46 protein-coding genes and 2 pseudogenes (1 of these 48 running past the window's edge) are annotated in these 57671 nt (G+C 73.9%); 30 read left to right on the forward strand and 18 right to left on the reverse strand.

Annotated elements, in window-relative coordinates; all coding sequences use genetic code 11:
- Positions 1–106: 106 nt before the first annotated feature.
- The 5 genes and pseudogenes from ABZ321_RS42975 to ABZ321_RS42995 all read left to right on the forward strand — a co-directional run.
- Positions 107–1060: pseudogene (locus ABZ321_RS42975) on the forward strand (xylan 1,4-beta-xylosidase); the annotation flags it as partial.
- Complete coding sequence (locus ABZ321_RS42980; RefSeq protein WP_354901511.1) at positions 1057–1695, forward strand: hypothetical protein; 639 nt, start codon at positions 1057–1059, stop codon at positions 1693–1695. The pseudogene ABZ321_RS42975 and the gene ABZ321_RS42980, both read left to right, overlap by 4 nt.
- Before the next feature lie 8 nt (positions 1696–1703).
- A complete protein-coding gene (locus ABZ321_RS42985; RefSeq protein ID WP_354901513.1) occupies positions 1704–3683 on the forward strand; it encodes a beta-galactosidase in 1980 nt (659 codons plus the stop codon).
- Positions 3680–5602, forward strand: coding sequence for an alpha-glucuronidase (locus ABZ321_RS42990; protein ID WP_354901515.1), 1923 nt, complete (start codon positions 3680–3682; stop codon positions 5600–5602). Before ABZ321_RS42985 ends, ABZ321_RS42990 begins: the two co-directional genes overlap by 4 nt.
- 16 nt (positions 5603–5618) lie before the next feature.
- Positions 5619–7262: a cellulose binding domain-containing protein gene (locus ABZ321_RS42995; protein WP_354901517.1), complete on the forward strand. Its 1644-nt coding sequence runs from the start codon at positions 5619–5621 to the stop codon at positions 7260–7262.
- A 20-nt stretch (positions 7263–7282) separates the two neighbouring features.
- Here ABZ321_RS42995 and ABZ321_RS43000 read toward each other — a convergent pair whose 3' ends face one another.
- Complete coding sequence (locus ABZ321_RS43000; protein WP_354901519.1) at positions 7283–8035, reverse strand: helix-turn-helix domain-containing protein; 753 nt, start codon at positions 8033–8035, stop codon at positions 7283–7285.
- Positions 8036–8137: 102 nt separating this feature from the next.
- Here ABZ321_RS43000 and ABZ321_RS43005 point away from each other — a divergent pair, with 102 nt between their 5' ends.
- Complete coding sequence (locus tag ABZ321_RS43005) at positions 8138–8875, forward strand: Crp/Fnr family transcriptional regulator (protein ID WP_344498781.1); 738 nt, start codon at positions 8138–8140, stop codon at positions 8873–8875.
- 24 nt (positions 8876–8899) lie between these two features.
- Positions 8900–9187: a DUF1905 domain-containing protein gene (locus tag ABZ321_RS43010; RefSeq protein WP_354901522.1), complete on the forward strand. Its 288-nt coding sequence runs from the start codon at positions 8900–8902 to the stop codon at positions 9185–9187.
- Here ABZ321_RS43010 and ABZ321_RS43015 read toward each other — a convergent pair.
- From ABZ321_RS43015 to ABZ321_RS43025, 3 genes are all read right to left on the reverse strand, one after another.
- Positions 9184–10464, reverse strand: coding sequence for a cellulase family glycosylhydrolase (locus ABZ321_RS43015; RefSeq protein WP_354901524.1), 1281 nt, complete (start codon positions 10462–10464; stop codon positions 9184–9186). The two genes, ABZ321_RS43010 and ABZ321_RS43015, sit on opposite strands and share 4 nt — an antisense overlap.
- A gap of 289 nt (positions 10465–10753) precedes the next feature.
- Complete coding sequence (locus ABZ321_RS43020; protein WP_354901526.1) at positions 10754–11647, reverse strand: M56 family metallopeptidase; 894 nt, start codon at positions 11645–11647, stop codon at positions 10754–10756.
- Positions 11644–12003, reverse strand: coding sequence for a BlaI/MecI/CopY family transcriptional regulator (locus tag ABZ321_RS43025; protein ID WP_344498789.1), 360 nt, complete (start codon positions 12001–12003; stop codon positions 11644–11646). Before ABZ321_RS43025 ends, ABZ321_RS43020 begins: the two co-directional genes overlap by 4 nt.
- A gap of 81 nt (positions 12004–12084) precedes the next feature.
- Here ABZ321_RS43025 and ABZ321_RS43030 point away from each other — a divergent pair, with 81 nt between their 5' ends.
- From ABZ321_RS43030 to cydD, 3 genes are read left to right on the forward strand one after another with little or no spacing between them, the layout of a single operon-like run.
- Positions 12085–13443: a cytochrome ubiquinol oxidase subunit I gene (locus ABZ321_RS43030; protein ID WP_344498791.1), complete on the forward strand. Its 1359-nt coding sequence runs from the start codon at positions 12085–12087 to the stop codon at positions 13441–13443.
- 10 nt (positions 13444–13453) lie between these two features.
- Positions 13454–14470 (forward strand): cytochrome d ubiquinol oxidase subunit II, encoded by a 1017-nt coding sequence (cydB, locus tag ABZ321_RS43035; protein ID WP_354901528.1) that lies wholly within the window; start codon positions 13454–13456, stop codon positions 14468–14470.
- 29 nt (positions 14471–14499) lie between these two features.
- Positions 14500–18246 (forward strand): thiol reductant ABC exporter subunit CydD, encoded by a 3747-nt coding sequence (cydD, locus tag ABZ321_RS43040; RefSeq protein WP_354901530.1) that lies wholly within the window; start codon positions 14500–14502, stop codon positions 18244–18246.
- Here cydD and ABZ321_RS43045 read toward each other — a convergent pair.
- Positions 18161–18739, reverse strand: coding sequence for a TetR family transcriptional regulator (locus ABZ321_RS43045; RefSeq protein WP_354901532.1), 579 nt, complete (start codon positions 18737–18739; stop codon positions 18161–18163). The two genes, cydD and ABZ321_RS43045, sit on opposite strands and share 86 nt — an antisense overlap.
- A 67-nt stretch (positions 18740–18806) precedes the next feature.
- On the opposite strand from ABZ321_RS43045, the gene ABZ321_RS43050 reads away from it, so the two are divergent.
- A complete protein-coding gene (locus tag ABZ321_RS43050; protein ID WP_354901534.1) occupies positions 18807–19946 on the forward strand; it encodes an alkane 1-monooxygenase in 1140 nt (379 codons plus the stop codon).
- Between the two features lie 95 nt (positions 19947–20041).
- Positions 20042–21178, forward strand: a complete 1137-nt coding sequence (locus ABZ321_RS43055) for a cellulose binding domain-containing protein (protein ID WP_354901538.1) — start codon at positions 20042–20044, stop codon at positions 21176–21178.
- A gap of 34 nt (positions 21179–21212) precedes the next feature.
- Here ABZ321_RS43055 and ABZ321_RS43060 read toward each other — a convergent pair whose 3' ends face one another.
- The gene (locus ABZ321_RS43060) at positions 21213–21878 is read right to left on the reverse strand and encodes a DUF4386 domain-containing protein (RefSeq protein ID WP_344498803.1); all 666 of its coding nucleotides are present in this window, start codon (positions 21876–21878) and stop codon (positions 21213–21215) included.
- Between the two features lie 72 nt (positions 21879–21950).
- Here ABZ321_RS43060 and ABZ321_RS43065 point away from each other — a divergent pair, with 72 nt between their 5' ends.
- A complete protein-coding gene (locus ABZ321_RS43065) occupies positions 21951–22616 on the forward strand; it encodes a TetR/AcrR family transcriptional regulator C-terminal domain-containing protein (protein WP_354901540.1) in 666 nt (221 codons plus the stop codon).
- On the opposite strand, the gene ABZ321_RS43070 is transcribed toward ABZ321_RS43065, so the two are convergent.
- Complete coding sequence (locus tag ABZ321_RS43070; RefSeq protein WP_354901542.1) at positions 22605–25127, reverse strand: DUF4132 domain-containing protein; 2523 nt, start codon at positions 25125–25127, stop codon at positions 22605–22607. The genes ABZ321_RS43065 and ABZ321_RS43070 overlap by 12 nt on opposite strands.
- A gap of 36 nt (positions 25128–25163) precedes the next feature.
- Here ABZ321_RS43070 and ABZ321_RS43075 point away from each other — a divergent pair, with 36 nt between their 5' ends.
- Genes ABZ321_RS43075 through ABZ321_RS43085 form a run of 3 tightly spaced genes read left to right on the forward strand, consistent with a single transcriptional unit; the run spans position 25164 to position 27778 of the window.
- On the forward strand, positions 25164–26213 hold the full coding sequence (locus ABZ321_RS43075) for an aldo/keto reductase (protein WP_344498809.1): 1050 nt from the start codon (positions 25164–25166) through the stop codon (positions 26211–26213).
- A gap of 36 nt (positions 26214–26249) precedes the next feature.
- Entirely contained in the window at positions 26250–26801 is a 552-nt protein-coding gene (locus tag ABZ321_RS43080) for a DUF6582 domain-containing protein (protein WP_354901544.1), read from the forward strand.
- A gap of 17 nt (positions 26802–26818) precedes the next feature.
- The gene (locus ABZ321_RS43085) at positions 26819–27778 is read left to right on the forward strand and encodes a LacI family DNA-binding transcriptional regulator (RefSeq protein ID WP_354901546.1); all 960 of its coding nucleotides are present in this window, start codon (positions 26819–26821) and stop codon (positions 27776–27778) included.
- A gap of 14 nt (positions 27779–27792) precedes the next feature.
- On the opposite strand, the gene ABZ321_RS43090 is transcribed toward ABZ321_RS43085, so the two are convergent.
- The gene (locus tag ABZ321_RS43090) at positions 27793–28662 is read right to left on the reverse strand and encodes an alpha/beta hydrolase (protein WP_344498815.1); all 870 of its coding nucleotides are present in this window, start codon (positions 28660–28662) and stop codon (positions 27793–27795) included.
- Positions 28663–28953: 291 nt separating this feature from the next.
- Here ABZ321_RS43090 and ABZ321_RS43095 point away from each other — a divergent pair, with 291 nt between their 5' ends.
- The 3 genes and pseudogenes from ABZ321_RS43095 to ABZ321_RS43105 all read left to right on the forward strand — a co-directional run bounded on the left by ABZ321_RS43095 (position 28954) and on the right by ABZ321_RS43105 (position 32886).
- Complete coding sequence (locus tag ABZ321_RS43095; RefSeq protein WP_354901548.1) at positions 28954–31500, forward strand: glycine-rich protein; 2547 nt, start codon at positions 28954–28956, stop codon at positions 31498–31500.
- Positions 31501–31630: 130 nt separating this feature from the next.
- Positions 31631–32062: pseudogene (locus ABZ321_RS43100) on the forward strand (glycoside hydrolase domain-containing protein); the annotation flags it as partial.
- Positions 32063–32187: 125 nt separating this feature from the next.
- Positions 32188–32886, forward strand: coding sequence for a LamG domain-containing protein (locus ABZ321_RS43105; protein WP_354901549.1), 699 nt, complete (start codon positions 32188–32190; stop codon positions 32884–32886).
- Here the strand turns inward: ABZ321_RS43105 and ABZ321_RS43110 are convergent.
- A complete protein-coding gene (locus ABZ321_RS43110; RefSeq protein ID WP_354901551.1) occupies positions 32771–33196 on the reverse strand; it encodes a hypothetical protein in 426 nt (141 codons plus the stop codon). The two genes, ABZ321_RS43105 and ABZ321_RS43110, sit on opposite strands and share 116 nt — an antisense overlap.
- A 108-nt stretch (positions 33197–33304) precedes the next feature.
- Between ABZ321_RS43110 and ABZ321_RS43115 the strand changes: the two genes are divergently transcribed.
- Positions 33305–34303: an aldo/keto reductase gene (locus ABZ321_RS43115; RefSeq protein WP_354901553.1), complete on the forward strand. Its 999-nt coding sequence runs from the start codon at positions 33305–33307 to the stop codon at positions 34301–34303.
- Here the strand turns inward: ABZ321_RS43115 and ABZ321_RS43120 are convergent.
- Complete coding sequence (locus ABZ321_RS43120; RefSeq protein WP_344498832.1) at positions 34284–34844, reverse strand: helix-turn-helix domain-containing protein; 561 nt, start codon at positions 34842–34844, stop codon at positions 34284–34286. The genes ABZ321_RS43115 and ABZ321_RS43120 overlap by 20 nt on opposite strands.
- 153 nt (positions 34845–34997) lie before the next feature.
- Between ABZ321_RS43120 and ABZ321_RS43125 the strand changes: the two genes are divergently transcribed.
- Positions 34998–36608, forward strand: a complete 1611-nt coding sequence (locus ABZ321_RS43125) for a CocE/NonD family hydrolase (protein ID WP_354901555.1) — start codon at positions 34998–35000, stop codon at positions 36606–36608.
- A gap of 105 nt (positions 36609–36713) precedes the next feature.
- On the forward strand, positions 36714–37673 hold the full coding sequence (locus ABZ321_RS43130) for a type II CAAX endopeptidase family protein (RefSeq protein WP_354901557.1): 960 nt from the start codon (positions 36714–36716) through the stop codon (positions 37671–37673).
- A gap of 267 nt (positions 37674–37940) precedes the next feature.
- Here the strand turns inward: ABZ321_RS43130 and ABZ321_RS43135 are convergent, their stop codons facing one another.
- The gene (locus ABZ321_RS43135; protein WP_354901559.1) at positions 37941–39635 is read right to left on the reverse strand and encodes a condensation domain-containing protein; all 1695 of its coding nucleotides are present in this window, start codon (positions 39633–39635) and stop codon (positions 37941–37943) included.
- Between the two features lie 231 nt (positions 39636–39866).
- Between ABZ321_RS43135 and ABZ321_RS43140 the strand changes: the two genes are divergently transcribed.
- The gene (locus ABZ321_RS43140; protein ID WP_344498840.1) at positions 39867–41216 is read left to right on the forward strand and encodes an endo-1,4-beta-xylanase; all 1350 of its coding nucleotides are present in this window, start codon (positions 39867–39869) and stop codon (positions 41214–41216) included.
- A gap of 12 nt (positions 41217–41228) precedes the next feature.
- Entirely contained in the window at positions 41229–42551 is a 1323-nt protein-coding gene (locus ABZ321_RS43145) for a PHB depolymerase family esterase (RefSeq protein ID WP_354901561.1), read from the forward strand.
- Between the two features lie 56 nt (positions 42552–42607).
- On the opposite strand, the gene ABZ321_RS43150 is transcribed toward ABZ321_RS43145, so the two are convergent.
- The gene (locus ABZ321_RS43150; protein WP_354901563.1) at positions 42608–44938 is read right to left on the reverse strand and encodes a glycoside hydrolase family 3 N-terminal domain-containing protein; all 2331 of its coding nucleotides are present in this window, start codon (positions 44936–44938) and stop codon (positions 42608–42610) included.
- A gap of 63 nt (positions 44939–45001) precedes the next feature.
- A complete protein-coding gene (locus tag ABZ321_RS43155; protein ID WP_344498846.1) occupies positions 45002–46006 on the reverse strand; it encodes a LacI family DNA-binding transcriptional regulator in 1005 nt (334 codons plus the stop codon).
- Positions 46007–46266: 260 nt separating this feature from the next.
- On the opposite strand from ABZ321_RS43155, the gene ABZ321_RS43160 reads away from it, so the two are divergent.
- From ABZ321_RS43160 to ABZ321_RS43170, 3 genes are read left to right on the forward strand one after another with little or no spacing between them, the layout of a single operon-like run.
- A complete protein-coding gene (locus tag ABZ321_RS43160; protein WP_354901565.1) occupies positions 46267–47442 on the forward strand; it encodes an extracellular solute-binding protein in 1176 nt (391 codons plus the stop codon).
- The gene (locus tag ABZ321_RS43165; protein WP_344498850.1) at positions 47439–48404 is read left to right on the forward strand and encodes a sugar ABC transporter permease; all 966 of its coding nucleotides are present in this window, start codon (positions 47439–47441) and stop codon (positions 48402–48404) included. Before ABZ321_RS43160 ends, ABZ321_RS43165 begins: the two co-directional genes overlap by 4 nt.
- Entirely contained in the window at positions 48404–49231 is an 828-nt protein-coding gene (locus tag ABZ321_RS43170; RefSeq protein ID WP_344498852.1) for a carbohydrate ABC transporter permease, read from the forward strand. Before ABZ321_RS43165 ends, ABZ321_RS43170 begins: the two co-directional genes overlap by 1 nt.
- A 69-nt stretch (positions 49232–49300) precedes the next feature.
- On the opposite strand, the gene ABZ321_RS43175 is transcribed toward ABZ321_RS43170, so the two are convergent.
- The gene (locus ABZ321_RS43175) at positions 49301–50434 is read right to left on the reverse strand and encodes a Clp protease N-terminal domain-containing protein (protein WP_354901568.1); all 1134 of its coding nucleotides are present in this window, start codon (positions 50432–50434) and stop codon (positions 49301–49303) included.
- Positions 50435–50457: 23 nt separating this feature from the next.
- Positions 50458–51150: a TetR/AcrR family transcriptional regulator C-terminal domain-containing protein gene (locus ABZ321_RS43180; protein ID WP_354901570.1), complete on the reverse strand. Its 693-nt coding sequence runs from the start codon at positions 51148–51150 to the stop codon at positions 50458–50460.
- Between the two features lie 128 nt (positions 51151–51278).
- Between ABZ321_RS43180 and ABZ321_RS43185 the strand changes: the two genes are divergently transcribed.
- On the forward strand, positions 51279–52256 hold the full coding sequence (locus ABZ321_RS43185) for an NAD(P)-dependent alcohol dehydrogenase (RefSeq protein ID WP_354901572.1): 978 nt from the start codon (positions 51279–51281) through the stop codon (positions 52254–52256).
- Here ABZ321_RS43185 and ABZ321_RS43190 read toward each other — a convergent pair.
- Together ABZ321_RS43190 and ABZ321_RS43195 are read right to left on the reverse strand one after the other, a co-directional pair.
- Positions 52246–52458, reverse strand: a complete 213-nt coding sequence (locus ABZ321_RS43190; protein WP_344498860.1) for a hypothetical protein — start codon at positions 52456–52458, stop codon at positions 52246–52248. The two genes, ABZ321_RS43185 and ABZ321_RS43190, sit on opposite strands and share 11 nt — an antisense overlap.
- Before the next feature lie 258 nt (positions 52459–52716).
- The gene (locus ABZ321_RS43195) at positions 52717–55617 is read right to left on the reverse strand and encodes an ATP-binding protein (protein WP_354901574.1); all 2901 of its coding nucleotides are present in this window, start codon (positions 55615–55617) and stop codon (positions 52717–52719) included.
- Positions 55618–55681: 64 nt separating this feature from the next.
- Here ABZ321_RS43195 and ABZ321_RS43200 point away from each other — a divergent pair, with 64 nt between their 5' ends.
- Both ABZ321_RS43200 and ABZ321_RS43205 read left to right on the forward strand, forming a co-directional pair.
- Positions 55682–56533 (forward strand): PIG-L family deacetylase, encoded by an 852-nt coding sequence (locus ABZ321_RS43200; protein WP_354901576.1) that lies wholly within the window; start codon positions 55682–55684, stop codon positions 56531–56533.
- Positions 56534–56603: 70 nt separating this feature from the next.
- The gene (locus ABZ321_RS43205) at positions 56604–57494 is read left to right on the forward strand and encodes an expansin EXLX1 family cellulose-binding protein (protein ID WP_354901578.1); all 891 of its coding nucleotides are present in this window, start codon (positions 56604–56606) and stop codon (positions 57492–57494) included.
- A gap of 4 nt (positions 57495–57498) precedes the next feature.
- On the opposite strand, the gene ABZ321_RS43210 is transcribed toward ABZ321_RS43205, so the two are convergent.
- A protein-coding gene (locus tag ABZ321_RS43210) for a methionyl-tRNA formyltransferase (RefSeq protein ID WP_354901580.1) crosses the window boundary here: on the reverse strand, positions 57499–57671 show its 3' end. It continues 775 nt past the right edge of the window; 173 of the gene's 948 nt are visible here — the last part of the coding sequence; its start codon lies off the right edge, out of view; the stop codon is at positions 57499–57501.

Here is a 57671-nt window from a genome sequence, read left to right on the forward strand (position 1 = left end):
TTGCGGTTGACGGACTCGGGACGGCGGCTGCTGCGGTGGGTACTGACGAAGGTCCTCTCGCCCCAGGAATGGCAGGAGGTCAGCGACGGGTTGCCAGGTCACCGCGCACGCCGTGAAGGACGTCGACGCCGGGCTCCAGGTGGGCGGGCCGGCCCTGTCGCCGGGCGCGGACGACGGCTGGCTGCCGCGGTTCGCCGAGTTCGTGGCCGCGCGCGGCGTCCCGATCGACTTCGTGAGCCGCCACGCGTACACCTCCGGCCCCGCCCAGCACGTGCCCTTCGGCGTGCACCAGACGCTCGCGCCGGCGGCGACGCTCCTGGAGCAGTTCGCCGCGCCGGGCCGGCAGCTCGCCGGCACGGCCCTGGAAGGGCTGCCGGTGCACATCACCGAGTTCAACTCCTCCTACCGCCCAGACAACCCCGTCCACGACACCGCGTTCCACGCCGCATACCTGGCACCGGTCGTCGCGGCGGCGGGGGACCTCGTGGACTCGTTCTCCTACTGGACGTTCTGCGACGTGTTCGAGGAGGCCGGGGTCCCGGCGGCGCTGTTCCACGGCGGGTTCGGGCTGCTCACCCACCGGCAGATCCGCAAGCCCACCTTCCACCTGTACGCGTTCCTCGCCCGGATGGGCGGCGAGGTCCTCGCGCGCGCCGACGACCACCTCGTCACCCGCGACGGCACCGGCCGGGTCACCGTCCTGGCATGGGCCGCCGGGCAGGGATCCGACGGGCACCGCGTCCGGCTGTCGGTGCCCGTCGGATCCCCGGCCGTCACCGCGTACGTGGCCCGCTCGTCGGTGTCGGAGGAGGCGGGCAACGCCTGGGCGGCGTGGCGGGAGATGGGCAGCCCGCGATCGCCCGGCGCCCGGCAGCTCGACGCGCTGCGGGAGGCGTCCGAGCCGGCCCGCCGCCACTGGAGCGCGCCGGTCGTGGACGGCCGGGCGGAGCTCGACCTGACCCTCGCCGTGCACGAGGTGACCCTGGTCGAGGTGACCGCGGTGCGCGACGAGACGCCGCCCTGGTGGGACGACACGCGGCTGCTGGGCGGCCCGGCATGAAGCTCGGGCGGCTCGCGGCGCGGGTCTACACGCTGCTGGTGGTGGAGCTGCTGCTGGTCGCCACCGTCGCGCCCGGCCTGGCGCTGCTGGTCCTGCTCGACCGGAGCGTGCTCGTGGCCGTGGGTGTCCTGCCGGTCGGGCCGGCGCTGTCCGCCGCGCTCTACGCGCTGCACCGGCAGCCGGCCGACCTCGCCGACCTGCACCCCGCCGCCGCGTTCTGGCGCGGCTACCGGCTCAACGCCGCCGCCGCGCTGCGGATCTGGGCGCCGCTGGTGGCGGTGCTGACCGTGGTGGCCGTCAGTCTCCTGCACCGGGATGCGGCGGGTGTACCGGTGTGGTGGTCGGGCCTGCTCGTGCTGCTCGCCGCGGCGGCCACGCTCGTCGCCGTCACCGCGCTCGTCATCGCGTCGCTGTTCGTCTTCCGGCCCGCCGACGTCCTGCGGCTCGCCGCCCACTTCCTCGCCGCCCTGCCGGCCGTGACCCTCGGCACCGCGGGTCTGCTGCTGGCGGCGCTCGGCGTCACGGTGCTGCTGTCGGAGGCGGTGCTGCTGCTCCTCGCCGCCGGGTTCGCCGCCGCGCTGCTGGTCGTCTGCCGGCCGGTGATCGCCGGCATCACCGAACGGTTCGTGACATGAACACGGGCATGAGCTCGAGACTGGACGCGCTGCGGGAGCGGCTCGGCGGGATCGCGTTCGGCGGCGACTACAACCCCGAGCAGTGGGACCGCGCCGTGTGGGACGAGGACGTCGCCCTCATGCGCGAGGCCGGCGTCAACCTCGTCACCGTCGGCGTGTTCGCGTGGGCGTCGCTGGAGCCGTCGCCCGGCCGCTTCACCTTCGAGTGGCTCGACGAGGTCATGGACCTGCTGCACGCCAACGGGATCAGCGTCGACCTCGCCACCCCGACCGCGGCGCCGCCGGTGTGGCTGTCCCACGGGCACCCCGAGGTGCTGCCCGTCATGGAGGACGGCGAGGTGTTCGGGTTCGGCAACCGGATGCACTACGACCCGACCTCGCCGCGGTACCGCGAGCACGCCGCCCGGATCACGACCGCGCTCGCCGAGCGGTACTCCCACCACCCGGCCCTCGCGATGTGGCACATCGGCAACGAGTACGGCCCGGTCGCGTACACGCCGTCCGCGGCGGCCGCGTTCCGGGCATGGCTGCGCCGCCGGTACGGCGACCTCGACGCGCTCAACGCCGCCTGGTACACGACGTTCTGGAGCCAGCGCTACACCGCCTGGGAGCAGGTGGACCCGCCGGAGGTGCCGCGGTCGTGGTCCAACCCGGCCCGCCGCCTCGACTTCCACCGGTTCGCCTCCGACGCGCTGCTGGAGTGCTTCGTCATGGAGCGCGACATCGTCCGCGCGCACCGCGACGACCTGCCGGTCGTCACCAACTTCATGCGCTTCCACCGCGGCGCCGACCTGTGGCGGTGGGCGCCGCACGTCGACGCCGCGGCCCTCGACATCTACCCGGACCCGGGGCAGCCCGACGCGCACGTCGCCGCCGCGCTCAACTTCGACCTCATGCGGTCGCTGCGCGGCGAGCCGTGGCTGCTCATGGAGCAGGCCGCCGGCGCCGTCTCGCAGCGGCGGGTCAACCACGCGAAGCGCCCCGGCCTGATGCGGCTCGGCTCCTACCAGGCGGTCGCGCACGGCGCCGACAGCGTCCTGTTCTTCCAGTGGCGGGCGGGCCGCGGCGGCCACGAACGCTTCCACTCCGCGATGCTGCCGCACTCCGGCACCCGGGCCCGCACCTGGCGGGAGGTCGCGGCGCTCGGCGCCGAGCTGCCGCGGATCGCGGCCGTCGCCGGCACCGGCCCGCGCGCCGAGGTTGCCGTCCTGTTCGACTGGAACGCCTGGTGGGGGCTGGAGGTCACGCACGGGCTGCCGCGCAACGACTTCGACTACCCGGCGACCGTGACCGCGCACTACCGGCCGCTGCTGGAGGCGCACCATGCGGTCGACCTGGTGTCGTTCGGCTCCGAACTGGGCCGGTACCGGGTGGTGGTCGTGCCGAACGCGTACCTCGTCGACGACCGCTGCGCCGCGGCCCTCGAAGACTTCGCCGCCGCCGGCGGGACCGTGCTGTGCTCGTTCTTCTCCGGCGTCGTCGACGAGGCCAACCAGGTGCGGCAGCCCGCCTATCCGGGCGCGTTCGGGCGGCTCATCGGCGCCTGGATCGACGAGTACCTCCCGGCCGGGTCGTCGTTCGGCGTGCGGTTCGCCGGCGGGCGCACCGTCCGGGCCGACTGGTGGCAGGAGCGCATCCACCCCACGACCGCGTCCGTCGTCGCCTCCTACGTGGACGGTGACCTCGCCGGGTGGCCCGCCGTCATCGCCGACGGCCGGGTCACCTACATCGGCACGCGGCTCGAACCCGAGGCGCTGCGGGACGTGATCCTCGGCGCGGTCGCCGCCGCGGGCGTCCAGCCGGTCGTCGCGGGCGCACCGTCGCATGTGGAGGCGACCCGGCGGGGCCGGTTCCTGTTCCTGCTCAACCACTCGCCGGCCGAGGCGGTCACGGTGCCGGCGGACGGCACCGACCTGCTCACCGGCCGGATCCTGGAGGGCGCGGTGACCCTGGAGCCGCTCGGCGTGGCCGTCATCGAGGTCCCATGACGGACGTCCACCCGGCCTGGCTGCCCCCGGCGGCGCTGCGGGCGATCGGCTCCCGCCGCGTGTCCGTGCGCGGCGACGGCCTGCTCGTGCGCACCGTGATCGCCGAGGTCGCGCAGGCATGCGGGCGTTACGGCGGCGCGGTCGTGTCCGGCGGCGCCGACCTGGTGCTCGCGGTATCCACAGTGGAATGCGGGCCGGAGGGGTTCGCGGTGTCCCGCGACGGAGGGATCACCACCGTCGCCGCCGCCGACCCCGCCGGGCTGCTGTACGGGCTGTTCCACCTCGCGCGGCTCGGCGAGGCCGCGTTCGGCGCGCCGCACCCGCCGCGGGTGCACCGGCCCGGGTACGCCCGCCGCATGCTGGACCACTGGGACAACGTCGCCGTGCACCCCGTCATGGGCCAGGTCGAGCGCGGCTACTCGGGCGGCTCGCTCTTCTGGCACGACGGTGCCCTGCGCGAGGACCTCGGCCGCGTCACCGGCTACGCACGGCTGCTCGCGGCGTGCGGCATCAACGCCGTGACCGTCAACAACGTCAACGTCCACGCGACGGAGGCGCGGCTGCTCACCGACCGGCTCGGCGACGTCGCCACCCTCGCCGACGTCTTCCGCCCGTACGGCATCCGCGTCCACCTGTCGGTGAACTTCGCCGCGCCGCGCGACGACCTCGGCACCGCCGACCCCCTCGACCCGCGGGTGCGGGCCTGGTGGGCCCTCGCCACCGACGCCGTCTACGCGGCGATCCCCGACTTCGGCGGGTACGTCGTGAAGGCCGACTCCGAGGGGCAGCCGGGACCGTTCGCCTACGGACGGACCCACGCCGACGGCGCGAACGTCCTCGCCGCGGCGCTCGCCCCGCACGGCGGCGTCGTGCACTGGCGGGCGTTCGTCTACGACCACCGGCAGGACTGGCGCGACCGGCGCACCGACCGGGCCCGCGCCGCGCACGACCACTTCGTGGCGCTCGACGGCCGGTTCCTGGACAACGTGGTCCTCCAGGTGAAGCACGGCCCGGTCGACTTCCAGCCGCGCGAGCCGGTGTCGCCGCTGATCGCCGCCGTGCCCGCCACCGACGTCGCCGTCGAGCTGCAGGTGACCCAGGAGTACACCGGCCAGCAGCGCCACGTGTGCTACCTCGCTCCGATGTGGAGCGACGTGCTCCGGTGCGCCCGCGGGATGGCGGTCCTGGACGGCCTCGTCGGCGTCTCCAACGCCGGCGACGACCCGTTCTGGACCGGGCACCCGCTCGCGCAGGCCAACCTGTACGCGTTCGGCCGGCTCGCGTGGGCGCCGGACCTCGACCCCGTCGCGATCCTCGACGAGTGGATCGGCCTGACGTTCCCGGCCGCCCCCGACGAGCTGCGGGAGACCCTGCACGCGGTCATGGACGACTCGTGGTGCACCTACGAGGCCTACACCGCGCCGCTCGGCGTCGGGTTCATGGTCCGCCCCGGGCACCATTACGGCCCGGACGTCGACGGCTACGAGTACACCCCGTGGGGGACCTACCACTTCGCCGACCGCGACGGCGTCGGCGTGGACCGCACGTGCGCGACCGGGACGGGCTTCGCCGGGCAGTACCCGCCGGCGCTGGCCCGCGTGTACGAGTCGGTCTACGACTGCCCCGACGAGCTGCTGCTGTTCTTCCACCACGTGCCGTACGGGCACATCCTGCACGACGGCGGCACCGTCATCCAGCACATCTACGACACCCACTTCGCCGGCGCCGACGCGGTCGTGGCGATGCGGGACCGCTGGGCGAGGCTGCCCGTGTCATCGGTCGGCCCGGCGTTCGCCGCGCGGGTGTCGGCGCTGCTCGACGAGCAGGTGCGCAGCGCCGCCGAGTGGCGCGACCAGATCAACGCGTACTTCTTCCGCAAGTCCGGCGTCCGTGACGCCCACGGACGCCGGATCCCCTGACCCGAAGGGAGCACCGATGACCAGACCCCGCCTGATCGCCGTCGCGCTGGCCGTGGCGATGGCGGTCGCTGCCGGCGTCACCATCGCGTCCGCCGACGCGGCCGTCATCGTGTCCGCAGCAGCATCCACAGTGGAGGACGAGGGCGCCGACTGCCCGGTGCCGGCGCTGCCCGACGCCGGCGCGCTGCCCACCAACGCGAAGCTGCCCGACCCGTTCAAGCGCCTCGACGGCACCAGGATCACCGCGAAGTCCGACTGGCGGTGCCGGCGCGAGGAGGTGAAGAAGCTGGCGGAGAAGTTCGTCTACGGCGAGAAGCCCGCGCGGCCGCAGAGCGTCACCGGCACCGTGTCCAGCACCGGCGTCACCGTCAACGTCACCCACAACGGCAGGAGCGCGTCGTTCTCCGCCCGGGTGGAGCTGCCGGGCGGCGCCGGCCCGTTCCCGGCCGTGGTGGTGCTCGGCGGGTTCGGCGCCGACACCGCCGCCATCAAGGCCGCCGGCGCCGCCGTGATCAGCTACGACCCGTACGCCGTCGGCAAGGAGGGCACGCCCCGCACCAACAAGCAGGGCGCGTTCTACAGCGTCTACGGCGCGCAGAGCAGCACCGGGCTGCTGATGGCGTGGGCGTGGGGCGTCAGCCGGATCATCGACGTCGTCGCCCAGTCCGACGGCCGGATCCTCCGGGCCGACGCGATGGGCGTCACCGGATGCTCCCGCTTCGGCAAGGGCGCGTTCGTGGTCGGCGCGTTCGACCAGCGGATCGCGCTGACGATGCCGATCGAGTCCGGCAGCGCCGGCGTGCCCATCTTCCGCGGCATCCCCGGCGAGGGCGCGCAGAGCCTGAGCAGCGCCTACGGCGAGCAGCCGTGGCTCGGCGACGCCTTCGGCACCTTCACGGGCAACCCCGCGCGGCTGCCCGTGGACACGCACGAGATGGTCGCGATGGTCGCGCCGCGCGGGCTGTTCATCATGGACAACCCGCACATCGCGAACCTCGGGCCGCGCTCGGCTAGCGTCGCGGCGCTGGGCGGCGCCGAGGTGTACAAGGCGCTCGGCGCGGGCGACGCGATCACGTACTGGTCGGACGTGCAGGACGGCACGCACTGCGCGAACCGGCCCGAGTGGCGGACCCCGCTGCAGCAGCACATCCAGCGGTTCCTGCTGCGCACCGGCAGCAGCGCGGGCACGTTCCGCATCTCCAGCCGGGCGGCGGGGCGGCTGTCCGACTGGTCCGACTGGCAGACCCCGGTGCTGAGCGACGGGCCCCCGCAGTCGCCGTCGCCGTCCGCGTCGGTCTCCGTGTCGCCGTCTGTGTCGCCGTCTGTGTCGCCGTCTGTGTCGCGGTCCCCGTCGCCGTCCTCGCAGTCCGCGGGGCAGGGGTGCACGGCGGTGGTGACGGTGCAGAACGTCTGGGACGGCGGGTTCGTCGCCTCCGGGCGCGTGACCGCCGGTGGCGCGCCGCTCTCGGGGTGGACGGTCCGGCTCGCCCTGCCCGCCGGCAGCGCGATCACCAACGTGTGGAACGGCAGGCTCACCGGTACATCGGTGGCCAACGCGACCTGGAACGGATCGCTCGGCGCGGGGGCGTCGACCGAGTTCGGCTTCCAGGGCACCGGGCCGGTGTCGGGTCTCGCCGTCACCGGCTGCGCCGCCGCCTGAGGTCCTCCGCCGCCGGGCGCTCAGACCTGCTGGAGCGCCCGGCGGATGGCGGCGGCGACGTGCTCGGGGTCGCGCTGGTCATGCACCACGATGACGGCGGTCCCGTTGCCCCTGCTGTCGCCCTTGCTCGTGGCGCCGGCGCCCGTTTCGGCGCCCGCTCCAGGCGCCGCTCCAGACCCCGCTCCAGACCCCGCTCCATGGCCCGCTTCAGAGGTCGCGAACAGCGACACGACCTGCGCCATGGCGGCGTCGAGCTCCGCGGCGGGCTCGGCGGTGTCGCGCCGCAGCCACCGCCGGAGCACGTGGTTGTGGGCGGAGACGACGGCGGCCGCCATCAGCTCGGCCCGCAGCGCCGCGCCGGGGGCGGGACCCCACGACTCGGCGATGAACTCGCGGAAGAGCCGCTGGTACCGCGCGACGCTGGCGATCTCCCGGTCCCGCAGGGTCGAGATCCGGCTGGTGAGCGCATACCGCAGACGGGCCCGGTCCCCCTCCTCCACGTATCGCAGCAGGACGAGGCGCACCGCTTCGGTGACCGCCACGATCGCCGTGTCCGCCGTCGACGTCGCGAGGCGCTCCTTCACGGTCGCGAGCAGGCGGTCGTGATCGGGGAAGATCACGTCCTCCTTCGACCTGTAGTGGCGGAACAGGGTGGTGCGGCCGACGCCCGCCCGGTCGGCGATGTCGTCGGCGGTGGTCTGCTCGTAGCCGCGTTCGTCGAACAGCGCGAGTGCGGCGTCGACGAGCCGGTCACGTACGGGAATCGCGGTCACAGTTCCCCATCCTCCCGCATCGCTCTGACCTGTTGCTTTCCGGTCCCGGTATCCAGTACCGTCCCAATGGTACGCAGTACCGCATCGATCTGGGGAGGACACATGGTCCTGACGTTCGGTTCCAGCGCCGCTACGGCCCGCGCGCTGGCCTACGACCCGGTACTGCGTTCCACCGACCTGTTCCGCAGCGTCGACCCTGACTCCGCCGCCGCGCTGGCCCAGGAGTTCGAGCGGGTCGACGCGGACCGGGGCACGGTCCTGTTCACCGAGGGTGACCCCGGCGACCGGCTCTACATCCTGCTGTCGGGCAAGGTGAAGCTGAGCCGCCGCTCCCGCGACGGCCGCGAGGGCCTCATGGCGCTGCTCGGCCCGACCGACCACTTCGGCGACTTCGAGCTGCTCGACGGCGGCCCCCGCGTCGCCGCCGCCACCGTCGTCTCCGACGCCCGCCTCGCCGTGCTGCCCAAGACGGTCCTGGACCGGTGGATCGCCCACCACCCGCACGTGGCGGAGCAGCTGCTGCGGGTCATCGCCCGGGGCATCCGCGGCCACCGCGCCGCCGTCGACGACCGCCTCTTCAGCGACGTGCCCGGACGGGTCGCCGGCCGGCTCATCCAGCTCGCCCAGCGCTTCGGCGTCGCCGAGGACGGCGCCACCCGCGTCGTGCACGACCTCACGCAGACGGAGCTCGCCCAGTTCGTCGGCGCCTCGCGGGAGTCGGTGAACAAGGTCCTCGCCGAGTACGCCGCCCGCGGCTGGGTCCGCCTGGAGCACAAGTGCGTCGTCATCCTCGACAACGCCCCGCTCGTCCGCCGCGCCCAGCGGGGCCGCCGCCGCTGACCGGCGTCTCTTAGGCTGGTCCGCGTGGACCTGGAGTTCAGCGGCGAGGTGTGGCACTGGCGCGGCCCGTCCCCGTTCCACTTCGTGACGGTGCCGGAGGACGAGTGCGCGGCCCTGCGCTCCGCGGCCGCCCTCGTCACCTACGGCTGGGGCATGATCCCGGTCGCCGTGCGTCTCGGCGGGACCACGTGGACGACGTCGCTCTTCCCGAAGGACGGCGGCTACGTGGTCCCGCTGAAGGACCGCGTCCGCAAGGCCGAGGACATCGACCTCGGCGACACCGTCACCCTCCGCCTCACCGTCGCCGCCTAGCGGGCCGGGGGCGTGACCGCGGCGACCATGGCCGAGCGCGGTGAGCGCTTGCCGAGCAGGCTCCGGGCATACACGGCGTAGGTGTACTCCGTCGAGCCCTTCAGGCCCTTGAGTGTCACCTCGGCGCGGTTGGTCGTCACGACCCGCGTCTCGGCCGCGCCGTTGACGGCGACCACCAGGTACGTCGTGCCGCCTATCCTGTCCGGGCGGCGCTGCCAGGTAAGTCGGACGCTGGTCGGGGTCACGTCCGTCACGGTCAACCCCCGCGGGGCGCGGCTCTTGGGGTCGACGCCGGCCGCGGCCACGGTGTTGCGGAACACCGTCGCCTCGCGCGTGTCCGAATCAAGGCCGTTGGGGCCGTTGATGAACCGCCGTCCCCACGCCGTGCGGCTGTTGCGGTCGAAGTTGTTCACCAGGTCCAGGTAGCTGAACTGCTTGTCGTTGCCGCTCCAGGACCAGCCGAGGTAGCCGAGGTGCTGTGCCTGCGCGGTGGCCATGATGGCGTCCTCGTCCGGCTTGCCCCACTGGTGCTGGCTGGAGAACTCGCCGATGAGGATCGGCAGGTGGCGCTCGGTGAACGAGGTGAGGTAGCCGCTGACCTTCGGCGCGGTGTCGAACATGCCGTACATGTGGATGTCGAACGCGGTGTTGCCGGTGGGGTCGGCGGCGAGCACCCGCTCGGCGTTGTCGCGCATGATGAACGACTCGTCCTGGCCCCAGCCGGGGCCGTCGACCAGCAGCGTGTGCTTGAAGCCGGCGGCGCGCAGCCGGCGGATCGCGTCGGAGGTCTGCTGCACCCAGGGCCACGTGGTGCCGTTTGCGAACGGTTCGTCGGCGATGTTGACGAGGACGTTGTCCTCGTGGCCGGCCAGCGTGTCGCGCAGGCTGAGCCAGAACTGCACCGCTTCCGACATCGGTGCCGCCTTCTTGTCCTGGCCGAAGCCGGCGGTGTCGTGGGCGTCGAAGATACAGATCAACCGGTTCCGCTGGCACAGCTCGACGACGGTTGCCACCTCCCGCGCCGGGGCCCGCCGAAACTGGTGGCCGATGCCGAGGGTGACCCGCACCGCGTTGGCGCCCGCCGCCTTGATGGCCGCGAAGGAGCTGTTGTGGTCCGGGTACCACATGAAGTCGTGGTTGACGCCGCGCAGCACGAGGTCGCTGCCGTTCGCCTCGACGAGCCGGCCGTCGCGAACCTGGATGCCGATGTGCGGCTCGGCGGCGTGCGCCCGGCCCGGAGTCAAGAGCGCGGCCAGGAGCGTGGCGACCGTCAGCACCGTCAGCACCGCCCAGGTCGGGCCGGCAGTACGCGGTCGAGCCAGGCGCTTTGTGCGCGCAGGCAGAACGTCGTCGCGCCTGGCCGGCCCGAGCGACACCTGGGCGTCGGTTGTCACGGCCCCTGCGGATACCCCGGGTCGTCCGCTCCTACCCGCACCACCGGGTGACCCGGTCCACCCCTGCCGCTCGGATGGGCGGCGACCGGCGCCGCATCGGCTGTCCGCGTAGCCGCCCAACCGGCCCCCCACACTGCGGTGGCTCGGCAGGGCGCTCGGGCTGGGCTGAGACCTAGAGCGGCCAGTGCCGCATGGCGGTGTCCAGCCAGGGGACGACCAGCAGGACCGTCGGCAGGACGAGGATCGCGGCGGCCAGGGTGTAGACGGCGGCGGCGAGGCGGCGGTCGGTGGGGGCGGCGCCCGGGGCCAGGCGGTCGAGGCGCCACCGGCGCTCGCGGTCGGTGTCGTGCGGCTCCAGCTCGAGGTCGCCGGCGGGGCCGCTGAGTGACCGGAGGGCCGCGTGCACCGGCTCGTCGCCGTGGGCGCGGCGGGCGGCGTCGTCCGCCAGGGCCTCCAGGAGCAGGTGGACGGCGTCCAGGGGGGCGCGGCTGCGCAGCGGGGCCGGGACCGCGCGGTAGAAGGCGGTGAACGACTCCATCACCACGTCGTGGCGGGCGCGCAGGTGGGCCCGCTCGTGGGTGAGGACCGCGGCCACCTGTGGCTCGCTGAGCAGGCGCAGGGTGCCCTCGCTGAGCACGATCCTGGGGGAGCGGCCCGGCACGCAGTACGCGAACGGCAGCCCGCCCTCCAGGACCCGCAGCGGCACGTCGCCGTCGATCGCGGCCCGGGACAGCAGGTCGGCGAGCAGGCGGTGGCGGGCACGGCGCACCCGCGACCGGTACGCCACCAGGAACAGCGACACGAGCAGCCGCACGACGATGATGCCGGCGACGGCCAGGGCCGCGACGAGGGCGGCGACGGCGAGCGTGGTGCCGCGCGCCCGGACCAGCTCCTCGGGGCCGGCGAGCACCACGCCCAGCGCGCACAGGACGGCGGCGAGGGTGATCGCCTGCCACAGCGCGACGGCGGCGCCGGGGGCCCGGGCCGTCCAGCGCGCCCTGGCGAGGGGGCCGGGGACGACGAGCGACAGGGTCAGGCCGAGCGCACCCAGCAGGAGCGCGGTCACCGGGCTCTGGCGGCCTTGATCGCCGCGGCGAGCGCGTCCGGGCCGATCCGCCCGACGAAGTGCGCGAGGGCCGCGTCGCGGGCGGCGCCGTCCGGTGCGCCGCTGAGGGCGTCGAGCATGAGGGCCGCGGTCATCTCCTCGCGCGTCTGGGTGGCGGCATACCGGTAGGCGCGGTCCGCCTTCTGCTGCGTGACCACGCCCTTCTTGGCCAGCCGGTCCAGCACCGTCATCACGGTCGTATACGCGAGGCCGCGCGACGGGTCGAGCCGCTCGTGCACCTGCCGGACGGTCAGCGGCTCCCCGGCGTCCCACAGCTGCGCCATGACCTCGCGCTCGAGGTCCCCAAGTCCGGCCATGCCGCCAGTGTAACCGGGATTACGGTGCGCGTCGTACTACAACCCGTAGTATCTACTACGAGATGTCGTAGAGGGGGACTCATGGACGTGCTCGACCTGACCCGGCTGCAGTTCGCGGTCGTCACGCTCTACCACTACCTGTTCGTGCCGCTGTCGATCAGCCTGTCCGCGGCGACCGCCGGCCTGCAGATCGCCTGGATGCGCACCGGCGACGACAAGTACCGGCAGCTCACGATGCTCGTCGGCAAGCTGCTCATCGTCACCTTCGCCGTCGGCGTCGTCACCGGCCTGGTGCAGGAGTTCCAGTTCGGGCTCGCCTGGAGCGAGTTCGCCCGCTTCTACGGCGACGTCTTCGGGCCCACCCTCGCCATCGAGGGCATGCTCGCGTTCTTCCTCGAGGCCACGTTCCTGGCGCTGTGGTACTTCGGCTGGGACCGGCTGTCGCGCCGGGTCCACCTGGCGACCATCGTCGTCGTCGCGGTCGGCACCCTGCTGTCGGCGTTCATCATCCTGGCCGCGAACTCGTTCATGCAGCACCCGGTCGCCTACGAGCTCGACCCCGCCACCGGCCGGGCCCGCCTCACCAGCTTCAGCGAGCTGCTGCTCAACAAGGTCAACCTCGCCGCGTTCCCGCACACCATGGCCGGCGCGGTCATGGTCGGCGGCGCGCTCCTGCTCGCCGTCGGCGCCTGGCGCCTGAGGGATGCCGCCGACGGCGACGCGTTCGCCACCCTCGCCCGGGTCGGCGCCTGGATGACCGCCGCCGGCGGCGCGCTCACCGCGCTCACCGGCGACCACCTCGGCAAGGTCATCACGCAGGTGCAGCCGATGAAGATGGCCGCCGCGGAGGCGCTCTACGCCACCACGACCGGCGCGCCGTTCTCCATCTTCGCGGTCCCCGGCTTCAGCATCGAGGTGCCCCGGCTGCTGTCGATCCTCGCGTACGGCAGCCCCGACGCGACCGTCGCCGGCATGGACGACCTCCAGGCGCAGTACAGCGCCGCCTACGGCCCCGGCAGCTACGTGCCGATGATCCCGGTGGCGTTCTGGACCTTCCGCCTCATGATCGGCGCCGGCATGCTCGCGATGGGGTTCGCGCTGCTGTACCTGTGGCGCACCCGGCGCGGCCGCCGGCCCGCGGCGTGGACGGTCCGGGCGGCGATCCTGCTGCCGCTGCTGCCCGCCGCCGCCAACAGCCTCGGCTGGATCTTCACCGAGACCGCCCGACAGCCGTGGATCGCGTTCGGCCTGTCGAAGGTCGCTGACGGCATCTCCCCGGGGCTCACCGCCGGCGAGGTCCTCGCGTCGCTGCTCGCGTTCACCGCCGTCTACGGCGTCCTCGCGGTCGTCTGGCTGCGCCTCGTCCGGCACCTCGCCCGCAAGCCGTTGTCAGCGCCTGTACCGGTGGCCGCCGACCCCGAACCCGCCCTGAGCTACTGAGGAGACCCCGATGAGCCTCGTCGTCATCTGGTACGCGCTGATCGTCCTCTGCTGGGTCCTGTTCTTCGTCCTTGAGGGGTTCGACTTCGGCGTCGGGCTGCTCAGCCCGCTGCTCGGCCGCGACGAGCACGAACGCGCCGCCGCCGTGCGCACCATCGGCCCGTTCTGGGACGGCAACGAGGTGTGGCTGGTCGCCGCGATCGGCGTCACGTTCGCCGCGTTCCCGTCCTGGTACGCGGCGCTGCTGTCCGGCCTGTACCTGCCGATGGTCGCGATCCTGCTGCTGCTCGCCGGCCGCGGCGTGGCCCTGGAGTTCCGCGGCAAGCACGACTCGCCGCGCTGGCGCCGCCGGTGCGACCTGGTCCTCGCCGCCTGCTCGGCCGGCGTCGTGCTGCTGTGGGGCGCCGTGCTCACCGTCTTCGTCCGCGGGCTCGCCCTCGACGCCGGCGGCGAGGTCACCGGCGTCGGCCTGGCCCGCACCCTCACGCCGGTCCTCACCCCGGCGGCCGGCCTCGGCGCGCTGCTCGCCCTCACCGCCGCCGTCCTGCTCGGCGCCACCTTCCTGGCCCTGCGCACCACCGGCCCAGTCCGCCGGCGGGCCGGGCTGCTGGCCCGCCGGGTCGCCCTCACCGCCGCCGTCGCGGCGCTCGTCGTCGCCGCCGGTGCCGCGCTGGCAGGGGCCGCCGCCACGGTACTGGTCGCGTCGGCCGCGGCCGTGCCCCTCGCCGGGGTCGCCGTCCTGACCCGCCGGGCCGGGACCCGGTGGGAGGCCGGCTCGTTCGCCCTGGTCGCGGTCGCGGTCGCCGGCGCCGTCGTGGCCACGCTGACCGCCAACGGCGACGTGGTGCTGCCGAGCACCCTGTCGGGCGCGTGGTCGCTGACGATGTCCGAGGCCGCCGCGACCGGCCCCGCGCTGCGCCTGATCAGCGCCGCCGCTATCGTCGTGCTCCCCGGCGTCCTCGTCTACCAGGCGTGGTCGTACCGCGTCTTCCGGCAGCGCGTCGCCAGCGAGCGGGTCGCCTCGTGAGCCGGGAGAGGGGTCGTTTCACGGGCCGGGTGGCGGATCGCTTCACGGGCCGGGCGGGGCGTCATGGGGGCACGGCGGCGCGGACGGCCCGGGGGCCCGTCGACCCGAGGCTGCTGCGGCACGCGCGCAGCAGCCGGGCGGGGATCGCGCTGCTCGCCGTCATCGGGGCCGCGCAGGCCGCCGCGACCGTCACGCTCGCCGTGGTGGTCACCGGCATCGTCGTGCGCCTCGCCGCGGCGGAGCCCGTCGGCGCCGGAGCCCTCGCCGCGCTCGCCGGGGTGTACGCCGCCCGGGCCGCCCTGACGTGGGCGGAGCAGGTCGCCGGCCGCCGCACCGCCGCCCGCGTCACCGACGAGCTGCGCCGGTCCGTGCTGGCCGCGGCGCTGCGGCGCGGGCCCGCCTGGGTGGCCGGGCACGGCAGCGGGCGGCTCGTCGCGGTCCTCGGCGGCGGCATCGACGCGCTGCGGCCGTGGTTCAGCGGATACCTGCCGTCGCTCGTCCTCGGCGTGGCCCTGCCGCCGCTCGTCGTCGCCGCGATGCTCTTCGCCGACCCCGCCTCCGCCGTCGTCGTCCTCGTCACCCTCCCGCTCGTGCCGCTGCTCGGCGCGCTCATCGGCTGGGCCACCCAGCGGCGCGCCCAGGAACGCTGGCAGGCGAGCGCCCGGCTCGCCGGACACTTCCTCGACGCCGTCCGCGGCATCGCGACGCTGCGCCTGTACGGCCGCGCCGAACGCCAGACCGCCGCCGTCGCCCGCATGACCGACGCCCACCGCGCCGCGACCGTGCGGGTGCTGCGGGTCGCGTTCCTCTCCTCGACCGCCCTGGACCTGGTCGGCACGCTGTCCGTCGGGCTCGTCGCGGTCGAGGCCGGGCTCCGCGTCGCCGCCGGCCACCTCGACCTCGGCCCCGCGCTCCTGGTGATCCTGCTCGCCCCCGAGGCGTACCGGCCGCTGCGCGAGGTCGCCGCCCGCTTCCACGCCAGCGCCGACGCGGCCGCCGTCATCGCCGACGTCGATCGGATCCTGACGGACGCCGACGCCGGGCCGCGCTCCACTGCGGTCGGTGAAGGGCCCGGCCTGGTGGCGGCCGGTGTCCGCGTCCGGCACCCCGGCGCCGCCGTCGACGCGCTGCGGCTGCCCACCCTGGCCGTCCACAGCGGAGAGCTCGTGGCGCTGCGCGGGCCGTCCGGCGCCGGGAAGACCACGACGCTGCGGGTGCTGGCCGGGCTGCAACCCGTGTCGGCCGGGTCGGTCGCCGTGGGTGGGGGACAGCCGCTGTACCTGCCGCAGGACCCGACGCTGCCGCACGCCCGCACGGTCGCCGAGGCGGTCGCCCTCGACGGCGAGACCCGCCCGGCCGACGCGGTCGTGCTCGGCGCGCTGCGGACCGTCGGCCTCGACACCGAGATCCTGGCCATGCCCGGCGGCCTCGACACGCCCCTCGGCGAACGCGGCCAGGGCCTCTCCTCCGGGCAGCGGCAGCGGCTCGCCCTGGCCCGGCTGCTGCGCCAGGCCGCCACCGCCCCCGCCGTCGTGCTGCTGGACGAGCCGACCGCCCACCTGGACGCCGCCGCCGAACGCCGGGCGGTCGCCGAGCTGCACGCCCTCGCCGCCCGTGGCTGCGCCGTGCTCGTCGTCGCGCACCGGCCCGCCGTCCTCGCCGCCGCCGACCGGACCGTGGCCGTCACCCCACCCACGCGGCACGCGCCCCCGTCAGCCGCGCCGGCCACCGTGCTGTCACCCGCGCCGCCGGCCGCCGCGCTGTCGGCTGTGCCGCCGGCCGCCGTGCTGTCGGCTGTGCCGCCGGCCGCCGTGCTGTCAGCCGTGCCGCGGGCCGCCGCGCTGTCGGCTGTGCCGCCGGCCATCGCGCCGGTGCCGGACGGTGCCGGGGCGTCGGCCGCCGACCCACACCCCGCGCGGACCGACGACGCGCCGCGCGGACGCGGATGGCTGCGGAGCCCGGCGGTGGCGGTCGGGCTGGGAGCCGGGTCGTGGATCGCCGGGCTCACGCTCATCGCGGCGGCGGTGTGGCTGCTCGTGCGGGCCGCGCAGCTGCCGCCGGTGCTCACCCTGTCCGGGGCCGTCGTCCTGGTGCGGGGCAGCGCCGTCGCGCGGCCGTTGCTGCGGTACCTCGAACGCCTGGTCTCGCACGAGGTCGCGTTCGCGCGGCTCGGCGCGTGGCGGGCCGAGGTGTACGCCGCCCTCGTCCCCAGGGTGCCCGGGCCGGCCCTGCACCGCCGCGGCGACCTGCTCAGCAGAGTCGTCGACGACGTCGACGCGCGGGTGGACGGGGTGCTGAGGGGTCGCCTGCCCGCGTACGCCGTGGGCGTCGCCCTCGCCGCCGCCGTCCTCGCCGCCGCCACGGTGGACCCGGCCGCCGCGACCGCCCTCGCCGCCGGGCTCGCGGTCGCGGCGCTGCTCGCACCGTGGCTCGCCGCCCGGCACGCGGCCCGGGCCGACGCCGCCACCGGCAAGGCCCGCGCGGAGCTGCGCGACGCCGTCGTCGAGACCGTCGAAGGCGTCGAGGACCTCGCGACCCGCGACCCCGCCGCCGCCCTCGCCGTCCCCGGCCGCCGCAGCCGCACCCTGTCGCGCCTGGAGGCCCGCGCCGCCTCGACCGCCGGCACCGCGTCGGCCCTCGCCCAGGTCGGCTGCGGCCTCGCGGTGCTCGGCGTGGCCCTCGCCGCCGCGGCCGGCGGCCACTCCGGCGAGGTCGCCGCGATGCTGCTCCTCGGCGCGGTCGCCCTCGCCGAGCCCGTCCTCACCCTCCCCGACGCCGCCATCGCCCGCCGTGCCGCCGCCGGCGCGACCGGCCGCCTCGCCGCCGTCGCCGCGCTGCCCCGTCCGGCTGCACCGGCCGCCGTGTCGGCCGTCGCACCGTCCACAGGGGACGGCGCAGCGGTGGGGGACGACCCGACCTTGACCGGCGCCGCCATCGCCCGCCGTGCCGCGGCCGGCGCGACCGGCCGCCTCGCCGCCGTCGCCGCGCTGCCCCGTCCCGCTGCACCGTCCACAGGGGACGCCGCGGCGGTGGGGGACGACCTGACCCTGACCGTGGAGCACCTCGCGGCGGGCTGGGATCCGCGGCGGGCGCCCGCGCTGCGCGGGCTGGACCTGCGGCTGCCGCCGGGGCGGCGGGTCGCGGTGCTCGGCGCGTCGGGCAGCGGGAAGTCGACGCTCGCGGCGGTGCTGGTGCGGATGCTCGACCCCCGGGAGGGCCGCGTCACGCTCGGCGGCGTCGACCTGCGGGACCTGCCCGACGCCGTGCTGCGCTCCACCATCGGGCTCGTCGGGGACGCCGCGGACCATGTGTTCGCGACCACGGTGCGGCAGAACCTGCTCCTCGCCCGGCCCGCGGCGACGGACGACGAGCTCCGCGCGGCGCTGGCCGGGGCGCGGCTCGGGCCGTGGCTCGGCAGCCTGCCGGAGGGCCTCGACTCGTGGCTCGGCGAAGGCGGCGCGACCATCTCCGGCGGGCAGCGGCGCCGGCTCGCGATGGCCCGGGCGCTGCTCGCCGGGCCGCGGGTGCTGGTGCTCGACGAGCCGACCGAGGGCCTCGACGAGCAGGAGGCGGCCGCGCTCATGGCCGACCTGCTGGACGCCGCCGCGGGCCGCACGGTGCTGCTGCTGACCCACCGCCACGACGGCCTGGAGCACGTCGACGAGGTGTACGACCTGGTCGGCGGCCGGCTTACGGCACGAGCAGGCGCACCAGCACGTCCGTCAGCTCCTCCGCGGCCTGCTCAGGAGGCTGTGACGGCTGCACGATGTGGCTGACGACGAGCCGTACGATCGACTCCGCCGCCGCGGCGACGACCTTCGGGTCATGGCCCGGCAGGTGGGTGCCCGCCCACTCGACGACGACGGCGGTGGCCGCAGACAGCAGCAGGTCGAGGCGGGTGGTGAGGTAGGGGAGCAGCCCGTCGGCCCCGGTCAGGATGGCCTTGATGAGTGGGTTGGCGTCCGCCTCGACGAGCGTGTGCCGGATCGCGGCGTGTCCGGCGGCGCGGACGTCGGCGCCGTGGCGCAGCAGCACGGCCCGCACGTCGCCGACGAACAGCCCGATCTCCCGCGCCGCCAGGGCCTCGGCGAGGCCGGCCTTGTCGCCGAACTCGTTGTAGACCGTCTGGCGGCTCACCCCGGCGGCGACGGCGACGTCCGCCATCCGCACGCCCTCCCAGCCGCTGCCGATGGTGAGGTCCCGGGCGGCGGTCACGAGCGTCTCGCGCAGCCGCGCCCGGTTCGTCTCCCGGTACGTCACCGGCAGCATGCTAGACGCCGGACGTCGATGCGTCCAGATTCTTGACACGGAGGCGGGTCGTGTAAACCATTGCGGCATGACCGTCGATGCCTGGCGGGACCGCCGCCTGCCGCTCTGGCCCCTCGCGCTCGTCGTGCCCGCCCTGCCCTTCGCCGGGCTCGCCCTGGCCGGAGGCCCCGCCGGGCCGTGGGGCTGGTGGCTGGCGCCCGTCGTCGTCTTCGGGCTGATCCCGCTCGTCGACCTCGCCTTCGGCGACGACCGGCAGAACCCACCGGAGGAGGCGGTGCCGGCGCTGCAGCGCTCCCCGTACTACCGGTGGATCACATACCTGTACCTGCCGGCGCAGTACGCGGCGCTGGTCGTGACCTGCCGGGAGTGGGCGGCCGGGGTCGGCCCCGCCGCCGGCGCGGGGCTGGTGCTGACCGCCGGCATCGTCAACGGCATCGCCATCAACACCGCCCACGAGCTGGGCCACAAGCGCGAGCGGGTGGAGCGGTGGCTGTCCCGGATCGCGCTCGCCCCGACCGGCTACGGGCACTTCTTCGTCGAGCACAACCGCGGCCACCACGTGCGGGTCGCGACCCCGGAGGACCCCGCCAGCGCCCGGCTCGGCGAGTCGTTCTGGCGGTTCTGGCCGCGCACCGTCGCCGGCGGCCTGCGCTCCGCGTGGCGCCTGGAGACCGCCCGGCTGAGGCTGCGCGGCCGCAGCCCGTGGACGTGGCGCAACGACGTGCTGACCGCGTGGGCGATGACCGTGCTGCTGTTCGCGGCGCTGACGGCCCTGCACGGCTGGACGGTGCTGCCGTTCCTCGCGCTGCAGGCGGTGGCCGGCTTCTCGCTGCTGGAGGCCGTCAACTACCTGGAGCACTACGGGCTGCTGCGGCAGCCGACCGGGACCGGCCGGGCGGAGAAGGTCGACCCGCGGCACAGCTGGAACAGCGACCGCCTCGTCACGAACGTCTTCCTGTTCCAGCTGCAGCGGCACAGCGACCACCACGCGAACCCGCTGCGCCGGTACCAGACGCTGCGCACGTTCGACGTGTCGCCGCGGCTGCCGGCCGGCTACGCGACGATGGTGGTCGTCGCGCTGGTTCCGCCGCTGTGGCGCCGGATCATGGACCCGCGCGTGCTCGCCCACTACGGCGGCGACGCGTCCCTGGCCAACCGGGACCGTAACTTTCACGCCCCGCCCGCTGCCCGGGCCGCCACCGGTTGACCGTTGTCGATGCGTGCGCCTACCTTCCCCACGCGAAGCCAGTCGAAGCGCTTCGACGCGTGTCAGGCACGCGTGTCAGCGAAGGAGGGGCCGCCATGCGAAGGCGCACCGCTGTACTCCTGTCCACCGCGGCGCTCGGCGCGGCCGCGGCCGGCGTCGTCGTCACGGCGCCGAACGCGTCGGCCGCCACCGGCTGCCGCATCACGTACACCATCGCCAACCAGTGGCCGGGCGGGTTCGGCGCGAACGTCACCGTCACCAACCTCGGCGACCCGGTCAGCGCCTGGACCGTCGTCTGGTCCTACTCGGCCGGGCAGACGGTGACCCAGGCGTGGAGCGCGACCGTGACCCAGAGCGGGTCGCAGGTCACCGCGAAGAACGCCGGCTACAACGGGTCCCTGGCCACGGGGGCGAGCACCTCGTTCGGGTTCAACGGGTCCTGGACCGGCAGCAACCCGGTGCCGGCGAGCTTCACCCTCAACGGCACCGCCTGCGCCGGCGGCGTCTCCACGGCGAGCCCGACGCCGTCCCGGACGCCGTCGAGGACGCCCAGCTCGACGCCGTCCAACCCGGGCACCGGCGTGCCGTCCGACGCCGCCTGGGTCGCCACCGGCGCCTGGGACCAGTGGACGAACAACGGGTACACCGTCATCAACGACGTCTGGGGCTCCGGCGCCGGGCCGCAGACCATCTGGGCCCGCAGCGGCACCAACTGGGGCGTCGTCGCCGAGCACCCGCGGACCAGCGGCGTGAAGTCCTACCCGCACACCGGCAAGACGCTCAACCGCACGCTGAGCTCGCTGAGCTCGGTGCGCAGCTCGTTCAACGTCAGCGTGCCCGCCGACGGCGACTACGCCACCGCGTACGACATCTGGGCCAACAACAACGCCTACGAGGTCATGATCTGGGCGAACCAGCACGGCGCGGTCGGCCCGATCGCCGAGTCGTACGACGCGAACGGCGCGGTCCCCAACGCCCGCAACGTCAGCGTCGGCGGCCACACCTGGAACGTCTACCGCGGCTCGAACGGCGCCAACGCCGTCTTCTCCTTCGTGCGGACCAGCACCACGAACGCCGGTACCGTCGACGTCCTGGCGGTCCTGCAGTGGCTGCGGACCCAGAACTGGTGGGGCGACGTGACCATCGGCCAGGCCCAGTTCGGCTTCGAGATCACCGGCACCGCGGGGCGGGCCGCCTTCGTCGACAACAGCTTCTCCCTCGACTACAGCTGAGGCTGGGGCTGCGGACGGGGCCCACGGCTGAGACCTACAGCTGCGGCTGGAGCTGGGGCTCAGGCTGCGGGGCGGTCCGGCGCACGCCACGGACGATCAGGTAGCCGACCATCCACAGTTCGCCGACGGTCGCGGGCAGGACCAGCAGGTCCGCGGCCGCCGGCACGACGTGCTCGCTGAACGCGGCGAGCACGTAGCCGACGCCGCCGGCGACGAGGATCCAGCCGAGGGCGCGGGGCATCCAGCCGGAGCGCAGCACGCACCAGCCCATCGGGATCAGCCACAGGCCGAAGAAGAGCCCGCCGGCGCTCCAGAGCGCGCCGCTCACCAGGTACAGCAGCTGGACCTGCGCGCCGTCCCGCACCGACAGCGTGGTGCCGAGCAGCGCCGCGCTGACCAGGATGACGACCGCGTTCACGGTGCCGAAGACGGCGATCGCGCCGGCGGCGAAGCTGTCCGCGGTGCGGAACAGCCGGTAGAACCACAGCGCGGCCAGCGCCTGCGTCAGGACGGTCAGCAGCTCCAGGGCGACCCCGGCGCGGGCCAGCGACCCGTGCGCGGTGACGTTGGCAAGGGTGGCGGCCGGGTCGCCGTCGACGAACAGCCGCGAGCGCACGAGCAGGAACCCGAGCCCGCCCGCGACGGCGAGGCCGAGGTAGAGCAGGCCGGTGACGCGGGCGGTGCGGACCAGCGGGTCCATGTCTCCTCCAGAGACGACTGGGACGGGGTTAACCTTACAAGGTAAGGTAACCATACGTTGTAAGGTGACGCAATGCGGAGTGCGCTCAGCCGGGAGAAGGTCCTGGCCGCGGCGGTGGCCCTGGCGGACACGGACGGCATCCGGGCGCTGACGATGCGGCGGCTCGCCGCGGACCTCGGCGTCGAGGCGATGTCGCTCTACCACCACGTGCCCGACAAGGAGACGCTGCTCGACGGCGTCGCCGACACCGTGGTCGCCGAGGTCGTGGCGGGCACGGGCGGGGAGAGCGGGGGAGAGGACTGGCGGGAGGTGCTGCGCCGGCGGTTCCTCGCCGCGCGCCGGGTGATGCTGCGGCACCCGTGGGCGCCGGCGCTGCTCGGCACCCGCCGGACGATCCCCATGAGTGTCATCGGCTACTACGACGGGATCCTCGGCACGCTGGTCGCGGCCGGGTTCACCTACGGCCTGGCGCACCGGGCGCTGCACGCGTTCGGCAGCATGCCGCTCGGCTTCGCGCAGGAGGTGTTCAGCCCCGCCGCGGCCGGCGGCAGCATGGACGTCGAGGCCACCGAGGCGGAGCTCGCCGCGATGGCCGCCACCGTGCCGCACCTGACCGCCATGGTCGCCGCCGAGGTCCACGCCGCGGCCGACCCCACGCTCGGCTGGTGCGACAGCCAGGTCGAGTTCGAGTTCACCCTGGACCTGCTGCTGGACGGCCTGGAGCGGCTACGGGCGTGACAGGCCGTGCAGGTCGCGCAGCAGCTCCGACATCGCCACCGCGTCCACCGCGCCCAGCTCGACGTCGCCGGTGGCGTTGCGCCAGTACCCCATGCGGGTCCGCGACACGATGAGCGCGTGCAGCGTCTGCTCGGAGTGTTCGCCGGGGCGGCCGATCGAGAAGCCCGGCTCCACCCGGACGTAGGCGCGCGCTCCGTCGGGCAGCGGCCGCTCGATCCACGGCTGGTGCCCGTTGTCCTGGGGCGCGGCGCGGCTCCAGCCGAGCCGTTCGAGGCCCAGCACCCGCCCCGACGGCACCGCCCGGCCGTCGAACGTGGTGAGCCCGGTGGCCTTCGCCTCCTCGGGCGTGAGCGCGTAGATCTCCCGGGCCAGCTGCGGGAAGGGCTGCAGCAGCTCGTAGTCGGCGAACACCTCGGCCCAGCGGGCCACGTCACCGAGGCGTAGCGGGTGGGCGACCGAGACGGGCGCGTCGCCGGCGAGCTTGACCGTGTCGTCGTCGACGCCGGCGTACGAGCCGTCCTCCGCCACCCGGAAGTCCACTGTGGACGTCCAGACCAGCCGGCGGGCGATGTGCCGTACCAGCGGATGACCGACGATGAAGGAGGCGAACTCGTCCGCCGTCCAGCGCCGACCGGTCACCATCGCCCGTTCGAACCGGCCGATCTGGTCGCCGGCGAGGGTCCGCACGTCCTTCTTGAGCGCCGTGAACCGCTGATACGCGGCCGGGCCCAGGGTGGCGTCGTCCCGCGCGCCGGGCTTCGGCAGCGACTTGAGCCGCTTGCCGGCCTCGTCGGCGACGGTCGGGCGCAGCTGGTCGTCGAAGCCGACGACGAACCGGCGTGGCCCGTAGTCGAGCACCAGGCCGCCGCCGGTGTCCAGGCCGAGGTCCGGCACGAGCCGGTCGGCGAGCTGCTCGCCGGTCAGGCCGAGCCGCGAGGCGACGGTGTGCAGCATGCCGCGCGCGCTGGAGCGGAGCCCGGCGAACTTGACCTTCTCCGCGACGTCGTTGAGGTGGATGAGCGCCACGTCGGTGCCGAGCCCGGTCAGCACCGACAGCCCGGCGACGGACCGCTGGTGCCCGCCGGTGCCGGGCCACACCTTGATGAGCGGGGTCAGCCGCCGCACCACGTCGTCGTCGCCGATCCAGGCGAGGCCGTGCATCGCCCACGTGGCGCCAGACGGCATCCCGATCGACTGCCACCGCTGGAAGAGCGCCCAGCCGAACGCGGCGAGGGACGCCCGGTCGCACGCCGCCACGACCTCGGCGAGCCCGGCCGGCGCCGCACCGGCCCGGGACCGGCTCAGCAGCGCGACCAGCCGCCGGGCGGCGTCGACCGGCAGGACGCCGCCGCCGAGCAGCCGGACGCGCGGCAGGATCGCGGCGTCGGCCCACCCGGGCAGCTCGGGCACCGGCCCGCCGTCCAGCGGCGCCGGCGCCTTCCCCTCGTCCAGGGGCTCGCCGGCGTACCCGGCGGCGTATGCCTCGGACAGCGCACCGGCCGGGCCCTCGGCCCCTTCGAGGAGGCGGATGGCGCGGGCGGGGGAGCGCTGCGCCGCGTCGAACAGCGCGAGCAGCGCGTGCGGCTGAGCGGCGTGCGCGGCGAGCGCCCGGAACGCGTCGTCGTCCGGCAGCGCGGCGAGTGCGGTCGCGATCCGGCCGAGCACGTCGCCCCGCCACGAGGGCAGCATGCCCATCCGCTCGCCGAGGACGGGGACGATCGCGGCGCCGACCCCGTCCAGGACCGTCGCCAGCGAGGCGTCGGACTCGATGAGGTGCTCGCGCCAGAAGGCCGGGTCGAAGCGGTCCAGCTGCCGCCCGTCGCCGAGCGACCACAGGACGAGCCTGACCACGTCCCCCTTCCCGGCGGTGTTCGCGACCAGTACGTCCTCGTCGACCCAGTCCGTGCACCCCGGCAGCAGGAACGCCGCCGCGGCCTGCGACAGCGGCCCCCGCGCGGCGCGCACCGGCGCCAGGGCGGCGCGCACGGGCGACGGGTCCGCCTCGTGGACGAGGTGCGCCCGGACCCGGCCGAGGATCGGCATCCAGTCCAGGTTGCCGGACTCGGCGGGCAGCCGGCGGACGACCGGCTCGTGGCGCTGGTGGAACCTCGCGCCGGGCTCGCCGACCCGCAGCTCGACCAGCTCGGCCGCGGCGACGGCGGCGAACACCGGCCCGCGGGCCGCGATCCAGGCGTCCGCGACCACGGCCGTGTCCACCCGGGAGCCGGCGAGCTTGCGCAGGACCTTCGCGGTGACCGCGGCCGCGCCGAGCGGTGCCACGGCGGCGGTCCCGCCGGCGGGGAACCCCTCCGCCGCCTCCCGCACCTCGGGGTCGGTCTCGGGGCGGGCCAGGGACTCGGCGAGGTCGCCGGCCTTCGTCGCGACGAGGCGCTCGAACTTCTTCACCGCGTCCTTCACCCCGACCGGCGGGGGCACGGCCGTGCCACCCCGCCGCGGGTACATCCCGGCGAGCCACGACGACGGAAGCACGGGCGATTCCTCATTGCGCACCGGCACACCCTAGTGGTCCGTGGGTATGGTGGCGGCGTGGAGTATCGCGCGCTCGGCAGGTCCGGTCTGATGGTCTCCGTCCTCACGATGGGGACGATGACGTTCGGCGGCAAGGGCGGCTTCGCCGCGGTCGGCGCCACCGACGTTCAGGAGGCGCGCCGACAGGTCGACATGTGCCTCGACGCCGGGGTGAACCTCATCGACACCGCCGACGTCTACTCCTCGGGTGAGTCGGAGAAGATTGTCGGCGAGGTCCTGAAGGGCCGCCGCGACGATGTCCTGGTCGCCACGAAGGTGCGCATGCCGATGGGGCCCGGCCCCAACGACGCCGGCCTGTCCCGGCAGCACGTCATCGCCGGCTGCGAGGCGAGCCTGCGCCGGCTCGGCACCGACCACATCGACCTCTACCAGCTGCACGAGTGGGACGGCGTGACGCCGCTGCAGGAGACGTTCGAGGCGCTGGACCTGCTGGTCCGCGCCGGGAAGGTCCGCTCCGTCGGGCTGTCCAACTTCGCCGGCTGGCAGCTGATGAAGGCGGTCGGCACCGCGATCATGCACGGCCTGCCGCGCCCCGTCAGCCAGCAGATCTACTACTCGCTGCAGGCCCGCGACGCGGAGTATGAGCTGATCCCCGCCGCCGTCGACCAGCACCTCGGGGTCCTGGTCTGGAGTCCCCTGGCGGGCGGGCTGCTGTCGGGCAAGTACCGGCGCGGGGTCGAGCCCCCGGCCGGTGCCCGCCACCTCAGCGAGTGGGACGAGCCGCCGGTATACGACCAGGAGAAGCTCCACGACACGGTGGAGGCCCTCGTGGAGATCGGCGCGGGGCACGGGGTTTCGGCCGCGCAGGTCGCTCTCGCGTACATCCTCGGCCGCCCGGCGGTCACGTCGCTGGTGATCGGTGCCCGCACCGGCGAGCAGCTCGCCGACAACCTCGCCGCCGCCGACCTGGTCCTCACCGACGAGGAGCGCCGCCGGCTGGACGAGGTGAGCGCGCTGAAGCTGCTCTACCCGTACTGGCACCAGGCGAAGACCGCGCGCGACCGGCTCTCGGCGGCGGACCTCACCCTCCTGGGCCCGCACCTGTAGACCCACCCGGGCCGCGCCCGCGCCCGGCATGGACCGGTGGATCCCGGGGTACAGCAGCGGATCCTGGGGTACAGCAGCAGTATGGCTGCACGCAGACAGAGTAAGAACGAGCTGGATGCCGGCGACCGGAACGTGATGCCCGACAGCGCCTTCGCGTTCCCCCGGCAGCGTAAGGAACCGCTCAACGACGCGTCGCACGTGCGCAACGCGATCGCGCGGTTCGACCAGGTCCGTGACGCGACCGACGCGGAGCGGGCGGAGGCGTTCAAGCGCATCAAGCGCGCCGCGAAGCGGCACGGCGTCGACATGACCGAGACGCGCTGGCAGGAGCTCGGCAAGCCGTCCGCCACCATGAGGTCCTCCGACAAACCCCGCGCCGGCGCCGCCCGCGGGAACCAGTCGCGCGCCGGCGCTTCCCGCGGGAACCAGTCGCGCGCCGGCGCCGCCCACGGGAATCAGCCGCGCGCCGGCGCTTCCCACGGGAACCAGTCGCGCGACGAGCTGTACGCGGAGGCGAAGCGCCGCGACATCAAGGGCCGCTCGTCGATGAACAAGAGCCAGCTGGAGACGGCGCTCAACGGCGGTTGATCGACTACCGTTGCGGCATGGAACAGCAGCGTCCGAAGCTCGCCGACGTGGCGCGGGCGGCCGGTGTGTCCCGGGCGACCGCGTCCCGGGCCATCAACGGCCTGCCCGGCACCACGGACGCGATGCGCCGCCGGGTCCGTGAGGTCGCCGCGCAGCTCGGCTTCGAGCCGCACGCGGCCGCGCGGGCCCTGGCGACCGGCCGGGCCGGGTCGAGCCGCCCGGAGCACATCGAGGTCCTCATCGTCGACCCCGACCCGGCCGCGCTCAGCGTCAAGCCGTTCTACGGCCGGGTCCTCACCGGCGCGACGCGCGCCCTCGCCGGCCACGACGTCGCGCTGCAGGTCAGGCAGGTCCCGGCGCCGCCGTCGCGGGCCGGTGACCCGCCGTTCGGCCAGGTCCTCATCAACATGCCGGCGGCCGCCGCGGCCGCCCTGCGCCGCACCCGCACGGTCGCGCTGGGCGAGACCGCGCCCGGCATCCCGTTCGTCGCCCCCGACAACTACGGCGGCGGCCACCAGGCCGCCACCCACCTCGTCGCGACCGGCCGCCGCCGCGTCGGCGCCGTCTTCGGCCCGGCGACCCCGTGCGCGCAGGAGCGCAAGGCCGGCTTCCTGCGCACGATGGCCGCCGCCGGCCAGACCGTCCTGTCGGTCGACGGCGACTTCACCCGCGCGCGGGCCTACGCGGCGATGCGGGAGCTGCTCACCCTGGAGCCGGACCTCGACGCGGTCTTCGCGGCGTGCGACGTCTCCGCGATGGGCGTCCTGCAGGCGTTGCGCGAGGCGGGCCGGAAGGTGCCCGACGACGTCGCCGTGGTCAGCTTCGACGGCAGCGCCCTCGCCGAGGCCGCGGACCTGTCGTCGGTCTACATGCCGGTGGAGGAGGAGGCCGCCTCGGCGATCAGCCGCCTGCTCGACCCCGCCCTCCCACCGGCCGCCCGCCTGCCGACCACGCTCACCCTCCGCGGCTCCAGCTGAGGCGGGCTTGTTGGTTACGCCAGCACCTCGCGGAGCTTGGCGGCGAACTCCGCAGGCTTGCCTGCGTAGGGGTGGTCGCCGCCGATGAAGCCGCCGTGGTGGCTGGGGAAGACGGTCGTCTCCTGGCCGAGCAGCGCCGCGGTCCCGTCGGAGGTGCGGGCGGTGTAGGTGCCCACGGACTCCTCGCCGACGGCGACCACGACGCGGGCCGGTGCGCCGGTGAGCGCCGCCGCGTCGGGCCGGTAGTCGGTGATCGGCCACGACCGCTTCGACAGCAGCGGGTCGTCGCGGCTGCCGTCGTCGTCGGCCGGCATGCCGAACATCGCCGGGTCGGGGGTCGGCTGGTCGAAGAACTCGTCGGTGAACTCGCCCTGCCATGACGTCATGAGGATGAACGCGGCCATGCCGGCGCCGGCCCCCTTCGCCTCGTAGGCGTCGTTGAACATGGCCCGCGCCCGTTCGGCGGCGGCCGCGTCGGGCAGCACCGCGTTGATCGGCGGCTCGTGCGCGACCAGCGTGGCGACGTCGCCGGGGTGGGCCGTGACCAGCTCGAGGGCGGTCACGGCGCCGCCGCTGGTGGCGAACATGTCGACCGCGCCGGCGCCGAGCTCGCCGATCAGCGCGTGCAGGTCCGCCGCCTGTTGCTGCGGCGTGTTGTCGTTACGGCCGTCGCTGCGCACGCTCCGCCCGAGGCCCCGGGGGTCGTACGTGATGACGGTGCGGTCGTCGAAGTGGCCGGCGAGCTCGGTGAACCCGTCGGCCGTCATGGGCTGGCCGATCATGAACAGCACCGGGCGCCCGCCGGCGGGCGGGAGCGGCCCGCGGACGTCGTAGACCAGGTCCGCACCGGGCAGCGCGAGGGTGTGTGTCTGCGTCTCCACCATGCGGCGAGCCTAGGGCATCCCCGGCCCGCCGGCTGGCGATCCGCACGGCGGTGCACCGTTCGGGAAAATGCCCCCCAAGGCCCCGTCAGCAGCTGTGGTGGCCACGCCGTGCATCCGGCCCCGCGAGCCCCATCCGTACGCCTGATATCCGAAATACCCCCTAGGTGAATGTTTTCACTGCTTAAGGTGATTTTTGGTATCAGGTCAACGGGGGAGAGCAGGTTGGAGCAGAAGTTCGGTGCCTGGCGCGATCGCGCGGCGAGCACCCGCAGGCGGCGGCGAACGGCGGGCGTGGCGTTGGCCGTCGCCACGACGAGCGTGATCGTGCCGTTCATCCACGCCGCGCCGGCGCAGGCGGCCGCCGTCACGTGCACGCCGGTCAACGGCACCGACTGCGTCCGGTTCACGTACACCGGGGCCGACCAGACCTTCACCGTGCCGCCCGGGATCACGCTGATCGAAGCCGCCCTGTTCGGTGCCGGCGGCGCGAGCTCGCTGGAGGGCAAGGGCGGCGGCGGGGGATTCACCACCGGCTCGATCGCCGTCACCCCCGGCCAGATCCTCACGATCACCGTCGGCGAGGGCGGCAAGCCCAACTCCGCCGCCGGCACGTACGGCGGCGGCGGACGCGGCGGCGAGGTCGGCGGCGGGCTGGTGGAGAACGGCCTCCAGGACGGCGGCAGCGGCGGCGGCATGTCCGCGATCTGGTCCACCTCCTACGGTGTCGGCCCGCTGCTCATCGCCGGTGGCGGCGGCGCGGCCTCGATTGAGACGTCCAGCGACGGCGGCGGTGGCGGCGGCTCGACCGGCGCCGGCGGGGCGGGCGGGGCCACGGCGGGCTCGGGCGGCACTCAGCTCGGCGGCGGGGCCGCCGGCGACAACGGCTGCGAGGAGGGCGACGACGGCGCCGCGTTCCAGGGCGGTGCCGGCGGCGATGGCTACAAGCCCGGGGGCGGCGGTGGCGGCGGCTACAACGGCGGTGGTGGCGGCGACTGCAAGGCCAGTTTCGCGAGCATCCAGTACGCCGGGGCCGGCGGTGGCGGCGCCGGGTACAAGCACAACAGCGGCGTCTTCGGCGCCTACACCTACCAGGCGACCGACGACAAGTCCGCGGGCGACACCGCGGCGCTGCACCAGTCGGGGACCGGTGGCGCCGAGGAGAACGGCCAGGTCGTCATCCAGTGGGTCACGCCGCCGACCGCGTCCCCGCTGACGTCGTCCGGCCCGTACGGGGCGGCGCAGACGGTGCCGGTGCCGGTGCCGCTCACCGGGACGGTCTTCCTGCTCGACGCCTCCAACGTGCAGGTCACCACCCTCACGGTCCCGGGCCAGGGCACGTACACCGTGAACCAGGCCGACATCACGTTCACCCCCGCCGACGGCTTCTCCGGCACCGCGACCCCGGTCGGCTACCGGGTGAAGGTCGGCGAGAACAACGCGAACTCGACCTACACGCCGACGGTCGCCGCCCCGCCGACGCCGACCGCGCCGACACCCGCCGCGCTGACCAGCACGGGTGCCGGCACCACGCCGCAGAGCGCGACGGCGACCGTGCCGTCGGGCGGCACCGTCACGCTGCTCGGCGCCACCGGCCAGCAGGTCACCAAGGTGACGGTCGCGAAGCAGGGCACGTACGTGCTGACCCCGGCTACCGGCGTCATCACGTTCACGCCCGTCGCCGGGTTCGTCGGCACCGCCACCCCCGTCAAGTACCGGCTGACCAACACCGCCGGCCTGTCGGGCGACTCCACGTACACGCCGACCGTCACGAAGCCCGCCAGGCCGAACCCGGTGGCGAAGACCACCACGGGCCTCGGCACCGCGACGCAGACGGCCGACGTCGACCTGCCCGAGGGCGGGACGGTCGAGTTCGTGTCCGGCGGCACTACGGTCGCGTCGCTGACGGTGCCCGGGCAGGGCACGTACGGCTGGAACGGCACCGACAAGACGCTCACCTTCACGCCGTTCGCCGGCTACATCGGGGTCGCGACGGCCGCCACGTACCGGGTGACCGACGCCTACGAGCAGCACGGCGACGCGACCTACACCGCGACGGTGACGATCCCGCCGCCGCCGGCCGCGCCGGACCGCACCACCAGTGGCGTGGGCGTCACACCGCAGACGGCGACGCTGCCGGTGCCGGCGAAGGGCACCATCGCGCTGATCGACGCCGACGGCAACGCGGTCACGTCCCTGTTCTTCCCGGGCAAGGGCACCTACACGCTGGAGCTCGCCGCCGCGGGCGGCGCTTCGATCGCGGCCGCAGGCACCGTGCCGAACCCGTCGCAGCAGGAAGGCTCCGCCACCGTCGTCTTCACGCCGGTGCTGGGCTTCCACGGCCAGCTGCCGCCGGTCGACTACCGGGTTACCGACGCGTACGGGCAGACGGCGAACGCGACGTACACGCCGCTGGTGACGATCCCGGCCCCGCCGGCGCCGCCGAGCCAGACCACGCAGGGCCCGCCGGACAAGACGCAGACGGCCACGCTGCCCGTGCCGGCCGGCGGCTCGATCACCCTGCTCGACGCCCGGGGCCGCCCCGCAGTCGTGGTCCGGATCGCCGGCCAGGGGACGTACGTGCTGCAACCGGCGAACGGGCACATCAGCTTCGTCGCGATCGCCGGCTTCGCCGGCCAGGCGACCAAGGTCCGCTACCGGGTCACCGACGCCTACGGCCAGACCGCCGAGTCGTACTACTCCGCGTACGTCTTCGGCACGGCGCTCGCGGTGACGGGCCTCGGCCTGCTCGACCTGATCCTGGTCGGCTCGACGATGATCCCGACGGGCGCGACGCTCATGGTCCTGGGCGGCCGCCGCCGTCGCCCACGGCTCGCCTGACCACCGGACCGGTGACGGCCACCCAGGCCGTCACCGGCCCCGGAAATGTCATACCTCGGCGGTCCCGTGGGCCAACTGGTGGCGCAACACGTTCAACGCGCTCGCCACCCCGGCCGAGGGGTACCAGCAGGCCCGCAACAAGGACGGCTCCTGGGTCGGCGGGTTCAGCCCGTCGACCGACGTGGGCTTCGCGCAGGGGTCCAGCGCCACGTACACGTGGATGGTGCCGCAGAACGTCGCCGGGCTCGCCGAGGCGATGGGCGGCACCGCCGTCGCCGCCAGGCGGCTCGACGGGTTCTTCCACGACACCGCCGGCAACTGGGCCGTCAAGGGCGGCAGCGCGCTGCGGTACGACCCCGCCAACGAACCCGGCCTGCACACGCCGTGGCTGTACAACGGGCTCGGGCAGCCGTGGAAGACGCAGGCGACGACCCGGGAGATCGTCGACACCGTCTACACCACCGGCCCGGGCGGCCTGCCCGGCAACGACGACCTCGGCACGATGTCCGCGTGGTACGTGTTCGCGGCGATGGGCGTCTTCCCGCAGGTGCCGGGCCGGGCGGAGCTGCTCGTCGGCAGCCCGCTCTTCCCCACCGTGCACGTGGCCCGCGACAACGGCGTCGGCATCCGGACCAGGTCGGTGTCGCCTCGTTCTGCGGGCCGGTCAGCCGCCCGCAGGGCACAGCCGTGTCGACGTGGCCGTTCGACGGCACCGCCGGCGGCGCGACCCTCGTCGGCGCTCCACAGTGGACCGCCGGGCACGCCGGGCAGGCGTTGCTGCTCAACGGCTCCGGCCAGTACGCGGACACGGGCCGGGCGGTGCTGCCGACGACCGGCAACTACACGGTCGCCGCCTGGGTGCGCCTGGACGCGGCCGGGGCGTTCCGGACCGTCGTCAGTCAGGACGGCGCCACGAGCAGCGCGTTCTTCCTCCAGTACAGCGGCGCCGACAAGACCTTCGCGATGAGCTTCGCCGACCGGCGCGCGCTCGCCCCGCTCACCCCGGTCACGGGCCGCTGGTATCACCTCGCCGGGGTGCGGGACGCCAACGCCGGGCACCTGAGCCTCTACGTCGACGGCGTCCTCGCCCGGCAGATCGACGCGTGCACCGCCGACGCCGCGACCGGCCCACTCGTCATCGGCCGGGCCCGGTGGGGCGGCGCCCCGGTCGACTACTGGGCGGGCGCGGTCGACGACGTGCGCGCCTACGACCGCGCCCTCACCGCCGCCCAGGTCAAAGCCTGGTTTCAGGAGCTGTCCGATGAGCTGATCAGACGTCGACGTCGATCTGGATGGTGCCGGTGTCGACGTCGCAGACCTCGGCGGTGTCTCCGGTCAGGTGGAAGTCGACGTTGTACGGGTGGCCGGCGCCGCCGCCGTCGGTGAGGGTCAGGTTGGCGAAGCCGGTGCCGTCGTCGGTGTGCTGGGAGGAGACGAGCTTCGTCTTCCAAGGGCGGGCGAGGTCGGTGAAGTCGGCGCGGAGCTCGTCGGCGGTGGGCGGGGACGCGCCGGCGGCGTCGCACCAGTGGGACGCGGCGGCGGTGTAGTCGGCGCGCTCCAGCTCGCCGAAGAGCTGCTCGACGGCGAGCCTGATGCGCTTGCCGTCGCCGTAGTCGAACGGGTCGGTGGAGAAGCCGCACGCCGTGAGGGTGAGGGTGAGGCAGGCGGTGGCCGCGAGCCTGCGCGTCAGCGTCATGGGCGTCACGGTAGGCGCCGGCGGGCCGCCGGACCGTCGCGCCGCCGACACCCGCCGTGCGTCGCGCGTCACGACCACGGGCAGTCGCGGGCAGGGCATGATCGTGGGGTGCGGGCCGATGACGTGGTGGAGCTGGGCCGGACCGGGTTGCGGGTGAGCCGCCTCGGGTTGGGGCTCGCGTCGCTCGGTGGGCTGTTCGCGCCGGTGCGCGACGAGGAGGCGGCGGCGACCGTCGACCGGGCCTGGGAGCTGGGGATCCGGCTGTTCGACACGGCGCCGGTGTACGGGTACGGCCGCTCGGAGACACGGTCGGGGGCGGCGCTGCGGGGGCGCCCGCGCGACGAGTTCGTGCTGTGCACCAAGGTCGGCCGGCTGATCGAGCCCGGCGGTCCGGACACGCAGGACATCTGGGCGGACCCGCCGCCCGGGGTCGGGCCGCGGTTGGACTTCGGTTACCGGGCGGTGCGGCGATCCGTCGAGGACAGCCTGGAGCGGCTCGGGCTCGACCGGGTCGACGTGCTGCACATCCACGACCCCGACCTCGACTATCCGGTGGCGCTCGGCGAGGCGTACCGGGCGCTCGCGGACCTGCGCGACGCCGGCGTGATCCGGGCGGTGTCGCTCGGCGTCAACCACGCGGACGTCGCGGCGCGGTTCCTGCGGGAGGCGCCGGCGCCGGGGCCGGACTGCGTGCTGCTCGCCGGGCGGTACACCCTGCTGGACCAGTCCGGTCTGGCCGACCTGCTGCCGTTGTGCACGCGGCAGGGGGTGGCGGTGCTCGCGGCGGGCGTGTTCCAGGCCGGGCTGTTCGCCGAGCCGAGGACCGGGGCGGCGTACGGCTACCCGGACGTCCCCGCGCCGCTGCTCGACCGGGTCAGGGCGGTCCGCGAGGTGTGCGCCGCGCACGGCGTGCCACCGCTGGCGGCGGCGATCCAGTTCGCGTTCGGGCATCCGGCGGTCGCGGCGGTGGTCGTCGGCGCGAGGACGCCGGAGGAGATCGCCGGCAGCGCCGGGCTCCTGGCGCATCCGGTGCCGCCGCGGCTGTGGGGGTCGCTCAAGGCGGCGGGGCTGCTGCCGGGCGACGCGCCTACGCCTGCGGGGCGGTGACGCAGACGCCGTCGAGCATGAGGTCGATGGAACGCGTCGCGGCGTCGGGGTCGGCGGCCTCCACCACACCCTCGACCATCGTGCAGAGCAGCGCCAGGTCCGCCGGGGTGAGGTCGGGCCGGACCAGGCCGGCCTGCTGGGCGCTGCGCAGCGGCGCCGTGAGCGTGGTGATCATGCGTTGCTGGTACCGGTCGCGCGTCTGCCGATCGAGCCGCCGCACGTGCAGGACCAGGGGGCGCATCGCGATCTGCGTGCGCAGCAGCTCGGCCAGCACGTCCCGGAACGCGGCCGGGCGGTCGGCTCTCGCCGCCACGAACGCCTCGAGGCGGGCCAGCTCGTGCGCGACGACCGCGGCGGTCAGCGCCTGCCGGTCGGGGAAGTGCCGGTAGAGGGTCGCCTGGCCGACGCCGGCCCGCCGGGCGATCTCCGGCATCAGCACCGTCGTGTGCCGGCCCAGCATCAGCTCGGTGGCGGCCTCGACGATCGCTGAGCGGTTGCGCTGCGCGTCCCGGCGGCGCGGCGTCTGTACGCCGTACAACACGGCCCCCACCCCCTCAAAACCGGCACAGCGACCCCTCATGTTACCGACTAGTAACGATAATGTCATGAACTTCAAATTCTCGGTACCCGCTTCTACGCTCCCGCCACCGAGGCAGCCGCCCCTGCCTGTCCCCCGCCCGATGAAGGAGGGCGCATGGCGAAGCGCCGAACATCCCTGCCCGTCTGCCTGCTGTCCGTGCTCGCCGCCGCCGTCCTGACCGCGGCGACCCCCGCCCCCGCGACCGCCGCACCGGCCGCCGCCACCGCACAGACCGCGGCCGTCGCCACCACCGGGTTCCGGTTCGTCGACATCACCGGCGCCGGCGGCGTGGTCCTCAAGGCCAACGTGATCGCCCCGTCCGCCGCCGGCCGCTACCCGGCGATCGTGTTCCCCGCCAGCTGGGGGCTCAACGACCTCGAGTACATCGCCCAGGCGAAGGCCTTCGCGGGCCGTGGATACGTCGTCGTCTCCTACACCCCGCGCGGCTGGTGGGCCTCCGGCGGCGAGATCGACACCGCCGGGCCGAAGGACATGGCCGACCTGTCGGCCGTCATCGACTGGACGATCGCCAACACCGCCGCCGACCCGGCCCGGATCGGTGCCGGCGGCATCTCGTACGGCGCCGGCATCAGCCTGCTCGGCTCGGCCTTCGACCGCCGGATCCGCGCCGTCGTGGCGATGAGCGGATGGACGGACCTGGTCTACTCGCTGTACGGCGACCAGACCCGCCACCGGCAGTCGGCCGGGCTGCTGCAGCTCGCCGCCGCCCTGCTCGGCAACGCCGGCCCCGACCTCACCGGCAAGCTCGACGACTTCAACGCCAACCGCAACGTCGCCCAGATCATGGAGTGGGCCGGCGTACGGTCCGCGGCGACCTACCTCGACGCGATCAACGCCAGCCGTCCGGCGGTCCTCATCGCCAACTCGTGGGGCGACTCGATCTTCCCGCCCAACCAGCTCGCCGACTTCTACGGCCGGCTCGCCGGGCCGAAGCGGCTCGAGCTGCGCCCCGGCGACCACGCGATCGCCGAGCTCACCGGCGTCGCCGGCCTGCCCAACGACGTGTGGACCAGCGCGTCCCGCTGGTTCGACCAGTACCTGGCGGGCGTCGCCACCGGCATCGACCAGGAGCCGGGCGTGCTCGTGAAGCCGCACAACGCCGCCACCGAGTCCTATTCCGCCTGGTCCTCCTTCAGCGGGAGTCCTCGCCGGTACGGCCTGGGCCAGATCCGCTGGTGGGACGGCACCGGACTGCTCGGGGGCAACCCGTCCCCGGGCTGGAGCAAGACCCTGCCGGGCGACCTGAACACGACCGCCGACGGCGGGGTCGTCCTGCTCACCAACGGCGCCGCCGCGCTCACCGGGATCCTGCCGCAGATCTGGCTGCCGTCCGTCGACCGGCTCCGCGCCGGCGTCTGGGCGTCGGACCGCCCGTCGACCGCGGCCCGGATCCGCGGCATCCCCCGCGTCCACCTGAACCTGACCGGCACCGCGGCGCAGGGCACGGTCGTCGCGTACCTGTACGACCTGGACAGCCTCGGCAACGCGAAGCCCATCACGCACGCCCCGGCGACCTGGCTCGGCACCGCGACCGGCAGCCGCAGCCTGGACTTCTCGCTGTCGGCGACGGCGTACGACGTGCCGGCGGGCCACTCGCTGACCCTCGTCGTCGACACGACCGACCCGCTGTACTACGACGCCAACACCCTCGGCTCCACGGCCACCGTCGCCGGCGGCTCCTATGTGGACGTCCCACTGCGCTGACGACGCCGGCTCGTCAGGTGCCGGCGGCGCGACGCACACATCGCCCGCCGGCACCGCCGTGACGGGGGATCGCGGGCCGGGACCGCGTGCCGCACAATGGCCGGCATGACGATCACGGACGAGCCGGGTGTGCCGTTCCACCGGCTGGCCCGCAACGAGGCGCACCGCTGGTGGCGGCCGGTGCTCGGCACCCTGGTCCTGCTCGTCTCCACGGCCGTGGCGGTCGCGGTGGTGTACGCGGGAGCCGACGTGATCGGGAGCATCGCCCGCCGGCCGGTGAACGATTCCGGCATGAGTGACTGGGGCGACATCGCCGGATTCGGCCTGGATCTGCTCGCCCTGGCGACGCTCATCCCGTGCGTGCTGTTCGCCGCCTGGTGGGTGCAGCGCCGCCGGCCGGGGACCGTCTCGTCGGTGCAGGGCCGGCTCCGCCTGCGCTGGCTCGGCGTGTGCGCGCTGGTCGCCGTGCCGACGATCGTGCTGCTGCTGGTCGGCACGAGCCTGCTGTACGCGCTGACCGGCGACGACGGCGGCGAGCAGTCCGGCGGCTGGGTCGGCGCGGGCCCGTTCGCGGCGGCCCTGGTGATGCTGCTCGTGCTGGTCCCGCTGCAGTCGGCGGGCGAGGAGTACCTCTGCCGCGGCTGGCTCCTGCAGGCGGCCGGCGCGTACGTCCGCTCCCTGTGGCTCCCGCTCGCCCTCCAGGCGGTCGTCTTCGCCGCCATCCACGGCGACGGCACTCCCTGGGGCTATACGGACCTGATCCTGTACAGCGTGGCGACCGGCTGGCTCACGGTCCGCACCGGCGGCCTCGAGGCGGCCATCGCCCTGCACACCGTCAACAACCTCGTCGGCATGCTCGCCTCCGCGGCCTTCGGCGAGCTCGCGTCCACCGAGACCGTCGCCGGCGTCGGGTGGCGGTTCCTCGCCGTCGACGTGCTGCTGCTACCGGTGTACGTCGCCGCGATCACCTGGCTGGCCCGCCGCCGCCACCTCGTGACGCTGGCCCCCGCACCGGCCACCACCGACCTCCCGGAACCCCCGGCCACCACCCTCCAGCCCGCCTGACGCCCGTCTGGCAGCGGCGCAGATCGCCGGGACGGCTCTCATGGTTGTGGATTCCGCGAAGCTGCACTCCACGTCGCCGCCGTCGACGAGGTGCGCGCCCGGTCGACGTGGGACGGGTCGGCTGGAGGGCGGCAGGGCGTGGTCCAAATGTGGCGTCGTGGGGCGGCGCGGTGGTTCCGGTTGCGCTTGCTCCGCTTGATAAGCACCTTACAGGAGCTCACCTAATTGATCTCCGGACGCGTATACGCAACAAATGCTGTCCGTAGTTTAGCCTGTTGCGGCCCGAGTCAAGGCGTGCGTCGAAGTGGGGGAGGAGGGGCGGCCGGGGCCTGAGGAGAGGCGCGGGGCGGACTGCCAGGCGGGCAGGGTGGTTGGGTCGGACGGGGGATGGGCGCACAGGACGTAGTGGCGGGGGGTCATGGCGGCGTGGCGGCCGGGGAGTGCTGACAGGCAGCGGCGGTGGGCGTCCTCCGGGGTGGTGGGGCCGCCGGGGACGACCGCGACATACGCCACCAGCGACTCGCCGTCCGCCGAGGCGAAGACGCGGGACGGGGCGGGAGACAGGGCGGTGTCGAGGAGGGCCTGGATCTCCGCGAGGTCGACCCAGCAATGGTCGACGAGGAGCCAGCCCGGCGGGCGGTCGAGTGGCTGGAGGGCCAGGGCGGCCACGACGGCGGGGTGCGGCAGGTCGGCGGGGGCGGCGGCGACGATGAGGCGTTCGAGCGCGAGCAGGAGCGTGCGTGCCTCGGCGGGGGTGACGCGGCCGGTGTCGCCGGTCCAGAGGCGGGCGACCATGCTGTCCTCGACGCTGCCGAGGTCGAAGCGCAGCAGGACGTCGGTGGGTGGCAGATCGACCCACTGGGTCTCGGTGGCGGGGGCCGAGGCGATGTCGGGCAGGGCTCCGGCAGTGGCCGCGGCGTCCATGACGACGCTGTTGAAGACGGGCTCGAAGGCAGGGGCGATGCCGCGTTCGTCGGCCAGGCGGGCGGAGCGCTCGTGCTGGCGGTACACGTCGTAGGTGCCGTGCAGGCCGGCCTGGAGGGTGGCGCCGAAGCAGCGGCTGACCAGGGCGTCGAAGGTCGGGGCGGCCGCGTCGATGCTGAGGAACGTGGCCTGGGCGAGGGTGCCGACGTAGCGGAGCAGGTCGGACTCGAAGCGGTTCGCCGAGAGCGTGACGAAGCGGCAGGCGGTGTCGCCGGTACGCAGGGACAGCAGCGCGCAGAACGCGGCGAGCACGATCGACGGGCGGCTGGCGCCGGTGCGGGCGGCGATGTGCGCGAGGGCGGCGGCCGCGGTGGGGGAGGAGATGCCATACGCGCCGGAGCCGGTCGACGGTGTGCTCCGGGGTCCGGTGTACGGGTGGGCGGGCGCGACCCGTAGCGCCCGCTCCCAGTGCCGCAGCGCCTGCTCCATACGCCGCGCACGGGCGGGCCGCTGCTCCAGCGCGGCCCGGTCGAGCGGCTGCAAAGTGGGCGCGCCGAGGACCCGGGCGGCGGGGTCGCGGATCAGTGAGGCGAACTCGGCCGCGAGGATCGCGAGGGCCTGGAAGTCGGCGACGATGTGCGACACGACGACGGCCGCCGCCACAACAGATCCATTGTGGATGGTCACCCCGAAGCGGACCGGCGGCGCCACTGCGAGGTTGAAGGGCGCGGCCCGAAGCAGGCCGGCGAGATCGAGTGCGTCCGAACAGAGGAGCGGCAGCGACCCGGCGGCGAGGACGTGCTGCGAGCCCGGATCGCCCAGGCGGTAGGTGCTGCGCAGGCCCTCGTGCCGGCAGAGCAGGACCTGGAAGCACTCGGCGACGTCGTCCACAGTGGAGCCCGGCGGGACGTCGAAGGACTGCGCGAGGACCGCGGCCGGCGCGTGCGGCGCGTCGAGGAGCCACTTCGCGATGTTGCGCTGCCCGAGGGTCAGCGGCCCGGCCGCGTCGCGGTGGCCCTCGAACCGTAACCGCACCATTCCCGGTGTCCTTTCCATCGCACGCATCCGTAAAGCGAATCACGGAACTTCGGTGCCGATCAATGAAAGTTTCAGTCCGAGTTTTTCGAAACTTGGCAGGTCGGAGCGCGTACGCAGGGCACGCCCAGGCACTGCGGGAACTCCGCGAAGAAGACGGCCGACGGCCGGCGGGATTCGGTGATGCTGATCGGGTCACCGCCAGACAATGTTTCGAAACGAAGGGCCTCTGGAATGGACAAGAAACGCAAGCTGGGCGTCGCCGGGGCGGGCGCCCTGGCCGTCGTCGTGACGCTGGGCATCGCGGCGACCGCCGACGCCGCCGCGTCCACGCTCGGTGCCGCCGCCGCCGAGCAGGGCCGCTACTTCGGCACCGCCGTCGCCGCGTACAAGCTCAGCGACTCCGTGTACTCCGGCATCCTGGACCGCGAGTTCAACATGGTCACGCCGGAGAACGAGATGAAGTGGGACGCGACCGAGCCGTCGCAGGGCTCGTTCTCCTACGGCTCCGCGGACCAGATCGTGTCGCACGCCCAGTCGCACAACCAGCGCGTCCGCGGGCACGCCCTGGCGTGGCACTCGCAGCAGCCGGGCTGGGTGCAGAACCTGTCGGGGACCGCGCTGCGCAACGCGATGGTCAACCACGTCACGCAGGTCGCCACGCACTACAAGGGCAAGATCTACGCGTGGGACGTGGTGAACGAGGCGTTCGCCGACGGGGGCGGCGGCGGGCGGCGCGACTCGAACCTGCAGCGCACCGGCAACGACTGGATCGAGGTCGCGTTCCGCACCGCGCGGGCCGCCGACCCGGGCGCGAAGCTCTGCTACAACGACTACAACACCGACGGGCAGAACGCGAAGTCCAACGCCGTCTACGCGATGGTGCAGGACTTCAAGTCCCGCGGTGTGCCGATCGACTGCGTCGGCTTCCAGTCGCACATCAACAGCGCGAGCCCGGTGCCGTCGGACTACCAGGCCAACCTGGAGCGCTTCGCGGCGCTCGGCGTCGACGTGCAGATCACCGAGCTGGACATCGAGGGGTCCGGCAGCACCCAGGCCGAGAACTACCGCAAGGTCACGCAGGCGTGCCTCAACGTGAGCCGCTGCACGGGCATCACGGTGTGGGGCATCCGGGACAGCGACTCGTGGCGGGCGTCGGGCACGCCGCTGCTCTTCGACGGCAACGGCAACAAGAAGGCCGCCTACACCGCGACGCTCACCGCGCTCGGCGGCGGCAACCCGACGAGCACGCCGCCCAGCACGCCGCCGGTGAGCAGCAGCAGCAGCCAGCCGCCGATCCCGTCCGGTGGCTGCACGGCGACGGTGTCGGTCAACCAGTGGCAGGGCGGGTTCGTCGCGACCGTCCGGGTCACCGCCGGCGCGAACGGCACCAACGCGTGGGCCGTCACGATGCCGCTGCCGAGCGGGGCGACCGTCACCAACTCCTGGAGCACCACCAGGTCCGGCAACACCTGGAGCAACGTGTCCTACAACGGCCGCATCGCCGCCGGGCAGTACACCGAGTTCGGGCTGCAGGCCACCGGCACCGCCGGCACGCTCAGCCCCACCTGCGCCGCGAGCTGAGGAGGCCCGGCAATGCGTCTGATCAGAGCGGCCGCGGCCGCCGTGGTCCTCGCCGTCGCCGGCATCGCGTGGTTCGCGGCGCCGGCGTCGGCCGCCACCCTGACCGAGGTGACGAACTTCGGCACCAACCCCACGAACCTGCGGATGCACCTGTACGTGCCGAACACCGTCGCGGCCCGTCCCGCGGTCCTCGTGGCGGTGCACTACTGCACGGGGTCGGGTCCGGCGTTCTACTCCGGCACCGAGTTCGCGTCGCTGGCCGACCGGTACGGGTTCATCGTCGTGTACCCGTCGGCGACCCGCAGCGGCAACTGCTTCGACGTCTCGTCGCCGCAGGCGCTGCGGCGGGGCGGCGGCAGCGACCCGGTCGCCATCATGTCGATGGTCACGTACGTGCTGCAGCACAACAACGGCGACCCGGACCGGGTCTTCGTCACCGGCGCGTCGTCCGGCGCGATGATGACCAACGTGCTGCTCGGCGACTACCCCGACGTGTTCAAGGCGGGCGCCGCGTTCGCCGGCGTGCCGTTCGGGTGCTTCGCCACCACGGACGGCTCGTCGTGGAACAGCACCTGCTCCAGCGGCCAGCTGAACAAGACCCCGCAGCAGTGGGGTGACCTGGTCCGGGCCGCCTACCCCGGGTACACCGGGCCGCGGCCGCGGATGCAGGTCTTCCACGGCACGAACGACACGACGCTCTCCTACCCGAACTTCGGGGAGGAGATCGAGCAGTGGACCAACGTGCTCGGGGTGAGCCAGACACCGGTGCTCACCGACCAGCCGCAGTCCGGCTGGACCCGCACCCGCTACGGCAACGCCGGCACCATGGCCCCGGTCGAGGCGATCAGCCTCGCCGGCGTCGGGCACAACGTGCCGCTGGCCGGGCAGGCCGCGATGGTGATCGCGTTCTTCGGGCTCAACGGCACCAACCCGCCGCCGTCGAGCACCCCGCCGTCGAGCCCGCCGCCGTCGAGCCCGCCGTCGTCGCCGTCGGGTCAGCCGTCGAACCCGCCGGCCGGAGGCTGCCGCGTCTCGTACACCGTGAACTCCTGGAACACGGGGCTCACCGCGGCCGTCACCGTCACCAACGGCGGCAGCACCGCCGTCAACGGCTGGACCCTCGGGTTCACGCTGCCGTCCGGGCAGGCCGTCACGTCGGCCTGGAACGCGACCGTCACACCGGCCTCCGGCGCGGTGACGGCGCGGAACGTCAGCTACAACGCGGCGATCCCGCCGGGCGGGTCGGCGTCGTTCGGCTTCCAGGCCAACCACACCGGCAACACCGGCAAGCCGTCCGCGTTCACGTTGAACGGCACCGCCTGCACGTCCGTATAGCCGCATGACGAAGGGCGGGACCCCGGAGCTCCGGGGTCCCGCCCTTCACGTCGGGGTCACACCGTGACGCGCGGGTGCAGGTGCCGGTCGTGGCCCACCACCCGGCGCGGCCCGACGACCGGGATCCGGACCGTGGCGTGCACGTCCTCGCTGGAGCGGGCGACCCGCAGCTCGACGTCGCCCGGCTCGACCAGGCGCCGCCCGTCGCGGCCCGTGTAGGACAGCAGGTCGGCGTGCAGGCCGAAGACGACCGTGCGGCGCTCGCCGGGGGCCAGGTCGACCCGGGCCGTCGCGATCAGCTGCCGCTCCGGACGGGCCACCTCGGCGACCGGGTCGTGCAGGTACACCTGGACGACGGTGCTCGTGCCGCGGTCGCCGTCGTTGGCCACCGGCACCGACAGCTCGACGGTGCCGTCGGTCGGCCAGCCCCCGGCCGGCGCCGAGGTGACCTCGCCCCAGGAGGCCGCCGTGTACGAAAGGCCGTGGCCGAACGGGAACAGCGCCGTCGGGTCGACGCTGCTGACGCCGCTGCGCCGGGCGAGCGGCGCGGCGAGGTACGTCGACGGCTGGCTGGCGCCGGCGCCCGGGAAGCTGACCGGCAGCCGCCCCGACGGGTCGATCCGTCCACTGAGGACACCCGCGATCGCGGCGGCGCCCTCCTCGCCGGGGAAGAACCCGCACACCGCGGCCGCGAGCCGGTCGACCTGCCGGGACAGTTCGTAGGGCCGGCCGACCAGCAGCACGAGCACGACCGGCGTGCCGGTGGCGAGGAGCGCCTCGAGCAGCTCCTCCTGCCGGCCGGGCAGCCGCAGGTCGCTCGCGTCGCAGCCCTCGCCGGAGGTGCCGCCGCCGAACAACCCGGACAGGTCGCCGAGGACCGCGACGCAGACGTCGGCGGCCGCGGCGGCCGTGGCGGCGGCGGCGATCTGCTCGTCGTCGCCGCCGGTCACCGGGCAGCCGATCGCGTAGGTGACGTCGTGCTCCGCGCGCAGCGCGTCGAGGACCGACGGGATCGGCACCCCGGTGGGCACGTCGGGGTGGTGGACGAGGACGTGGCGGGGGAACGAGTAGCAGCCGAGCATCGCGCCGGGCGAGGCGGCGCCGGGCCCGACGACGGCGAGCCGGGCGCCGGGGCGCAGCGGCAGCGCCGGCGTGCCGCCGACGGGCTCGTTGCGCAGCAGGACGATCGAGCGCTCGGCGAGGCGCCTGGCCAGGTCCCGGTCCTCTGGGCCGTCGATGTCCACCGTGGAGTCTGACAGGGCCGGCGGCGACGGGTCCCACGAGGGGTCGAGCAGGCCGAGCGCGCACTTCTGCAGCAGGATGCGGGTGACGGCGCGGTCGATGAGGGCCTCGTCGACGTCGCCGGCCTCGACGGCGTCCAGCAGCGGCCCGCCGAAGCAGTTGGCGCCGGGCAGCTCGACGTCGATCCCGGCGCGCAGCGCGAGCGCGGCGGCGTCGGCGCGGGACCCGGCGACGCCGTGCAGCGTCTGCAGGAACGCGACGGAGAAGTAGTCGGACACGACGGTGCCGTCGAAGCGGAGCCGGCCGCGGAGCAGGTCGGTGAGCAGGGTCCCGTCGGCGGCGACGGGGACGCCGTCGACGTCGGTGTAGCTGTTCATGACCGAGCGGGCGCCGGCGCGCAGCGCCATCTCGAACGGTGGCAGCAGCACGTCGGCGAGCTCCCGCGGCCCGACGGACACCGGGGCGAGGTTGCGTCCGGCGCGGGACGCGGAGTAGCCGGCGAAGTGCTTGAGGGTCGCGACGACCCCGGCGGACTCCAGGCCGCGCACGTAGGCGGCGCCGATCAGCCCGACGAGGTGCGGGTCCTCGCCGATGGTCTCCTCGACCCGGCCCCAGCGCAGGTCGCGCACGACGTCCAGGACGGGGGCGAGGCCCTGCTGGATGCCGAGGCGGTGCATGGTGCGGCCGATCCGGGCGGCCATCGCCTCGACGAGCGCGGGGTCGAAGCTCGCGCCCCACGACAGCGGCGCCGGGTAGATGGTCGCCTGCCAGGCGGCGAGGCCGGTCAGGCACTCCTCGTGCACGATCGCGGGGATGCCGAACCGGCCGGCCGCGACGATCTCGCGCTGCAGCTTCGCGACCCGCCGGGCGCCGTCGGCGGGCGCGATCGGGGTGGTGCCGTAGGCGCGGGTGATCTGGCCCAGCCCGTTGGGGATGAGCTCGGCCCACTCGATCGGGTCGGGGGTCTGCTCGTGCTGGTGCGGGGCGACCTCCCCGGCGGTGTCGTCGACGTCGAGCCAGGCGCCGTACATCTGCGCCACCTTCTCGCGCAGGGTCATCCGGGTCATCAGGTCGGCCACGCGTGCGGACGCGGGCGCCGTGGTGTCCCGCCAGGTTCCGGCGGAGACGCCGCTGTCGAGTGTCACGCTCGTGACTCCAAAGGTCGTTCGGGACGGGGTGACGCGCAGCGTTGCGCGGCGCTGAAATTTTCAGAGGGCTCGGGTCGACTGCCGCACGACGAGGCGGGTCGGGAGCCGGACGTGGGTCGCGTCGATCTCCTCGCCGTGGATGAGCCCGATCAGCAGCTCGATCGCACGGTGGCCCATGGCGTGGATCGGCTGCTCGACGGTGGTGAGGGCGGGGCTGGCCAGGGCCGCCTCGGGGACGTTGTCGAAGCCGACCACCGACAGGTCGTCGGGGACCCGCAACCCCATCGACGCGGCGACCTCCACCGCGGCGATCGCGGAGACGTCGTTGGCGCCGAAGATCGCGGTCGGCCGGTCGGGGCGGCCGAGCAGCAGCCGGGCCGCGGCGGCGGAGGAGTCCGGGTCGTAGTCGCCGACCTCGATCAGGTCCGGGTCCACGGGCACCCCTGCGTCGCGCATCGCCTCGCGGAAGCCCTGCTCGCGCTGCCTGGAGGACTCCAGGTCAGGGCGGCCGGTGATCATCGCGATGCGGCGGTGGCCGAGCTGGAGCAGGTGCTCCGCGCCGAGCCGGGCGCCGGTGAGGTTGTCGGAGTCGACGGTCGGCAGCCCGGTCGGGCCCGCGTGCGGGTCGACCGCCACGACCGCGGTGCCGTAGTCGACGTCGACCACGGTCGGGGTGACCAGGACCGCGCCGTCGATGAGGGTGCCGGACAGCCGTGACAGGTAGCGCTGCTCCCAGCCCGCCTGGTCGCCGGTGCGGCCGCCGGCGGAGTAGACGACCAGCTCGTAGCCGGTGCCCTTGATCGCCTTCGCGGCGCCCTTGAGCAGCTCGGTGCTGAACGGCTCCAGGTCGGCGACGAGGATGCCGATCACGTTGGTCTTGTGGTTGCGCAGGCTCTGCGCGACGAGGCTCGCCTCGTAGCCCAGCTCGCGGATGACGGATTGGACGTGTGCGCTGGTCGCGGCCGACACCCCGTAGCGGGCGTTGAGCACCTTGGACACCGTCGCCACCGAGACGCCGGCCGTGGCGGCGACGTCCCGGATCGTGATTCGAGAACTGGGCTTCACGACGGCAGCGTAGCTTCCGATAACGATATCAACAACGATTGACAAGTCTGGTTTTCAAGGCGGAGACTCTGCGGTCATCGAGGGCCGAGCCCTTTGGCTCGGCTCGCCCCCGTCAGGAGATGATCACTTTGAACGTCCGCCTGAGCACCCCACGGAGGCTGGCCACGATCGCCATCGCACTCGCGGTGGCCGTGCCCTCCCTGACCGCATGCGGCGACGATGAACCCGGATCGAGCAGTGACCCGAATGCTGCCACGACCTTGACCTGGTGGCACAACGGTGCCCAGGACCCCGGCAAGGGAGTGTGGCAGTCGATCGCGGACCAGTACCACGCCGAACACCCGAACGTGTCGTTCAAGGTCGAACCGGCACAGAACGAGGCACTGAAGACCAAGATCTCGGTGGCGTTGCAGTCGCCGAACCCGCCGAGCATCTTCCAGCAGTGGGGCGGCGGCGCCCTGGCCACCCAGGTGCAGTCCGGCAAGATCATGGACATCACCGACGCGACGTCGAGCTGGATCAAGGAGCTCGGCGCCGGCGCGACCGGCTGGGCGGTCGAGGGCAAGCAGTACGGCGTGCCCTTCGGCCTGCACGTCGTCGGCTTCTGGTACCGCACGGACCTCTTCCAGCAGGCCGGCATCACCGCCCCGCCGACCACGATGGACGAGCTCAACGCGGCCGTCACCAAGCTGAAGGCGAAGGGCATCGCCCCGATCGCCCTCGGCGGCAAGGACAAGTGGCCCGACGCGTTCTGGTGGTCCTACTTCGCGATCCGGGAGTGCTCCCTGGACACGGTGAAGAACACCGTGAAGAACCTGAAGATGGACGACCCGTGCTGGGTCAAGGCCGGTGAGGACCTCAAGGCGTTCCTGGACACCAAGCCCTTCCAGGACGCGTTCCTCGGCACCCCCGCCCAGCAGGGCGCCGGCAGCTCGGCCGGCCTGGTCGCCAACGGCAAGGCCGCGATGGAGCTGCAGGGCGACTGGGAGCTGCCCACGATGATCCCGCTGACGGAGGACAAGGAGTACGCCAAGAAGCTCGGCTGGTTCGCCTTCCCGACCATCGCGGGCGGCAAGGGCACCCCGGGCACCGCGCTCGGCGGCGGCGACGGCTACTCGTGCGCCGTCAAGGCCGGACCGGCCTGCGCCGACTTCCTCAAGTACCTCGCCAGCGTGCCCGTCCAGACGAAGCTGGTGCAGTCCAACACCATCAGCCTGCCGGCCAACCCGGGGGCGATCTCCGCCATCCAGGACCCCTCGCTCAAGACGGTGCAGGAGTACCTGAACAAGGCCCCGTACATCCAGACGTACTTCGACCAGGCACTGCCCACCAGCGTCGGGCAGGCCCTCAACGACGCCATCGCCGACTTCTTCGCCGGCAAGGGCAGCCCGCAGGGCATCGTCGACGCCTTCAACAAGGCGGTCGCGAACAAGTGACCGTCTCCGCAGTCACGACACCGCAACGGAAGGCCGGTCGCGCTGACGCGCGGCCGGCCCGCCGGCCGGGGCGTCTCGGGACCCGCCTCGAGCTTGCGCTGCTGCTGACCCCGGCGCTGGTGCTGTTCGTCGGGTTCGTGCTGCTGCCGATCGCGGTCGCCGTCTACTACAGCTTCTACAAATGGACCGGGTTCAGCCCCCGCACCCCGTACGGGCTGGAGAACTACAAGCGGGTTCTGGAGGACGAGGTCTTCCGCACCGCCCTCTGGCACAACCTGATCATCGCCGTGCTGTCGGTGGTCATCCAGCTGCCGCTGTCGATCGGGCTGGCGCTGCTGCTCAACCGCAAGATCCGCGGGCGGACGGTGCTGCGGCTGGTGGTGTTCGCGCCGTACGTGCTGTCCGAGGCCATCACGGCGGTCGTGTGGCTGCTGATGCTGCAGCCCGGCGGCTTCGTCGACCAGCTGCTGAAGTCGGCGGGCCTGGGCGGCCTGGTACAGGAGTGGCTCGCCGACGGCGACCTGGTGCTCTACACGCTCTTCGTGGTCATCACCTGGAAGTACATCGGCTTCGGCGTCATCCTGCTGCTCGCCGGGTTGCAGAGCATCCCCGCCGAGCTGCGCGAGGCCGCCTCGACCGACGGCGCGTCGGCCTGGGAGACCACCCGCCACATCGTCCTGCCGCTGCTCGGGCCCACCATCCGGATCTGGATCTTCCTGTCCGTCATCGGCTCCCTGCAGCTGTTCGACCTGGTCTGGATCATGACGCTGGGCGGGCCCGCGAGCGCGTCGGCGACCATGGCCACATACCTGCTCGACCACGGCTTCACCCGCTACGAGTTCGGGTTCGGCAGCGCCGTCGCCGTCGTGCTCTTCGTGGTGTGCTTCATCTTCGCGCTGCTGTACCAGCGGTTCGCACTGCGCCGCGACATCCAGGGCGCCCTGACGCGGGGGGTGCGGTGATGAACAAACGGTCGCCCGTGGGGACATCCCTCACCTACCTGATCGTGGTGCTGGTCGTCGGCGTGACCGTCGTGCCGCTGCTGTTCACCATCATCGGCGGCTTCCGCACCAACGCGCAGATCAACAACAACCCGTCCGGCTGGCCCGACCCCTGGAACTTCAGCAACTACGGCGAGGTGCTGACCTCCGACGTGTTCTGGCAGGCGATGTACAACAGCGCGCTGATCTCCGTGATCACCACGCTGCTCGCGGTGGCGGTCGGGGCGATGGCGGCGTTCGCGCTGTCCCGGTACACGTTCAGCGGGCGCGAGTCGCTGTACACGCTGTTCACGCTCGGGCTGCTGTTCCCGCTCACGGCGGCGGCGCTGCCGCTCTACCTGCTGCTGCGGGAGCTGGACCTGCTGGAGAACCCGCTCGGGGTGGCGCTGCCGCAGGCCGCGTTCGCGCTGCCGATCACCATCGTCATCCTGCGCCCGTTCATGGCCGCGATCCCCGGCGAGCTGGAGGACGCGGCGGCGATGGACGGCGCCGGGCGGCTCGGCTTCTTCTGGCGGATCCTGATCCCGCTGAGCCGGCCCGCGCTGACGACGGTGGCGATCCTCGCGTTCGTCACCAGCTGGAACGCCTACCTGCTGCCGCTGCTGGTGCTCAGCGACCCGGGCAACTTCACCCTGCCGCTCGGCGTCGCCGCGTTCCAGTCGCAGTACTCCCAGGACACCGCCCGCATCCTCGCCTACACCGCGGCGTCGATGATCCCCGCGATCGGCTTCTTCGTGTTCGCCGAACGGCACATCGTCGGAGGACTCACGGGATCGGTCAAGGGCTAGAGTCGCCGCGCCTTCGCCGGGAAACGTTCGGCGCGTCTCCCCGGCGAAGGCGCGGTTCCACCCATGCGGCTACGGCAACGTCCGCGCCACGTCGTCGCGGACGTCGCCGGGGTCGGCGCCGAGCGCCCGCACCAGCCGCGCCGTGGTGCCGTCCGCGTCGAGGGCCGCGACCGTCAGGTGCGACGACCCGGTCTCGCCGTGCCCGGCGTCGTGGGCCAGGGCGACGGCCCGGTCGACGGCGTCGACGGCCTCCGCGGTCCAGCCCGGCCCGGGGAACCAGATGACGAGCTGCGCCCGCCCGCGCGGCACGACGGCCAGGTCCGCCACCCGCGCGTCCGGCAACGCCGACACGGCGCGGTCGAGGGTCACGCCGTGGGTGGTGAGGACGTCGAGGGCGGCGTTGAACGGCTGGACGGCCGGCCTGAGGTGCAGGTCCGCGGCCCGGAGCTGTGCGGCCATGCCGGCGGCGCCGAGCAGCAGATGCGCGGAGGTGACGGGGCCGTCGCCGAGGCGGGCCGCCTGGCGCATCGCCTCCCACAGCAGAATGCTGGCCGTCCCAGTGCCGTAGCGGTCGCGCTGCCGGTGCTCAAGCCGGAACCGGCGGTCCCGCCAGCCCGCGAAGCCGGCGCGGTCGGCCAGCTCACGGTGTCCTTCGAGCATGGCCACGGCCGGCCGGTTCGGGCGGCCGGGCTCGCGCCAGCACGGGTCGGCCCGGATCACGGCGGCGAGCTCGGCGCGGTCGGCCGGGTCCGCGGGCAGGCCGTGCGTCGCCGCGCCGGGGGACCGCAACACGCCCGCCAGCACGTGCACCCGGCCGACGTGCGCGACACCGGCCTCCCGCGCCTCGTCGAGGGCCGCGCGCAGTCCCGACACCGCCGACTCCCGCCATTGCGCCGGCGGCCGTTCGCTCTTTGTCACGCGCTGTGCGCCGGCGAGGTGGTCCGCCTCCCGCAGCAGCAGCGCCACGGGGTCGGCGGCGTCGAAGTCCCGCACCAACGGGTCGTCCACGGATTCGGGTGGCTTCCCGCCCCAGCCGGGTATCTTCCGTAGCCGCCGCAGCGCCTGATGCGTGGCTGCCGACTCCCCGGTGCCCCCCTCGGCGGCCCACAGGAGCGCGCCCGCGTCGACCGGTCCGCCGGACATGGGCCAGGGACGGCCCGCCGCGATCAGGGACTGCACGACGTCGCTGCCGAACTCAGGCATGTGCACCATTGTCGGTGCAGGGGTCAAGGGCGGGAGGTCCAGCCGCGTCGGCGGAGCTGCTCGAAGCCGTCCAGGAGCAGGTCGAGCGAGAACTCGAACTCGAACTGGTCGTCGCAGCCGCTGCCGACCACCGACGCGTCGTCATGGGCGATCCTGGTCGTGATTTCGCTGATGTACGGGAACCGGGCCGCCATCTGCCGGGCGGTCTCGGGGTCGGGCGGCGCCACCTCGGACGGGGGCGTGGCGAACAGCTCCTGCGAGAAGCCCAGGATGCGGCTGCCCATCGCGTGCATCACGTGGTGGGTGAGGTCCACGGACAGCCCGCCGGTGCGGAACATGCCGATCATCGAGTCCATGTACTGCATGACCACCGGGGTGGGGGCGGTGCGGGACTCCAGCACGCGCGACGCCCACGGGTGGCGCAGCAGGGCCCGGCGGGCGGACAGGATCCGCTGCCGGACGGCGTCGCGCCAGTCCTCGCCGGCCGCGGCCGGCGGGTCGATCTCGCCGACGACCACGTCGAGCATGCCGTCGAGGAGCTCCTCCTTGTTGGCGACGTGCTTGTAGAGCGCCATCGGCACGACGCCGAGCACCTGGGCGAGCTTGCGCATGCTGAGCGCGTCGATGCCGGTCTCATCGGCGAGGGCGACCGCGGCGCGCAGCACGCGGTCCCTGGTCAGCGGCGCACGAGCCGTCGCTGAGACCTGTCGCGTCAACCCGACCACCCGTCCCTTCCGCAGCCGTCGACGATATCGCCTCTTGACTGGTGTACGCCGTACACCCTACCTTCGGTGCAGCAGGTGTACGCCGTACACCTGAACACGGCGACATGGAGGAGCTTGCGATGAAGGCGATCGTCCAGGACCGCTACGGGCCGTCCGACGTGCTGCGGGTCGGCGAGGTCGAGCCGCCGGCGGCCGGCGACGGCGAGGTGCTCGTGCGCGTCCAGGCCGCGTCGGTCAACGCCCGCGACTGGCACGTGATGCGCGGCGACCCGTATGTGGCCCGCGTGGCGTTCGGGCTCGGCGCGCCGAAGGTGCGGGTGCGTGGCACCGACTTCGCCGGCCGGGTCGAGGCGGTCGGCGCGGGGGTGACCCGCTTCCGGCCCGGCGACGAGGTCTACGGCGAGGTCGACGCGGCGTTCGCGGAGTACGTGCGGGTCCCGGCCGCCGGCGCGGTGGACCGCAAGCCGGCGAACGTGACGTTCGAGCAGGCCGCCGCGGTGCCCCTCGCCGGCAACACCGCCCTCATGGGGCTGCGCGACGAGGCGGGCGTGCGGCCCGGGCAGCGGGTGCTCGTCAACGGCGCGTCAGGCGGGGTCGGCACGTTCGCGGTGCAGCTGGCCAAGGCCTTCGGCGCGCACGTCACCGGCGTGTGCAGCACCAGGAACGTGGACCTCGTCCGGTCGCTCGGCGCCGACCGTGTCATCGACTACACCGTCGCCGACTTCGTCCGGGAGGGCGGCCCGTACGACGTCGTCTTCGACCTCGTGGGCAACCGTTCCCTGGCGGAGTTCCGGCGGGTCCTGACGCCCACGGGGACGCTGGTGCTGTCCGGCGGCGGGGTGTCCGAGGGCGGCAGCCTGTTCGGGCCGGTCGGCCTGATCACCAGGGGGCGGGTGGTGTCGCGGTTCGTCCGGCACCGGGTGCGCGTGCTCACCGCGGTGCCGGGCCGGGAGAACCTCGCGACGCTGCGCGAGCTGATCGAGTCGGGCGCGGTCACACCGGTCATCGACCGCACCTTCACACTCGGGGAGGCGGCCGAGGCCGTCCGCTACCTGGAGATGGACCACGCCCGGGCGAAGGTCGTCATCACTGTGTGACCAGGGTCCGGCACACGTCGGTGTCGAGGTCGGCCAGCAGGCCGCGGGCCTGCAGGGCGTACTGCTCGCTGATGTCGATGGTGTACAGGGCGGCGGTGCGGCGCTCGCCGGGGGCGACCCTGCGGGTGGCCGCGAGCTGGTTGCGGGCGGCACTCAGCTGGGCCAGGTGGGCGTCCAGGAGCGCGAGCATGTCGTAGTGCATGGTTCCTGACCCTCGACGTCGGGGTGGTGGCCGCCGTACCGCTGGGAGACGGCGGCCCGACCGGTCTACTTCTTCTTCTTGTTCTTCTTGTCCTTCTTCGACTTCTTCGACTTCTTCGCCATGTCGCCCACCTCCGATTCCGGCCCCGTCACCAGTGGATTCGTTCATGATCCTATGGTTGGGACGACACCTGCGGGGTAAATATCGTTCCCCTTGCGTACACCTGTTGCTGGTCGGCCGTACACCTTCAGGTGGGGCTCAGGGCAGGGTGAACGTGAAGGTCGTGCCGGTGGGGTCGGCCGGGCTGGCGGCGATCGTGCCGTGGTGGGCGTCGATGATCGCCTTGGTGACGGCGAGGCCCAAACCGGTGCCCTTGATGCCGTGGGCGAGGGCCGTCGAGGCGCGGAAGAAGCGGGTGAAGAGCTGCTGGTACTGCTCGGCGGGGATCCCGATGCCGGTGTCGGTGACGCTGACCGACGCGGGGCCCTCAGTGCCGGCGGCGGTGGCGGCGACCGTGACGGTGCCGCCGCCCGGGGTGTACTTGACGGCGTTGGACAGCAGGTTGTCCAGCACCTGCCGCAGCCGCGCCGGGTCGGCCCGCACGGTGAGGTTCGCGGCGGCGTCCAGGCGCAGCGCGACGCCCTTCGCGTCCGCGGCCGGCCGGTGGTCCTCGACCGCCTCGCGCAGGAAGCGGGTCAGCGGCACCGGCCGCGGGTCGACGGCGAGGCTCGCGCTGCCGAGCCGGGCCAGGTCCAGCAGGTCGTCGACGAGCTGCTGCATGTGGCTGCTGTGCCGGCGGATGACCTCGCCGTAGTGGCGCACGTCGTCGCTGACGCCGGGCTCGTCGCCGATGATCTCCGCGTACCCGAGGATCGTGCCGATCGGGTTGCGCAGCTCGTGGGACACGAGCGCGACGAGGTCGTCCTTCATCCGGTCGACCTCGCGCAGCCGCCGCACCTGCTGCCGCTGCTCGGCGAGCAGCTCCTCCCGGTGCTCGGTGAGGATCCGGCGCTCGGTGACGTTGGTGCTCATCCCGTCCAGGAACAGCCGCCCGCCCTCCCGCCGCGGGACCGCGCGGGTCCAGACCCAGCGGGTGACGCCGTCGAAGCCGGTGACCCGCACCTCCATCTCCGCCGGCTGGTCGGCGGCGAGCGCGTCGTGGAACCCGCCGTACAGCACGTGGTCCTCCGGGTGGACCCGGTCGGTGAGCGCCATCGCGAGGTCGGTGCCGGCGGGCACCGGCGAGCCGAAGACGCCACCGCCGTCGGGGCTCGCGTAGACGGAGCGGACGGACCGGTCGGGGAGCACCTCGACCGTCCACACGAAGTCGTTCACGTTCGCGACGACCCGGTCGAAGTCGCGGCGCGCGGCGGCGAGGGCGGTGCTGAGGTCGTCGGCGCGCAGCCGCTCGATGTGCCGGGCGATGTGGGCGCAGACGCCGTCGAGCATCGCCAGGACGTCCGGGTCGGGCGGGACGAGCCGTTCGGTGGCGAAGACCAGCACGCCGAGGACGGTGCCGCCGCTGAGGACCGGCAGCCCGATCGCGGCGTGCAGGCCCGCCGCCAGGGCGTCGTCCCGGCGCGGCGACGGGTACGGCAGCTGCCCGATGTCCCCGAGCCACTGCGGCCGGCCCGTGCTCCAGACGCGGCCGATCATGCCGTCGCCGGGGCCGGCGGGCGGCGCGTCGTCGACGAACGCGGGCCGGGCCCGGCCGGGGGAGACCCACACCCCGAGCCGGTCGGCGACGCCGGCGTCCGGGTCGACGTGCCAGTACTCGCCGAGCGCCCAGTCGAGCGCGACGGTGACCGCCTCGACGACGGCGCCCGCCGCCTGCGCCGCCCCGGCCGCGGTCGTCAGCGCCTCCGCGACCGCGAGCTGCGCGCCGCGCAGCCGCTCGGCCCCGTGCGCGTCGGTGATGTCGTGCATCGCGACGACCGCGCCGAGCCGGCCGCCGTCCGGGGCGTCGATCGGCTGGCCGTTGCACAGGAACCGGCGCTGCGGGCCGCCGGGGTCGCCGACGACCATCTCCTCGCCGTGCACGTGCTCGCCGGCGAACGCGCGGGCGAGCGGCACCTGGTCGGGCCGCAGCCGGCGCCGGCCGTCGGCGGCGTAGAGCTGGTAGGTGCCGGCCCAGATCGGCGCGCTCGTCGGCTCGACCGCCACGCCCGGGTGCGCGTCGCGGAACGCCCGGTTGACGGTGGCGATCCGGCCCTCGCCGTCGCAGGCGACGACGGCGGTGTCGAGGCTGTCCAGCAGTGCCCGCTGGAACGTGCGCTCGGCGTCCAGCTGCCGCCGCGCGGCCTGCCGCGGGCTCAGATCGTGCACGAACGCGTGGATGACGGGTCGGTCGCGCTCCACGTACGGCTGCCCGATGACCTCGATCGGGAACCTGCGACCGGCCCGGTCGACCGCGGTCACCTCGAGGGTGCCGGCCGATCCGCTCCCGGCGGCCCTGGAGGTCTCCGTCAGCCACGCGGCGAACGCATCCCGCGACGTGCCGGCGACGACCACACCGACCGGCCCGCCCAGGGTCTCCGCCGCCGACCGGCCGAACATGCGCTCCGCGGCGAGGTTCCACGCGAGGACCGTGCCGGCGGCGTCGAGCGACACGAACGCGTCGGCGGCGCTGTCCAGCACCGCCTGCGTCCGCGTCGAGGCGAGCAGCAGCTCGCTGTTGGCCAGCCGCAGCGCCAGCTCGACCTCGGCGGCGCCGGCGAGGTCGGCGACCGTGTCGAGGTCCTCGGCGCTCCACTGCCGCGGCGCGTCGTCGGCCACGCAGAAGCAGCCGAGCACCTGCCCGTCGGGGGTGCGCAGCGGGTACCCCACGAAGGCGGCGACCAGGTCCGGCCGTTCGGCGGCCCGGATCACCAGCGGCGCGCCGTCGTCGACCACGGTCCGGCAGGAGGCCTGGGCGAGCGGGGAGTCCCGCGCGCCGGTGGGGCCGGCGGCGCTCACGAACACCTGGCGGTCGGCGTCGACCAGCGACACCAGCGCGGCCGGCACCCCGACCGCGCGCCGCGCGAGCCGGGTCAGCCGGTCCAGCGACGGCACCCCGCCGGCGTGCAGGAGACCGGTGGCGTGCAGCGTCTCCAGGCGCGCCGGATCGCCGGCGCGGCCCGCGGCTGCCGCGCCCGCCGGTCGTGACCCACGCCCCCGCACGCCACATTATCGGCAGGCCCGGCGTGGACCTGAGCCGCGCGCGCGAGTGGATAGGGTGGGTCGCATGGCAGAGCGACCCTTGACGCTGATGGCAGTGCACGCACACCCCGACGACGAGGCGACCGGCACCGGTGGCGTGCTGGCGAAGTACGCCGCGGAGGGCATCACGACCGTGCTCGTGACCTGCACCGACGGGCGCTGCGGCGACGGGCCCGGCGGGGTGAAGCCGGGGGAGCCCGGGCACGACCCCGACGCGGTGGCCGCGATGCGCGCCGAGGAGCTCGAGGCCGCCTGCGCGGCGTTGAAGGTGTCGCACCTGGAGCTGCTCGGCTACCCCGACTCGGGGATGATGGGCTGGTCGACGAACGACGTGGCCGGCTCGTTCTGGACCACGCCCGTGCCGGAGGCCGCCGAGCGGCTCGCCGGGCTGATCCGGCGGTATGAGCCGGACGTGATCGTCACCTACGACGAGAACGGGTTCTACGGCCACCCCGACCACATCCAGGCGCACCGGATCACGATGGCCGCGGTCGAGCTGACCGGCAGCCCCGCCAAGGTGTACTGGACGACCGTGCCCCGCTCCGGCATGGAGGAGTTCGGCCGGACGCTGCGCGAGCTCGGCGTCGAGTTCGACGTGCCGGACCCGGAGCCCGACCCTGCGTCGGACACCGCTCCGCAGGGGCCGCCGATCGGCCTGCCGGACGAGGAGATCACGACGTGGGTCGACACCAGGGCGTACGGGTCGCAGAAGTACGACGCGCTCGCCGCCCACGCCAGCCAGGGCGAGAACATCTTCTTCCTGAAGATGGGCCGGGAGCGCTTCACCGCGCTGATGGGCGTGGAGACGTTCCTGCGGGTGCGTGACACGACCGGCGCGCCGCTGCCGGAGGACGACCTGTTCGCCGGCCTCCGCTGAGGTTGTGCGGCGGCTTAAGCGTTCCTTTGGCGGCGGCCCGGCGGTCCGGAGTCCGGCTACGATGCCGATCGTGCTGGACAACCCCGGACCGCAGCAGCCGTGGTGGACGCGCCGCAGCGCGTGGGTGGTCGCGGCCGCCGGTGCCGTCGTCGCCGGCACCGCGACCGTCGCGCTCGTCGCCCAGGCGTCCGGCGCGGCGTGTGCCGCGCCCGCGGCGTCGTCGGGGCAGGCGACGTTCTACGCGGCCGACGGTGGCGGCAACTGCTCGTTCGACCAGGTGCCGAACCCGCTCGTCGTGGCGCTCGGCAACGCCGAGTACGCGGCCGGCGCGGCGTGCGGCGGCTACCTGGACGTGAAGGGGCCCAAGGGCACGGTCCGGGTCAAGGTCACCGACCGCTGCCCGGAGTGCGCCGCCGGGCACCTGGACCTGAGCCGGCAGGCGTTCGCGAAGATCGGCGACCCGGTCGCGGGGGTCATCAAGGTGACCTACAGCCGGGTGACCAGCCCGCCGGTGCCCGGTCCGATGACCGTCCGGGTCAAGGAGGGTTCGTCGCGGTACTGGCTGGCGCTGCGCCTGGACAACACCGGCAACCCGCTGTCGGCGGTGGAGCTGCAGTCCGGCGGCGGCTGGAAGGCACTGAGCCACACCGACTACAACTACTGGATCGCGCAGAACGGCGCCGGGAACGGGCCGTTCACGGTCCGCGTGACCGACACCGCCGGCCGGCGCACGACGCTGAGCGGCGTGACGCTGACGGTCGGCACCGTGCAGCGACCGGGCGCCACCGCGGCCGCGCCGGCGCCGTCGAAGACCCCTCCGATCAGCAGGTCCGCGGCGTCGCCCGCGCCGGTGTCGCCGGAGGCCGTCGCCGCGTCCGCCCCGGAAGAGACCGCCGGTGTGTCGGCGACCCCTGAGGCCACTGAGGCCACTGCGGCGCAGCCGCCGGCGCGGTGCGGCTGAGCGGTCACCGCCGGGCGGTGAGGTATCCGCCCATGGTCGTGAAGTAGTCCTTGGCGGCGAGCTCGGTGCCGTCCTCCGTGCGGATCCGTTCGACGGCAAGGCCGTGGCTGCGGCCTCGGCGGGCCTCGGCGCCGGCAACGACGACGACGGCGTCGCCCTCGCGGATGAAGATGCGGC

Origin of the sequence: Dactylosporangium sp. NPDC006015 (genome assembly GCF_040614215.1) — a bacterium.
Classification (GTDB): domain Bacteria; phylum Actinomycetota; class Actinomycetes; order Mycobacteriales; family Micromonosporaceae; genus Dactylosporangium; species Dactylosporangium maewongense.

Bases quoted from the DNA above. Each gene is read 5' to 3' on its own strand.
- ABZ321_RS43125 (WP_354901555.1), top strand. From the start codon at position 34,998: ATGGCGAAGCGCCGAACATCCCTGCCCGTCTGCCTGCTGTCCGTGCTC.
- ABZ321_RS43005 (WP_344498781.1), top strand. From the start codon at position 8,138: ATGGTCCTGACGTTCGGTTCCAGCGCCGCTACGGCCCGCGCGCTGGCC.
- ABZ321_RS43130 (WP_354901557.1), top strand. From the start codon at position 36,714: ATGACGATCACGGACGAGCCGGGTGTGCCGTTCCACCGGCTGGCCCGC.
- ABZ321_RS43140 (WP_344498840.1), top strand. From the start codon at position 39,867: ATGGACAAGAAACGCAAGCTGGGCGTCGCCGGGGCGGGCGCCCTGGCC.
- ABZ321_RS43175 (WP_354901568.1), bottom strand. From the start codon at position 50,434: ATGCCTGAGTTCGGCAGCGACGTCGTGCAGTCCCTGATCGCGGCGGGC.
- ABZ321_RS43170 (WP_344498852.1), top strand. From the start codon at position 48,404: ATGAACAAACGGTCGCCCGTGGGGACATCCCTCACCTACCTGATCGTG.
- ABZ321_RS43060 (WP_344498803.1), bottom strand. From the start codon at position 21,878: ATGGACCCGCTGGTCCGCACCGCCCGCGTCACCGGCCTGCTCTACCTC.
- ABZ321_RS42990 (WP_354901515.1), top strand. From the start codon at position 3,680: ATGACGGACGTCCACCCGGCCTGGCTGCCCCCGGCGGCGCTGCGGGCG.
- ABZ321_RS43190 (WP_344498860.1), bottom strand. From the start codon at position 52,458: ATGCACTACGACATGCTCGCGCTCCTGGACGCCCACCTGGCCCAGCTG.
- ABZ321_RS42995 (WP_354901517.1), top strand. From the start codon at position 5,619: ATGACCAGACCCCGCCTGATCGCCGTCGCGCTGGCCGTGGCGATGGCG.
- ABZ321_RS43135 (WP_354901559.1), bottom strand. From the start codon at position 39,635: ATGGTGCGGTTACGGTTCGAGGGCCACCGCGACGCGGCCGGGCCGCTG.
- ABZ321_RS43085 (WP_354901546.1), top strand. From the start codon at position 26,819: ATGGAACAGCAGCGTCCGAAGCTCGCCGACGTGGCGCGGGCGGCCGGT.
- ABZ321_RS43145 (WP_354901561.1), top strand. From the start codon at position 41,229: ATGCGTCTGATCAGAGCGGCCGCGGCCGCCGTGGTCCTCGCCGTCGCC.
- ABZ321_RS43030 (WP_344498791.1), top strand. From the start codon at position 12,085: ATGGACGTGCTCGACCTGACCCGGCTGCAGTTCGCGGTCGTCACGCTC.
- ABZ321_RS43090 (WP_344498815.1), bottom strand. From the start codon at position 28,662: ATGGTGGAGACGCAGACACACACCCTCGCGCTGCCCGGTGCGGACCTG.
- ABZ321_RS43110 (WP_354901551.1), bottom strand. From the start codon at position 33,196: ATGACGCTGACGCGCAGGCTCGCGGCCACCGCCTGCCTCACCCTCACC.
- ABZ321_RS43050 (WP_354901534.1), top strand. From the start codon at position 18,807: ATGACCGTCGATGCCTGGCGGGACCGCCGCCTGCCGCTCTGGCCCCTC.
- ABZ321_RS43045 (WP_354901532.1), bottom strand. From the start codon at position 18,739: ATGCTGCCGGTGACGTACCGGGAGACGAACCGGGCGCGGCTGCGCGAG.
- ABZ321_RS42980 (WP_354901511.1), top strand. From the start codon at position 1,057: ATGAAGCTCGGGCGGCTCGCGGCGCGGGTCTACACGCTGCTGGTGGTG.
- cydB (WP_354901528.1), top strand. From the start codon at position 13,454: ATGAGCCTCGTCGTCATCTGGTACGCGCTGATCGTCCTCTGCTGGGTC.
- ABZ321_RS43025 (WP_344498789.1), bottom strand. From the start codon at position 12,003: ATGGCCGGACTTGGGGACCTCGAGCGCGAGGTCATGGCGCAGCTGTGG.
- ABZ321_RS43200 (WP_354901576.1), top strand. From the start codon at position 55,682: ATGGCAGAGCGACCCTTGACGCTGATGGCAGTGCACGCACACCCCGAC.
- ABZ321_RS42985 (WP_354901513.1), top strand. From the start codon at position 1,704: ATGAGCTCGAGACTGGACGCGCTGCGGGAGCGGCTCGGCGGGATCGCG.
- ABZ321_RS43055 (WP_354901538.1), top strand. From the start codon at position 20,042: ATGCGAAGGCGCACCGCTGTACTCCTGTCCACCGCGGCGCTCGGCGCG.
- ABZ321_RS43065 (WP_354901540.1), top strand. From the start codon at position 21,951: ATGCGGAGTGCGCTCAGCCGGGAGAAGGTCCTGGCCGCGGCGGTGGCC.
- ABZ321_RS43185 (WP_354901572.1), top strand. From the start codon at position 51,279: ATGAAGGCGATCGTCCAGGACCGCTACGGGCCGTCCGACGTGCTGCGG.